This is a genomic window from Actinomadura luteofluorescens (assembly GCF_013409365.1).
In the GTDB taxonomy this organism is placed as follows: Bacteria; Actinomycetota; Actinomycetes; order Streptosporangiales; family Streptosporangiaceae; genus Spirillospora; species Spirillospora luteofluorescens.
Window position 1 is genome coordinate 8,789,466 of the sequence record NZ_JACCBA010000001.1, and the last position, 54,715, is coordinate 8,844,180.

Below are 54,715 nucleotides of genomic sequence, written 5' to 3' on the forward strand. Positions count from 1 at the left end.
CAAGATGAGCACGACCGACTACCTCGGCCTCCCGGTGTTCGACAAGCGGTTCGCCAACCCCGACCTGCGCAAGGCCATCTCGATGGCCATCGACCGCCAGGGCGTCAACAAGGCGGTCTACAACGGCAGCTACTTCCCGGCCGACTCGCTGATCCCGTCGATCATTCCCGGGCACCGGGCCAACGCCTGCGGCGAGCTGTGCACCTACGACCCCGCCAAGGCCAGGCAGCTGTTCGACAAGGCCGGCGGGTTCTCCGGGACGCTGGAGCTGTACTTCTCCAACGCGCAGCCGACCTACGCCCAGTGGATGCGGATCGTCGCCAACTCCCTGCGCGACAACCTCGGCATCAAGGACATCCAGTTCCGGCAGGTGCCCGCGTCCGACTACTTCTCCCTGCTGGGCGACCGCAAGGAGAAGGGCCCCTACCGGCAGAACTGGGAGGCCGACTACCCGAGCCCGCAGAACTACCTGGAGAACATGTGGGGCTCGGCGGGCAACCGCATGGGCTGGAAGAGCACCGAGTTCGACGACCTCATCGCCAAGGCCAACAAGACGTCGGACCAGCAGCAGGCCAACGCGCTCTACAACCAGGCCGAGGACGTCGCCATCCGCGAGATGCCGATGATCCCGCTGTGGACGTGGGCGGGTGAGGGCGGCCGCTCCAAGCGGGTGGACAACGTCACGATCACCCCGTTCTCGACGGGCCTGATCGCCACCGAAGTGACGGTGAAGTAGCCGGCGATGTGGCGCTACGTCCTCCGGCGGCTCCTGCAGGCGATCCCCGTCTTCATCGGCACCACGCTGCTCATCTACGCGATGGTGTTCGCGCTGCCGGGCGATCCGATCCAGGCGCTCGCCGGGGACAAGCCGGTCCCGGAGAACGTCCTGGCCGTCCTCCGGGACCGCTACAACCTGAACGACCCCCTGCTGGTGCAGTACGCGAAGTACATGTGGGGGCTCTTCCAGGGCGACCTCGGCGAGAACTACACCGGCCAGAGCGTGTCGGAGATGCTCAGCGGGCGCTGGGCGGTGACGGCGCAGCTCGCCGTCACCGCCTGGGTCTTCGAGCTGGTCCTCGGGGTCCTGCTCGGCATCTGGGCGGGGCTGCGCCGCGGCAGGTTCGCCGACACCCTCGTGCTGAGCGGGACCACGCTGGTGATCGCGGTGCCGGTGTTCGTGCTCGGCTACGCCGCGCAGCTCCTGTTCGGGCTGCACTGGCAGATCTTCCCCACGGCGGGGACGGACGACGGCTGGCCGATGTCCTACCTGCTGCCGGGGATGGTGCTCGGCTCCCTCGGCCTGTCGTACGTGGCGCGGCTGACCCGCACGAGCCTGTCGGAGAACCTGCGGGCCGACTACGTGCGGACGGCCAACGCCAAGGGGCTGTCGCGGGCCCGGGTGGTCGGCCGGCACGCCCTGCGCAACTCGCTGATCCCGGTGGTGACCTATCTCGGCGTCGACTTCGGCAACATGATGGCCGGCGCGGTCGTGACCGAGGGCATCTTCAACCTGCCGGGCATCGGGGGGCAGGTGTTCGAGTCGATCCAGCTGAAGGAGGGGCCCGTCGTGGTCGGCGCGGTCACCCTGCTCGTGCTGATCTTCCTGCTGGTCAACCTGGTCGTGGACCTGCTGTACGGGGTGCTCGACCCGCGGATCAGGTACGAGTGAGGAGCGCATGACCATCAAGCAGCCGGACGCGGGGCCGCCGGGCACCGAGCCGGAACCGGCGCCCGGCGCCGGGGCCCCGGGGACGAGCGCCGCCGCGGTCGCCGTCGCGGGCGGGCAGATCGGCCGGGCCTCGCTGTGGGACGACGCGTGGCACGAGCTGCGGCGCCGCTGGGTCTTCTGGGGTTCGGTGGCGGTCCTCGCGCTCGTGACGGTCATGGCGGCGGTGCCGCGGGTGTTCACCGCCAAGGGCGTCAACGAGGGCTGCGACCCCAACGACGCCAAGCTCGGGCCGTCCGGCGGCCACTGGTTCGGCACCGACCTCGCGGGCTGCGACTACTACGCGCACGTCGTGCACGGCGCCCGCCCGACGCTGCTGATCGGCGTCGCGGTCACCCTGTTCGCGCTGCTGATCGCGCTGCTGTTCGGGCTCCTCGCCGGATACTACGGCGGGATGGTCGACGCCCTGATCGCCCGGCTGACCGACATCTTCTTCGGGCTGCCGTTCGTGCTCGGCGCCACCGTGATCCTGGTCGCGTTCCCCTCGCACGGCGTGTGGGCGATGACGCTGGTGCTGGTCCTGCTCGGCTGGACCACGATGATCCGCATCATGCGGGGGCAGGTCATCTCCGTCCGGGACGCCGACTACGTGCAGGCGGCGCGGCTGCTCGGCGCGTCCGACCGGCGGATCATGATCCGGCACATCCTGCCGAACGCGATCGCCCCGGTGATCGTGGTGGCGACCCTCAACGTGGGCCACGTGATCGTGGGCGAGGCGACGCTGGACTTCCTCGGCGTCGGCCTGCAGTACCCGGAGGTCTCCTGGGGGCTCCAGCTCAACCAGGCGAAGGACTCCTTCGTCGACCACCCGCACCTGCTGATCTTCCCCGCGCTGTTCCTGTCGGCGACGGTGCTGAGCTTCCTGATGCTCGGCGACGCCGTCCGCGACGCCCTCGACCCCAAGCTGCGGTGAGCCGAGACATGACCACGGACCTGAAGGACGACCCGGTTCCCGCCCCGGAACCGGAGGCGCCGCTGCTGAGCGTCGAGGACCTGCACGTCCGGTTCCGCGTGCGGGACCAGGACGTGCACGCGGTGAACGGGCTGTCGTACACGCTCGCCGAGGGGGAGACGCTCGCGATCCTCGGCGAGTCGGGCTCGGGCAAGAGCGTCGCGGCGCAGGCCGTGATGGGCATCCTGGACGTCCCGCCCGCCCGCGTCGAGCGCGGCTCGGTCCGGCTGCGCGGCGAGGAACTGCTCGGCCTGCCCGAGCGGCGGCGCCGCGCCTACCGCGGCGACCGCATCTCGATGATCTTCCAGGACGCGCTGACCGCGCTGAACCCGGTCTTCACGGTCGGTGACCAGCTCCGCGAGATGTTCCGGGTGCACCGGGGGCTCGGCCGCAGGGAGTCCACGGCGAAGGCCGTCGAGCTGATGGAGCGGGTCCGGATCCCGTCGGCCGCCAAGCGGCTCGGCGACCACCCGCACCAGTTCTCCGGCGGCATGCGGCAGCGCATCATGATCGCGATGGCGCTGGCGCTGGAGCCGGACGTGCTGATCGCCGACGAGCCGACCACCGCGCTCGACGTGACCGTGCAGGCGCAGATCATGCGGCTGCTGGCGGGGCTGCAGGACGAGCTGCGGATGGGCATGGTGCTGATCACCCACGACCTCGGCGTCGTCGCGGGCGTCGCCGACCGGATCGTCGTCATGTACGCGGGGTCGGTCGCCGAGCAGGCGCCCGCCCGGGAGCTGTACGCGCGGCCCGCCCACCCCTACACCCGCGGCCTGCTGGCCTCGGTGCCGCGGCTCGACCGGCGCGGCGGCCCGCTCGTCCCGATCAAGGGGGCGCCGCCGAACCCGGCCGCGCTCCCGCCGGGCTGCCCGTTCCAGCCGCGCTGCCCCCGCGCCGAGGCGCTCTGCGCGGCGGAGCGGCCGCCGCTCGTCACCGTCGCCCCCGGGCACGAGGCCGCCTGCCACTTCGCCGAGGAGGTGCACGGTGCCGGAGCCGAGTGAGGACCCGATCCTGCGGGTGGAGGGGCTCGTCAAGCACTACCCCGTGACCCGCGGCGTCGTGGTCAAGCGGGCGGTCGGGCAGATCAAGGCCGTGGACGGGGTGGACCTGGAGCTGCGGCGCGGCGAGACCCTCGGGGTCGTCGGGGAGTCCGGGTGCGGGAAGTCGACGCTGGCCAAGCTGCTGCTCGCCGCGGAGCGTCCCACCGCCGGGACGGTCCGCTTCGACGGCCGCGACATCTTCGCGCTGCCGAAGCCGGAGCTGCGGGCGCTGCGCCGCCGCGTGCAGATGGTGATGCAGGACCCCTACTCCTCGCTCAACCCGCGGATGACCGTCGGCGACATCGTCGGGGAGCCGTTCGCCGTCCATCCCGAGGTCGCGCCGAAGGGCGAGCGGCGCGGGCGCGTGCAGGAGCTGCTGGAGCTCGTCGGCCTCGACCCCGCGCACGTCAACCGCTACCCGCACCAGTTCTCCGGCGGGCAGCGCCAGCGCGTCGGCATCGCCCGCGCCCTGGCGCTGCGGCCCGACGTCATCGTGTGCGACGAGCCGGTGTCGGCGCTGGACGTGTCCGTCCAGGCGCAGGTGATGAACCTGCTCGCCGAGCTCCAGCGCGAACTCGGCCTGGCGTACGTGTTCATCGCGCACGACCTGGCCGCCGTCCGCCACATCTCCGACCGGATCGCCGTGATGTACCTGGGCAAGGTCGTCGAGACCGGTGACGAGACCCAGATCTACGAGCACCCCACCCATCCGTACACGCAGGCGCTGCTGTCGGCCGTCCCGGTGCCCGACCCTGACGCGCCCGGCTGGGCGGAGCAGATCCGGCTGGAGGGCGAGCCGCCCTCGCCGCTGGACCCGCCGTCCGGCTGCCGGTTCCGCACCCGCTGCTGGAAGGCGCGCGACGTCTGCGCGGAGCAGGTGCCCGCCCTGGAGGAGCGGGACGGCTCCGCCCACCCCAGCGCCTGCCATTTCGCGGCGGAGGCCGCCCTGACGGACCTGACGGAGCAGACCTGAGGTGTCGCGGGCCGCGCGCCGCGCGGTCCGTAGGGTAGGGGCCATGGCACGCAAGGGCAGACACGGCCCCCGTCCGCGAACCTACGAGATCGCGGGCGGGGAGGCCGAGCTGCTGCGCGACGCCGACCGCGACGGCGGCTGGATGCTGCTCGTCGACGGCGTCCCCCAGTCGTACGTGGACCTGTCCGACCCGACCTACCTCGACTTCGAGTACATGCGGCTGATGGGCGACGTGGTCGACTCGCTCGGCCTGGCGGGAGAGGCGTTCGACGCGGTCCACGTCGGCGGCGCCGGGTGCACGCTGCCCCGCTACATCGCCGCGACCCGGCCGGGCTCGCGGCAGGTCGTGCTGGAGCCGGACGCGGAGCTGGTGCAGGTCGTCCGGGAGCAGCTGCCGGTCAAGGGCGTCCCCGGCCTGCGGATCCGGATCACCGACGGGCGCTCGGGGATCGCCGCGCTCGCGGACGAGGCCGACGACCTGGTCGTGATGGACGCCTTCGCCGGTGCGTCGATGCCGCCGGAGCTCGCGACCCGCGAGTTCGTGCTGGACGCCGCGCGGGTGCTGCGGCCCGGAGGCGTCTACCTGGCCAACGTCGCCGACGGCTTCCGGCTGCCGTTCGCCCGCCGGGTGGCCGCGACCGTCCGGTCGGTGTTCCGGCACACGCTGCTGATGGGCGATCCGGGCGTTCTGCGCGGCCGCCGGTTCGGGAACCTGATCGTGGCCGCGTCCCGGGAGCCGCTCCCGGTGGCGGAGCTGACGCGCCGCGCCGCGGGCGGCGCCGTGCGCGCCCGACTGCTGGAGGGCGGCGACCTCGCGGCGTTCTGCGCGGGCGCCGCGCCGCTGCGCGACGGCGAGGAGATCGTCGCGCCCGTCCCGCCGCCGCAGGTCTTCGGGAGGTCCTGACCGAGGGCGCCGCGGCCTCCCGCATCCGACGACCGACAAGGAGCACCCATGATCCTCGTGACCGGGGCGAGCGGCACGCTCGGTCGGCCCGTCACCCGCCTGCTGGCCGAGGCCGGCGCGGACGTGCGCGCGCTCAGCCGCCGCGCGCGGGAACCGGAGGCCGGGGTGACCTGGTGCAGGGGCGACCTGGTGACCGGTGAGGGCGTCGAGGACGCGCTCGCCGGCGTCGAGACGGTCGTGCACTGCGCCAGCGACCCCCTGCACGCCAAGCGGGACCTGCCCGCCGCGCGGAACCTGATCGGGGCCGCGCGGCGGCAGGGCGCGCCGCACCTGGTCTATGTCTCGATCGTCGGCGTCGACACGATCCCTTACAGGTATTACCGGATCAAGTACGCGGTGGAGCGGGCGATCGAGGATTCGGGCCTGCCGTACACGATCCTGCGGGCCACTCAGTTCCACACCCTGCCGGACGCGGTCTTCAGGGTGCTGACCAAAGTCCCGGGCCTGATGCTGCTGCCGAGAGGGCTGCGCGACCAGCCCGTCGACGTCGGCGAGGTCGCCGGGCGGCTCGCCGAACTGGCTCTGGCCGCCGGGCCCGCGCGGCGGGTCGACGACATGGGCGGCCCGGAGGTGCTCACGGCCGAGGAGATGATGCGGGACTACCTGGAGGCGCGGGGGCTGCGGCGTCCCGTCCGGATTCCGGTGCCGCTTCCCGGGCGCGCCGCGCGGGGCTTCCGGGAAGGCCGTCACCTCACACCGGACCGCGCCGTGGGGAAGCGGACCTGGCGTCAGTTCCTGGCCGAGACCCATACGCATCGGTAAGGGACGGATTCCCCGCCCGTATCGGTCTCATCCGGCCGCGCCATGTCCCATAATCGAGCGATGGAGTCGTCCACCCGAATTCTCATTCTCGGCATGGATTCGTCGGGGAGAATTCTCCAGTTCGACCGCAACGCCGCTTCGGTTCTGTGCCCGAATGGGGACGCCCTGCTGGGCGCCCGGCTGGACGAGGTGATCCCCGGCGCGCACAGGCCGCTGCTGGAGGCGCTGCGGGCCGGGCGGGAGCGCACCGCGATGCTCGCCGTGGAGACCCCGGTCGGCGGCCTGCTCGACGCGGTCGTGACCGTCCACCCGATGAGCGGCGGCGCGCCCGAGATCGCGGCGCTGGCCGTGGTGAAGGTGCCGGTGCCGCTCGCGGACCGGTTCGTCGACCCGGCCGTCATCCGCCGCGCCCTGCTGGACGACGCGCTCCCGCGGATCGGCTCCACGCTCGACCTGGAATTGCTGGCGCGCGGGCTGATGGACGTGCTCGTCCCGCACTTCTGCAATTCCGGCGCGCTGATGCTGCTGGAGAGCCACATCGACGCCGACGAGGGGCCGCAGGGCCCCGACGGCCCGCAGCTGCGCCGGATGGCGATCGGGTTCGACGACCAGGACCCGGCCTGGGACGCGACGTTCCCGACCGGGGAGTCCCTCGTCTACCCGCAGGAGACCCCGCACGCGCTGTGCCTGGAGTCCGGCGAGCCGGTGCTGCGGGTGCTCGGCGGGGAGGGCGCGGCGAGGCTCGCCTCGTCGTGGCGCCGCCCGCCGGTCGCCGAACTGCTCAAGGGGGCGTCGATGCTGCTGCTGCCGATCAGCTCGGCGGTGGGCGTCCTCGGCTTCTTCGTCTGCACGCGCAACGTCGCGCACCGGCCCTTCGACGCCTACGACGTCGAGATCGGGATGGAGTTCGCCAGCCGCGCGGCCATCTTCGTCGAGAGCGCCCGGCAGTACTCGCGGGAGCGGGCGACCGCGCTGACCCTGCAGCGCAGCCTCCTGCCGACCGGGCTGTCGGCGCCGTCGCCGGTGGAGGTGCACCACCGGTACCTGCCGGGCAGCCGGCTCATCGAGGTCGGCGGCGACTGGTACGAGTCGATCGCGCTGCCGGGCGCGCGGGTCGCGCTGGTGGTCGGGGACGTGGCCGGGCACGGCGTGAAGGCCGCCGTCACCATGGGACGGCTCCGCACCGCCATCCACACCCTCGCCGGGCTGGAGCTGCCGCCCGCCGAGGCGCTGGAGCGGCTCGACTCCCTGATGCGGACGCTCGGCGAGCGCGAACCGCACTTCGCCACCTGCGCCTACGTCGTCTACGACGCGGTCAGCGGCCGGTGCGAGGTGGCCAGCGCCGGGCACCTGCCGCCGCTGCTGGTCCCGCCCGGCACGGCCTCGGAGTACCTGCCGGTGCCGCCCGCGCCGCCGCTCGGCGTCGGCGGCGAGGGCCCCATCGTCAGCCGCGAGTTCACCGTCGAGGACGGGACGCTGCTGTTCCTGTACACCGACGGGCTGGTGGAGAACCGGGCCCGCGACATCGACGACGGCCTGGCCCGGCTGCGCGCCACCTTCGGGCCCGGCGCCGCCGCCCGCCCCCTGGAGGACCTGTGCCAGGCGGCGCTCGACGGCGTCTACGACGACCAGCACCGCGACGACATCGCCATGCTCGTGGCGCGGCTGGCGCGGATCCCGGCCGACCGGCACGCCGCCTGGGAGCTGCCCGCCGAGCCCGCCGCGGTGCGCCGGGCGCGCGGCCTCATCCGCGACCAGCTCGCCCGCTGGGGCCTGGAGGACATGTCCTACACCACCACGCTGCTGGCCTCCGAGCTCGTCACCAACGCCATCCGGCACGCGGGCGGCCGCATCGGGCTGCGGCTGGTGCGCGAGGGCGGGCTGGTCTGCGAGGTGTTCGACTCCTCCGACGGGCGCCCCCGGATCCGCCACCACGACGAGGACGACGAGGCGAGCGAGTCGGGCCCGGGGCCTGCACGTCGTGGGCCGGCTGGCGCAGCGCTGGGGCGTGCGCCGCACCAAGGACGGCAAAGTGGTGTGGTGCGAGCAGTCGCTTCCGTGAAGGGCGGCTAGCGCAGCACCGAGATGTGGACGTGGTCGTAGTGGTTCTGGGTGATGCTTCCCCGGTCCTCCATCGGCCGCCATCCGCCGCCCCGCACGTTCCAGATGTGCTGCCTCCAGATGACGTAGGAGATCCCGAGCCGTCGCGCGTTCGCGACCGCGTACCGGGCGACCTCGTCGCCATGCCGCTGCGCTCCGGCGCTCGGCGAGCGGCCGCCGGTGCTCTCCATGAAGTCGCAGGCGCGGCCTTCGCCGTGGTCCTGCGGGTCGCCGGTGGAGCGGTGGCAGCCGATCACGGGGAAGGGGCCGAACATCCCGGCTATCTCCAGCAGGACGGTCCGCATGGTGGGCGTCATCGCGTTGCCGGTGATGGGGGAGCGGTCGCCGGCCGCGCCGTCCGGCCGCCCGGTGACCCGCGGGAGGCTCTTGCGCCGCGTGCCGTCGCCGCGCTTGGGCGCCGCCAGCGTCGCCACCCTCGTGCCGCGCGGGAGGATCTTCTTCAGGCGTTTCACCAGCGCCGCTGTGTCGGCCTTCGGGGCGCTGATGACGAGGCCGTTCCCGTCAGGCAGCCCCAGTGCCCGGGCCTGCCCGCGGGACACGACGGCGTCGATGTCGCCGATGCCCATCGAGGCGTAGGCGCCGACGCGGACCCGCGCCGGGTTCGCGCTGCGGCCCGCCGGGACCACCGCGCCGAGCGGCAGCGCCCCGTCGCGGCCCTGCTCGAACGACACCGCCAGGCCGCCGGACGCGACGGTCTGCCACAGCTGGTCGGAACCGGCGGTCGGCTCGGGCGCGAACGCGCGGAACCCCGACGGGTCGACCCCGAGCAGGCCCATGCGGCGGTCGCCGACCATGGCCCGCGCGGCGTCCACGACGGTGACCCCGGCGACGCCCTTGAGCCGCCTCGCCCGCTCGACGGCCTGCGGCGGCAGCGAGGACGTCCCGGCGACCAGCAGGTGCGGGGTGTAGCGGCGGGTCAGCGGCGCGACGGCGGGCGTCCGCGGCGCCTCGCCGACCGACACGAGGTTCCCCGCGCCGCGGGGCCCGCCGCCGCCCCTCCGGTCCCGCGCGAGCAGGGTGACGTCGGCCGCGAGGGTGAGGACGATCCCGGCCGCGATGACCGCGGAGAGTGCCCTGCCACTGCGTCGCATCCGTGCCCGCCCCCGTCTCCGTCGCCGCTCAGTCCCACCAGAACGACCAGTGCGTCTTGCCGCGGATCTCCTCCGCGTACCCGGCGAGGGTGCCGGGCCCCTGGAACAGGATGTCGGGGCAGAACGCCCAGTGCTCGGCGGCGACGTGCACGGCGTGCCGGGTGCTCACGGGCGGCGCGGCGACGCTGAGCTCCAGGGTGTTGAATCCGAGGGCGACGATGCGGGCGCCGAAGCGGTCCTCCCAGCTGCGCAGGACGGCCGCGAGCGGCGCCGTCCACTCGTTGTGGTTCAGCGCGCCCTGCCAGCCGACGGCGGCGAGCGCGTCGGCGCCGCGGTCCACGGCCACCAGTCCGAGCGACAGGCCGCGGGCGGCGAGGGCGCGGGCGTGCCGGCCGGCCATGGCGCCCGGGTCGTCGACCGGGACGCCCGCGGGTGCCGGACCGGGGCAGTGCCGCCCGTAGGGGGCGAGGTCGTCGTGGTCGTCGTCGGCGGCCTGCTCGGCCCAGTCGGCCCACACCTCGTACATGAACGCGTGGGGGTGGTAGTTGCCGATCTCGGCCACGGGTTCGGGGGCGATCTGGCCGGCCGCCCAGGGCTGGTCGGACTCGTCCATGAGCAGCGGCCACAGCCCCGACCGGGCGTGCTCGGCGTGGAACCTGGCCCACAGCTCGCCGCCGACGGGCTCGTCGCTCAGCCAGAACGCGGGCCGCAGGAGGTGCTGCCGTTGCGGGTACCCGGGGTCGGGCCAGACCAGATCCCCCTCGGGCAGCGGAACCGACAGCGTCCGGCCGGGCGCGCCGTCCCCGGCGCCGCCGTCGAACAGCTGCGGCAGATCGCCCGGCAGGTGCCGGACCTCCACATCATCCATTTCACGCCGTTCCGGTACAGAGCATGCCAGTGGCGATCGTAACGGCGGTGAGGGCCGACCGGGGGACGAGCCGTGCGGTTCGGTCGTCCCCGGCCGGGCGGCCCGGCGGGCTCAGGGCTCGCGGCGGCCGCGGAGCAGCAGGTCGATCAGGACGGCGACGGCGGCGAGGCCGGTGACCGCGCTGACGGCGATCTGGATCCAGCCGTCCCCGAGGACCACGTTCGACAGGACGTTCACGCCGATGAGGACGCAGATCAGGGTCCAGCGGGTGGAGGTGCTCATGGAGGCGCCTTTCAGGAGAGGGAGGGAGGGGTGCGCCGGCGCAGCACGGCGCGCGCCGGGAGGAGGATCGCGGCGGCGCCGGATCCGGCCACGCCGAGGAGGACCGCCGCGCATTCCAGAGGGGGGACGGAGGGCAGGGGGAGGCCGGTCACGCGGGCCGCGAACGCCGTCAGGGTCACCGCCGCGATGAGGCCGCCGACCGCGATTCCGGTTCCGAGCACGATCGCGGCCTCGAGTCGGAGCATCCGCAGGACCTGGCGGCGGGTGGCGCCGACCAGCCGCAGCAGCGCGAACTCGCGGCGGCGCGCCGCCGTCGCCGTCGCCAGCGTCGTGACGAGGCCGACGAGGATGAATCCCGTGATCGCGGCGACCACCAGCAGGCTGACGAAGCCCTGGAGCCTGATCTCCTGCGAGAGGCCCGCCTGGAAGGCGTCCGGGGTGACCGTCCCGGCCCCGGCGTAGGCGGCCGTGACCGCGCTCAGGTCGGCGCGTCCGCGGACGAGCACGCGGTCGTCGAGCGGCGAGGCGGAGTGCGCGGCCACGACGTCGTGGGGGAGCAGCACATCGCCGAAGCCGAGGCCGCGGTCGTAGACGGCGACGACGCGCGCCCGGATCCGCGTCCCGTCCGCGAGCCACAGCGGCGCGGTCGAGCCGACGCGCAGGCCGCCGGCCACGTCCCTGCTGAGCGCGACGGTGCCGCCGCGCAGGTCGCCGAGCCGGCCGGACGAGACTCCCGGATCCATCGTCGCGGCGGCGTCCGCGCCGATGCCGCTGCCGTTCAGAGAGCGCAGGTTCTTCTCGCCCATCTCCTTGACCGCCATGACGACGGTGGTGCGCTTGACCGGCGTCGCGGCCGTCACTCCGGGGACGAGGCGCACCGACTCGGAGACGCCGTGCGGGAGCCCGGGGCCCGACGCCACCACGATCCGGTCGGCGCGGTTCCCGTCCTCCGCCTGCGTCCGCGCGGCATGGGCGACGGTGGTCTGCGCGAAGAGCTGGACGCCGGCGAACGCGACGGCCAGGGCGACCGGAGTGATCAGCGACCCGGCGCGCAGGGCGGCGGCGCCGGCGGAGTGCTGGGCCATCCGCCCGGCGACCGGCGAGGCGGCCCGGGCGGCGCGGCCCAGGACCCGGTTCCCGGCCCGCGCCACCAGCGGCCCGAGGAAGGCCGTGGCGACGATCAGCGAGATCACCAGGCCGCCGATCGAGGCGCTCGCGGCGGCGCCCGTGGAGCCGGCCGAGAAACCGAGCGCGTTCAGGGCGGCGATGAGGAAGACGGCGCCGGTGACGACGCGCCAGCGCGGCAGGCGCGGGTTCTCGGCGGCGGCCTCGCCGAGCGCCTGCACCGGCCGGATCCGCGACAGCCGCAGGGAGGCGAGGAACGCGGTCGAGGTGGCGGCGAGCAGCGTGACCGCGACCGCCGCGAGGGCGGGCAGCGGACCGAGCGCCAGCCCGAAGCCGTCGGGCAGGACGCCCTCGCGGAGCATCGCGGCATGCAGCGCGGCGCCGACCCCGAGGGACAGCGCCCCACCGGCCAGCGCGGCCGGCGCCCCGACCCGCAGCGTTTCGCGCAGGAGGCGTCCCCGCACCTGCCCGGGCGTCGCGCCGACCGCCCGCAGCAGCGCGAACTCGCGTGCCCGCTCCCGCACCGACAGCACGATCAGGCCGCCGACGACCACCAGCGCGGTCATCACGGCGACGCCGCCGAGGGAGGCGGACAGCTCCACGATGTCGGGGCGCGCGGTGGCGACGGCCGGATCCTCGGCGTCACCGCGCGCCGCTCCAGTGGATACGGCGAGGCCGGGAGCGGCTCTGCGGAGCGCGTCCTCGTCGGGGTCGCCGAGCACCGCGAGGGCGTCGGCGAGGCCCGGGCGCCCGTCGAGGGCCCGGGCCGTCGCCGCGGTGAAGAACGCCGCCGCGGGACCCTCGGCGACGAGCCCGGACACCCGGTACGGGCGGGGCGGCCCGGCTACCTGGATGCGGACCACCGTCCCGGGTGCCGCGCCCGACGACCGGCTCAGCACGACCTCGTCGGGTGCCCGCGGGGCGCGGCCCGCGCTCAGCCGGTAGGGCCGGAGCGCCGCCGACTCCCAGCCGTGCCCCGCCACCGGCCGCCCGGAGGAGAGCAGGGCGGGGAAGGACACGTCCGCGACCACGTCCCGCACGCCCGGAACGCCCCGCAGCCTCGCCGCGGCCGCGACCGGGACGGGGGCGGGCTCGCTCAGCGGCCGGCTCTGCTCCTCCGGCTCGTCCGCGAACCTGCCCATCCGGTCCGTGACGCTCCGCGGGCCGGTCACCACCGCGGCGGCGGCGCCGAACCGCTCGACCGGCGCGTGCGCCCGCAGCGCCGACTCCAGCAGCACCCCGCACGCCCCCACGAGCGTCGCCGCGAACGCCAGCGCGACGAAGATCCCGGCGAACGCCCCTCTGCCCTTCACGGCCGCGCCCTTCACAGCGTCTCCCAGCGGGACATGACGGCGTCCGCGGTCGGGGACGCCAGCTCGTCGACGATGCGGCCGCGGCTGAGGAACAGCACCGAGTCGGCCCACACGGCGGCCATCGGGTCGTGGGTGACCAGGACGACCGTCTGGCCGGTCAGGTCGGCGGCCTCGCGCAGCATCCGCAGGACCTCGCGGGCCGTGCGCGGGTCGAGCGCGCCGGTCGGCTCGTCGGCGAAGACGACCTCGGGGCGGGTGATCAGCGCGCGGGCGAGCGCGGCGCGCTGCTGCTGCCCGCCCGACAGCTCGGAGGGGCGGTGCCGCAGCCGGTCCGCGAGGCCCACCCGCCGGACGATCTCCTCCAGCCGGGCCGGGTCGGGCTCGGCGCCGCCGAGCCGCAGCGGGAGCGTGATGTTCTGCTCGACGTCCATGGACGGGATCAGGTTGAACGCCTGGAACACGAACCCGATCCGCTCGCGGCGCAGCCGCGTCCGCCTCGCCTCGCTCAGCCCGCCGATGTCCACGCCGCCGATCCGGACCGTGCCACCGCTCGGGCGGTCGAGCCCGGACGCGCAGTGCAGGAACGTGCTCTTGCCCGACCCGGAAGGCCCCATCACCGCGGTGAACCCGCCGCGGCGGAACGTCCAGGTGATGCCGTCCAGGGCCCGCACGGCCCCGTAGGTCTTGGCGACCGCGTCCAGGCCCACCGCCTCCGCGGTCGCCTCGGCCGTCATCGTGGTCATGGTTCCCCTCCGTGGGATGCCGCCTCTCACCTGGATGAACCTAGGTTCCGCCGGGGTCCGGGCACATGGGCGCGCACTCCCGAAACGGTGGTGTAGCGGGCTACACCACCGGCCCGGGGGCAGGCCCGGGTGCGGGGGCCGCCGGCGTCGCCTACGGTGTGCAGCGAGGTGAGATGAACGCAGCCCTGAGACGCAGCGCGCGGGCGACCGGTGAGCTGGTCGGAGCCCTGCGCACGGGCCTGCCCGCGATGGCCGGGCTCGTCCCGCTCACGGCGGCGCTGGCCCTGTCGCTCCTCCTGCTGCCGTGGCTGCCGTCGGCCGTGAAGCCGCTGCGCGCGCTCGCGAACGCCGAAAGGCGACGGGCCGGACGCGTCCTCGGCCGCGAGATCCCCGAGCCGTACCGGCCGTCCTCCGGCGAGGGCCTCGGGGAGGCGCGCCGCCTGCTGCGATCGCCCTCCACCTGGAGGGACGCGGCCTGGATGGCGGCGCACGGGCTCACCGCCCTGATGGCGGCGGCGGTCGCGGTCGCGGTGTGGCCGGCCATCCCGTTCACGTTGTCGCTGCCGCTGTGGTGGTGGGCCGCGCCCGAGGGGTCCCAGGCGGCGTTCATCACCCTGGACAGCTGGCCGAAGGCACTGACGATGCCGTTCCTGCAGGGCGCCTTCGACCTCGCCATCCTGCTGTGGCTGGTCCCGAGGCTCCTGCGGTGGCAGGCGAGGCTCGCCGAGGTCCTGCTGTCGCCCACCCGGCGCACCAGCCTCGCCGAGCGGGTCGAGGAGCTGACCGAGACCCGCGCCGAGGCCCTGGAGGCGCACGGCGCCGAGCTGCGCCGCATCGAACGCGACCTGCACGACGGGACGCAGGCCCAGCTCGTCGCCGCGGCCCTGCGGCTCGGCCTCGCCGACCGCCGCTTCGACGCCGACCCGGACGCGGCCCGGACGCTGTTCCTGGAGGCCCGGAACGGCGTCGAGGAGGCCCTCACGCAGCTGCGGACGGTGATCCGCGGCATCTACCCGCCGATCCTGTCCGACCGCGGCCTGGCCGGGGCGCTGCGGGCCCTCGCCGCCGCGCAGCCGATCCCCGTCGAGCTGCACGTCGAGGAGGCCAGGGCGCCCGCCGCCGTCGAGGCCGCCGCCTACTTCGTCGTGGCCGAGGCCCTCACCAACATCGCCAGGCACAGCGGCGCCCGGCACGGGTGGGTCGCGCTCCGCCGCGAACCCGCCCGCCTCACGATCATCGTGCGGGATGATGGCAAGGGCGGGGCCGACCCGGACCGGGGCAGCGGCCTGGCGGGCATCCGCCGCCGGGTGGCGGCGCTCGACGGGACGACCCGCCTCGACAGCCCCGACGGGGAAGGGACGACGCTTCAGGTGGAGCTGCCGTGCGGATCGTGATCGCGGAGGACAGCGTGCTGCTCCGCGAGGGCCTCGCCATGCTGCTGGACGCCGGCGGCCACGAGGTGGTCGCCGCCGCCGGCAGCGGCCCGGACGTGCTGCCCGCACTGCTGGAGCACCGGCCGGACGCCGCCGTCCTCGACGTGCGGCTGCCGCCGGGGTTCCGCGACGAGGGGCTGCGCGCCGCGATCGAGGCGCGCAGGCGGCTGCCGGGCCTGCCGGTGCTGGTCCTGTCGCAGTACGTCGAGCAGACCTACGCCGCCGAGCTGCTCGCCGGCGGTGCCGGAGGCGTCGGCTACCTGCTCAAGGACCGGGTCGGCCGCGTCGACGAGTTCCTCGACGCACTCGACCGCGTCGCCGCCGGGGGCACCGCCCTGGACCCCGAGGTCGTGTCCCAGCTGATGACGTCCCGCCGCGACCCGCTCCAGGAGCTCACGCCCCGCGAGCGCGAGGTCCTCGGGCTGATGGCGCAGGGCCTCGACAACGCCACGATCGCCGCGACCCTCGTCATCACCGAGCGCTCGGTGAGCAAGCACATCGGCGCCGTGTTCGCCAAGCTCGGCCTCCCGCCCACCGACAGCGGGCACCGCCGCGTGCTCGCCGTCCTGGCCTACCTGAACGCGTGAGGGTCCGCCGGGGCGCCCGCGCCCTCCTGCTGGACGGCGGTTCGCTCGTCCTGCTGCGCCGCACCGTGCCCGGCCGTCCCGTCTACTGGACGACCCCGGGCGGCAAGATCGAGCCCACCGACGCCTCCACCGAGGCCGCGCTGCGCCGGGAGCTGGACGAGGAGCTCGGCGCGACCGCCGGGCCCGTCCGGCAGGTCTTCGCGTGCGCCGAGCAGAGCCCCGAGCTGTACCGCCTCAACACCTTCTACGTCTGCCGCCTGGTGACGATGGACCTCTCGCGCCGGCACGGCCCCGAGTTCGACGACCCCTCGAAGGGGCGCTATGACGTCGACCTCGTCCCGTGCACGCCCGCCGGTCTGGAGCACCTGAACCTCGTCCCCGAGATGCTCGCCGCCTACCTGCGCGACCACGCCGGCGACCTCCCCGGGCTCGTCCCCTAGCGGGGCCGGGCGGCCAGGGCGATCAGGTCGGCCAGCTCCGGGAGCGGGAACGGAGCGTCGTGCAGGCGGCTCGTCGCGATCCGCAGGTGCGGGCCGGACGGGACGATCTGGTAGCGGCTGCCGGGCGCGGCGGCGACGCCGTGGGCGGCCAGCGTGACCAGGGCGCCGGACTCGTCGGCGACCGGAACCCACAGCATCAGGCCGTCGCGGTTGCCCGTCGGCACGCCCCGCTCGGCGAGCGCTGCGGCCAGCCCGTCGCGGCGCTCGGCGTAGGCCAGACGCGCCCGTGCCACGATCTCCCCGGCGGCGGGGTCGGTCAGCAGGTGCGCCAGGGCGTCCTGCAGGACGCGGCTCGTCCAGCCGGTGCCGAAGCTGCGCAGGACCCGGACCCGCTCCACCGGCTCGGCCGCGCCGCCGATCACGGCGATGCGCAGGTCGGGGCCGTGCGACTTGGAGTAGGAGCGCACGAGGACGGTGCGGTCCGGCAGGTGGGCGCCGACGCTGACGGCCGGTGAGGCGGACGCCTCGCCGGTGCCGTCGTCCTCGATCACGAGCGTGCTGACCGGGGCGAGGAGCGCGGCGAGCGCGGCGGCCCGCGCGGGGGTGAGCGCGTGCCCGCGGGGCGTGTGGGCGCGCGGCTGGTACACGAAGGCGGCCGGCCCCGCCGCGAGGGCCTCGGCGAGCGAGTCCGGCTCCGGGCCCTCGGCGTCGCAGGCGACCGGGACGATCTCCGCGCCCTGCGCCTCCAGGATGTCCAGCAGCCGGGCGCCGGTCGGATCCTCCACGGCGATCCGGTCGCCGGGGACGGCGACGGTCTGGCAGACGAGCTGGACGCCCTCGTAGCCGCCGCCCGCGGTGAGCATGGCGGCGGCGGGGAACGGCCAGCCCGGCTCGACGGCGGCGCGCAGCGCGGGCGTGATCGTCTCGCGGGTGTAGTCGTTGAGGCGCGGGGTCCGCGCGCCGGCGGCGAGCGCCGCCTCCAGGGGCGGCAGCAGCGCCGGGTCGGGCGCGGCGACGGCGAGGTCGATCGCGAGCCGGGTGCCGAACTCCCCGATCCGCTCGTACCGCGCCGGGTGCGGGACGTTCGGCGGGCCGATCACCACGGTGCCGCGCCGCCGCTGGGCGCTGACGACGCGGTGGCGGCGCAGCGTCGCCCAGGCGTCGGCGACGGTGCCGGGGCTCACCCCGAGCTCCGCCGCCAGGCCCCGGACGGTCGGCAGCCGGGTGCCCGCGGGGATCTCCCCGCCGCGGATCAGGCCGGTCATCGCCGCGGCGATGCCCCGGGCCGTGCGGTCGCCGATGCGCTCGGCCAGCCACGCCGCGTCGGTCACGGTACCTCCGGACAAGTTATGTGCAGTAACAAAACGCCCATTGTACTGGCTACAAACAGAGCCTAAAGTCGGGTCCCATCGCGCCCCGATGGGCGGGCAAACCCCCTTCTACATGCGGAAATGGAGTGCTGTGCCGATTCCACGGATTCGTCTGGCGGTGCGGGACTGGGACCATCTCGTCCCGCTGCTGACCGGCCGGGCGGGCGCCCGGGGGGCGGCCCTGGAGGTCGAGACCCGGGACGTCACCCCCGACGTCCTCGCCGAGCCGGACCTGGACGGCGGCGAGACGTCCTTCAGCCGCTACGCCCTCGCCCGGGCGAGCGGTGACGACCGGCTCGTCGGCCTGCCGGTGTTCCTGATGCGCGGCTTCCGGCACCGCTGCGTGCTCGTCCGCTGGAGCAGCGGCCTGTCCTCCGCGCGGGACCTGGCGGGCGCCACGATCGGGCTCACCGGCTGGCCCGACTCCGGCAACACCTGGACGCGGGCGCTGCTGCGGGCCGAGGGCGTCGACCTGTCCGGCGTCCAGTGGCGCGTCGGGTCGCTCGCGGCCGGCGAGACCGGCAAGGACCGCGTCGGTTCCCGGCCGCTGCCCGGCAACGTGCGGGTCACGGGCACGCCCCTCGTCGAGGGGCTCGCCGACGGGAGCCTCGACGCGGTCTTCACGCCGTTCATGCCGCCGGAGATGTTCACCGCCCGCGGCCGCTTCCGCCACCTCTACGGCGACTACCGCGCCGCCGAGACGGCCTACTTCGCCCGGACCGGGTTCGTCCCCGGCATCCACCTCCTCGCCCTCAAGCGCGAGGTCGTGGACGCCCACCCCTGGCTGCCCGAGGCCGTCCAGGACGCCTTCGAGGCGTCCAAGCGCCTCTGGCTGGAGCGCCGCCGGCTGCTCGCCGACACCACGCCCTGGCTGCTGGACGAGCTGGAGGCGCAGGCGCGGATCTTCGGACCCGACTGGATGCCCTACGGGGCCGAGGCCAACGCCGCCATGACCGCCGCGTTCTGCGCGGAACTGCACGAGCAGGGCATCGCGCCCCGCCCGATCAAGGCCGAGGAGCTCTTCGGATGAGGATCGCCGTGGGCCAGTTCGCCTCCACCGAGGACTGGCAGACCAACCTCAAGACCTGCGTGACGCTGATCGACGAGGCCGTCCGGGGCGGCGCCGGCCTGCTGGTGCTGCCCGAGGACGCCCTCGCCCTGTTCATCGACGAGCCCGCCCGCATCGCCGGCGCGGCGCAGCCGCTGGACGGCCCCTTCGTCACGGGCCTGCGCGCCCACAGCGAAGGCTCGCGCATGACGATCGTCGCGGGCGTCCACGAGCCGGCCGGGGACGGCAAGGTCCACAACACCCTCGTCGCGGTCCGCGACGGCGAGCTCGTCGCCGCCTACCGCAAGGTCCACCTCTACGACGCGTTCGGCGCGCGGGAGTCCGACCGGGTGGCGCCCGGCGACGGGGAGCCCGTGGTCGTCGACTGCGACGGCTGGAAGGTCGGCCTCATGACCTGCTACGACATACGATTTCCGGAAATGGCCAGGCTGCTGGTCGACGCGGGCGCCGACGTGCTCGCGGTGCCGGCCGCCTGGGTGCGCGGTCCCGCGAAGGAGCGGCACTGGGAGGTCATGGTGACCGCCCGCGCGCTGGAGAACACCTGCTACGTCGCGGCGTCGGGGGAGTGCGGCCGCCGCAACATCGGATCGAGCATGGTCGTCGACCCGCTCGGCACCGTCCGCGACCGGCTGGGCGACCGGCCCGGCCTCCTGTGGGCCATCGCCGACCGGGAGGAGCTGGCCGAGGCCCGCCGCGCGCTGCCCGTGCTCGCCAACCGCCGGTTCCGCGTCGACCCGTCCATCCGCCCGCTGAAGGAGACCGCATGAGACGCGCCATCGCCGCCCTGTCGGCGGCGGCCCTGCTCGCGGGGACCGCCGCGTGCGGGGCGAACCCGCCCGAGGCCGAGGGGATCCTCAACGGCGAGTCCTCGCAGGGCGTCGGCGCCGCCGACCTGCGCCAGACGCTCGACCACGGGCTGCACGACCGGCTCCCCGCCAAGAACAAGGCGTCCGGAACGCTGGTCTCGGCCAACAACGGCTCGTTCCCGCCCTACGAGATCGCGGGCTCGGACGGCCGGTCGCTGAGCGGCGCCTCCGCCGACCTGTCCACCGCGCTCAGCCAGCTGCTCGGCGTCAAGATCGAGCACGTCACCGTGGACGGGCTGCCCAGCCTGCTCACCGGCATCAAGGCCGACCGGTACGACTTCGCGATGGGACCGGTCGGCGACTTCCCCGAGCGCGAGAGCGCCAACGACTTCGTCGACTGGGTCCGCGAGTTCGTCGTCTTCGCCGTCCCGAAGGGGAACCCCAAGCACATCGGCTCCATCGCCGACACGTGCGGGATGAAGATCTCGGTGATGGCGGGCGGCTCCGCCGAGGACGTCGTCAAGTCCCAGTCGGCCGCGTGCGTCCAGCAGGGCAAGCCCGCGGTGGGGGTGCAGTCCTACAAGGACCAGCCGACCGCGATCCTCGCCGTCCGGTCCCACCGGGCCGACGGCTTCTTCTCCTCGCAGGCGCCGCTCAGCTACTTCGTGAAGCAGTCGGGCGACGACCTGGAGCTCGCCGGGACGGGCAAGGCCAACGGGTTCGACGACCTCTACCAGGGCTCGGTCGTCGCCAAGGACTCGCCGCTGCGGGACGTCCTGCTCGAAGGGTTCCGGAAGCTGATCGAGAACGGCACCTACAACAAGGTCATGACCAAGTGGGGCCTGACCGCCAACATGCTCGACAAGCCGGGCGTGAACCTGGCGCCCAGGAAGGGGTGAGGCCGAGGTGACCATGACCAAGGAGCATCCGCGCGGCACCGTCGGCGACGTCGACGTGGCGGGCGCGGCGCGCGTGCGGCATCCCCTGCGGTGGGTCGCTTCGCTCGTCGTGCTCGTGCTGGCCGCCCAGTTCGCCCACCTGCTGTGGACCAACGACAACTTCCAGTGGGACGTCGTCGGCCGCTACATGAACGCCTCCATCATCGGAGACGGCATCGCCATCACGCTCGAACTGACCGTCATCGCGATGACGGTCGGCATCGCGGGCGGCATCATGCTCGCGGTGGGGCGGCTGTCGGACAACCCGCTGCTGCGCACCGCGTGCGGCCTGTACGTGTGGTTCTTCCGCGGCGTGCCCGTGCTGGTGCAGCTCGTGCTCTGGTACAACCTGTCGGCGCTGCTGCCGCGGCTGTCGGTCGGCGTCCCGTTCGGGCCGGAGTTCCTGCACGGCGACACCAACCACCTCATCACCCCGCTCATCGCCGCCATCCTCGGCCTCGGCCTGAACGAGGCCGCCTACATGGCGGAGATCATCCGCGGCGGGCTGCTCGCCGTGGACCCCGGCCAGACCGAGGCCGCGCAGGCGCTCGGCATGGGCGGCGCCCGCACGTTCCGGCGGATCGTGCTGCCGCAGGCGATGCGGTTCATCGTCCCGCCGACCGGCAGCCAGGTGATCAACATGCTGAAGGCCACCTCGCTGGTCAGCGTGATCGCCCTCGCCGACCTGCTCTACACCGTCCAGTCCATCTACAACCGGACGTTCCAGACCATCCCGCTGCTGCTCGTCGCCTGCCTCTGGTACCTGGTGATCACCTCGATCCTGTACGTCGGGCAGTCGTTCATCGAGCACCACTACTCGCGCGGCGCCACCCGCGACGCCCGGCAGGGCTTCTGGGACTTCGTCCTGATGCGGCGCCGCCGTCCCGCCCCGGAGGTGTCGCCGTGACCGCGCTGGAGAAGGACCGGGCGGCCGTCGTCCCGATGGTGCGGGCGCGAGGCGTCCGCAAGAGGTTCGGCCACCTGGAGGTGCTGAAGGGCGTCGACCTGGACGTGAGCCCCGGCGAGGTCGTCGTCATCCTCGGGCCGTCGGGTTCGGGCAAGTCGACGTTCCTGCGGTGCGTGAACCACCTGGAGACCATCGACGGCGGCTCGGTCCACGTGGACGGCGAGCTGATCGGGTTCAGCGTGTCCGGCGGGAAGCCCCGGCACCTGCGCAAGCGCGAGATCACGCGGCAGCGCCGCGAGATCGGCATGGTGTTCCAGCAGTTCAACCTGTTCCCGCACCTCACCGTCCTGCAGAACGTCGTCGAGGCGCCGACCGGCGTGCGCGGCGAGTCCCGCGCCGAGGCCCGGGCGCGGGCCGCGGAGCTGCTGGCCAAGGTCGGCCTCGCCGACAAGGCGGGCGGCTACCCCCGCCACCTGTCCGGCGGGCAGCAGCAGCGCGTCGCGATCGCCCGCGCGCTGGCGATGCGGCCGAAGCTGATGCTGTTCGACGAGCCGACCTCCGCGCTGGACCCCGAGCTGGTCGGGGACGTGCTGGACACCATGAAGACCCTCGCCGAGGAGGGCCTCACCATGATCGTCGTCACGCACGAGATCGGCTTCGCGCGCGAGGTCGCCGACCGCGTCGTCTTCATGGACGGCGGCGTGATCGTGGAGTCCGGCAGCCCCTCCGAGGTCCTGGACCGCCCGAGGAACGAGCGCACGAAGGCCTTCCTCGGCAAGGTGCTCTGACGGCCCGCCTCCCGGCCGGCGCGGCGGGGGCCGCCGGCCGGGTATGGCGAGGGCGTGATACCGCGAGGCGGGGAAGGTATTGGATCGTGGCCCGGGCGGGCGCGAGGCTTGCCCCGGAGGGGAAGGGGCGTTCGTGGACGATCTGGACGACTGGCCGGGCAGCGAGCTGAGCGACGAGGAACTGGACGTCGCCTACAACGTGCGCAGGAAGGCCGGGCCCGAGCTGTTCGACCGGTACATGGCCCGGTACCGGGCCATGTCGGAGGCGGCCGTCGACGGGCTGCCGGGGCACCCGGGGATCGTCTACGACGAGGCGAGCGGGGAGCGGCTCGACGTCTGGGGCACCGGCGAGGAGCTGCGGCCGGTGTTCGTCTTCCTGCACGGCGGCTACTGGATGGCGCTGTCGCGGGACGTGTCGTCGTTCATGGCGGAGATGCTGCACGAGCAGGGCGTCGCGACCGTGGTGCCCGACTACACGCTGGCGCCGAAGGCGACGCTGGAGGAGATCGTCCGGCAGGCGCGGGCGTCCGTGGCCTGGGTGTACCGGCACGGGCGCGAGCACGGCCTGGACCCCGAGCGGATCGTGGTGGGGGGCAGTTCCGCGGGCGGCCACCTGACCGGGATGACGATGGTCGGCGGCTGGCAGGAGCCGCTCGGGCTGCCCGCCGACGTCGTCAAGGCCGCGATGCCGTTCAGCGGGCTGTTCGACATCCGCCCGATCACCCGCGTCTACGTCAACGAGGCCGTGCGGCTCGACCTGGCGCGGGCCGCGGCGCTCAGCCCGGCGCTGCTGCCGGCGCCGTACCGCTGCCCGGCCGTCCTCGTCGCCGGGGAGGACGACGGGGACGGCTTCCTCGCGCAGTCCCGGATGTTCCATCCGCGCTGGGACGCGGGGGACCTGATGATCGTGCCGGGCCGCGACCACTTCGACGTGGTCCTCGACCTCGCGGATCCGGACTCCGCGGTGGGCCGGGCGCTCGTCGACCTGGTCCGCGCGGTGTGATCAGCCCGCGGTGATCTCGGCGGCCGCGCGGCGCAGGTGGTCCAGCATCAGCCGGGCGGACGGGGTCGGGGCGCGCCGCGCGGGCAGCGTGACGCCCACCTGGCGGCGGACGGTCTCCAGCGGCACCGGGAGCGGCGCGATGTCGGCGTCGGTCCGCGCGACCAGCTCGGGCAGGGCGGCGATCATGTCGGTGTCGCGGACGAGGGTGCGGACGGTCAGCACGGAGGTGCACTCGACGAGGTCGCCGGGCGGGTCAAGGCCGCCGGCGCGGAAGACCTGCTCCAGCTCCGACCGCAGCGCCGTCCGCTCCAGCGGCAGCACCCACGGGTAGGCGAGCAGGTCGGCCAGGCCGAGGTCCGGAACGGAGCGCGCCGGATGGCCGAGGCGGGCGACGAGGCGGACGGGTTCGCCGTAGAGGGTGATCTGGCGCAGGCCGCGCAGGTCGCCGATCGGGTTGAGGCGGCCGAGGATCAGGTCGATCTCGCCGTCCAGAAGCCGGGGGACCTGCGCGTCGAAGGTGGCCTCCTGGACGATCACGGTGATGCCGGGGCGGTCGCGCTTGAGCGCCGCGATCGCGCGGGGGAGCAGGACGCTGGAGCCGGCGAGCAGGGTGCCGATCGTGACCGTGCCGACCTCGCCGTCGGCCAGGCCGCTGATGCGCTCGCCGGCGCGGCGGAGCTCGGCCAGGACGGCGCGGGCGTGCTCGACGAACGCGTCGCCGAACATCGTCGGGGTCATGCCGCGCGGGCCGCGGGTGAACAGCTCGACGCCGAGGACGCCCTCGACCTCGCGCAGGCTCCGCGTCACCGCGGGCTGCGCGAGGCGAAGATGCTCGGCGGCCCGCAGGACGCTGCCGTGGTCGGCGATGGCGACGACGAGCACCAGGTGCCGCAGCTTGAGCCGTCCGTTGAGCAGGTCGATCGCGCGCATGCTGACTTGGTATCACAGTTCGGTCATATCCGGCGGCTCTGGGGTCACCGTCCGGGTATGGCGGCCGGGTCGAGGTACCCCTCCGCCTGGAGGGCGAAGAGCTCGGCGTAGCGCCCGCCGGCGGCCATCAGCGACGCGTGGGTGCCGTGCTCGGCGATCCGGCCGCCGGCGAGCACATAGATGTGGTCCGCCGTCCGGACGGTCGAGAAGCGGTGCGAGATGAGCAGCACGGTCCGTCCCGCGAGCAGGTCCCTGAGGCGCTCGAAGAGGTCGTGCTCGGCGCGGGCGTCCAGGGTTGCGGTCGGCTCGTCGAGGATGACGAACGGCGCGTCGCGGAAGAACGCCCGGGCGAGGGCCACCCGCTGCCACTGGCCGCCGGACAGGTCGGTGCCTCCGGCGAACTCCGGTCCGAGCAGCGTCTCGTAGCCGTCCGGCAGCCCGCGCAGGAACGGGTCCGCCCCCGCGGCGCGCGCGGCGCGCTCGACGGCCCCCCGGTCGCCGGCGCGCTCCGGCCTGCCCAGCGCGATGTTGTCGGACGCCGGCAGCAGGTAGCGCTCGAAGTCCTGGAAGAGCACGGCGACGGAGGCGCGCAGTTCCTCCGGGGCGGCGCTCGCGACGTCGGCCCCGTCGTACAGGATCCGCCCCGACCCCGGCCGGTACAGGTGCGACAGCAGCTTCGCCAGGGTCGTCTTGCCGGAGCCGTTCTCGCCCACCAGCGCGACGACCTGCCCCGCCTTGACCGTGAGGTCGACGCCGTCCAGGGCAGGGCGGGACGCCGCGGGGTAGCGGAACCCGAGGTTCTCGACGGTGAGCACCTGGAACGGCGGCGGCGCCGGCTCGGCGGGCGCCCGCTCCGGGGGCCTGAGGAAAGACCCGAGGTCCCGCACGAACGGCGCCGCCTCGAAGAGCTGGTCGGTGCCCGCCGCGGCCGCGCGGAGGCGGGAGGCCAGCAGCAGGACGGCCGTGGCGGCGGCGCCCGCGTCGGCGGCCGGCATGGCGCCGGTCGCCGCCCGCGCCAGCAGCGGGCCGAGGACCGCGGCGAGCGCGACGCCGCTGACCGCCCGCGCCAGCAGCGTGATGCGCAGCCGGCGGCGCACGGTGCGGCGGATCTCGCCGAGCCGCTCGCGGGTGCGGGCCTCCCAGCGGGACCGCAGGTGCGGGGCCAGGCCGAAGGCGCGGACCTCCGCGGCCGCGCGGCGGCTGGTCAGCACGTCCTGCAGGTAGCTGCGCTCCCGTTCGGCGGGCGTCAGCCGGAACAGCGCGCCGTACAGCACCTGCCCGCTCTTCAGCCCGGCCAGCCACAGCGGCGCCCCCGCGGCCACGGTGGCCGGGACGAGCAGCGGTTCGATCGCGGCGAGGGCGAGCGCCACCCCGGCCGTCGCCATCAGCGCGCCGGTGAGGGACCCGAGGCCCTGGACGACCTGGTGCGGGCGGATCCGCGCGCTCATCGACGCCCGCTCCAGCCGGTTGTGGAACGCGGGCCGCTCGAACTCCTCGAGGTCGACGGCGCAGGCCACGTCCAGGACCCGGCCCATCGCGTACCGGTTGAGCCGCTCGCTCAGCACCTCGTCGCGGGACGAGGCGACCGCGACCGCCACGGCGACGAGGGCGGTCAGGGCGAGCACGACCGCGCCCTGCGCGAGGACGGCCGTGAGGCCGGCGCCGCCGAGCGCCCGGTCCAGCAGCCTCCGCCCGCCGAGGACGGGCAGCACCAGGCCGAGGCCGCCGGCCGCCTGCAGCGCGGTGACGAGCGCGAACTCCCGGGGCGCCGCCGACACCGCGAGGCGGACGGCGCCGAGGACCAGGCCCGGGAGCCGCCGCAGGCCGGCCTGCGGCGGCTCCGACCACTCGGCCGCGGTCACGGGCGGCGGATCGCCCATCAGTAGCCGACCTGCTCCACCTCACCGCGCCGGAACGGGCCGCCCCGCATCAGCAGGTCCGCGATGCGGTCGCCGAGCGGCAGGCCGAGGTCGTTCTGCATCCACATGAACTGGCCGTTCGGGTTCGATTCGAGGAAGACGTGCTCGCCGTCCGGGGTGACGATGAAGTCGACCGCCGCGTAGACGAGCCCGAGCCGGTCCATCAGCGCCTGCGTGCGCCGCACGACGTCCTCCGGCAGCGGCCGGTAGTCGCCGTAGCGCAGCTCGGTGTCGGCGCGCCAGTCGATCCGCGTCCGCTCCGCGCCCTGCGAGTCGATCACGACGGGGAAGTAGGCGTCGCCGATGATCGTGAGCCGGACCTCGTAGGCCTTCTCGATGTACTCCTGGAACTGGCAGAGGGTGTGCCGCACCCGGGGGAGGTGGTCGTGGATCTCCTCGCCGAGCACGGCGGTGTAGAGGCCGGAGGGGAACGCGCCGGGGTAGTGGACCACCCCGCCGCTGAGGGACTTGTAGACGAGCGAGCCCTCGCCCTCCTGCTTGATCAGCCGGGCGACCTCGTCGGGGTCGTTGGTCAGCAGCGTCCGCGGGACGCGGAGCCCCGCCTGCTTGGCGAGCTTGAGCTGGTACGGCTTGAGGTCGGCGACCGCGTCCAGGTCGGGGCGGTTCATCCAGAGGCAGTCGGTCGAGCGCAGGATGCCGCCGATGCCGTGCAGGGCCTCGTGGCGGGCGAACTCGCGTTCGGCCTCGCCCATCTCCTCGCCGAAGTCGAAGGCGGTGGGCCGCCGGTACCAGACGCCGGCCAGGGCGGCCAGGTCGACCTCCCGGTCGATGTCGCCGTCGTGGTGGCGCATCACCGCCCGGTCGGCGCCGTCGAAGTCGGACGTGGTGAAGCTCAGGCTGCGCGGGAAGTAGCTCGTGTCCACCCGGACGACCCGGGCGCCCTTCGCCGTGAGGCTCCGGACGACCGGGTCGACCGTGGGGTCGAAGTCCTGCGTGAGGACCAGGACCTCGGCCTCGCCGCCCACGCGTCAGGCGCACACGTCGTCGAGGATCTTGTCGCCCCACGGCGGCTGGCCTGATCCGGTGGTCGTGTACGAGCTGTACCCGGCGGTGACGTCCTCGCCGTCCGGGCCGACCCAGGTCTGGGTCGCGGGGTCGTAGTGGCCCGCCTGCGGGTCGGCCGCGGGGGCGCCGTCGTCGGGCGTCCCCCACGGGGTGGAGTAGGCGTAGCCGAACGGCCGCTCGTCACCGTCCGGGGTGGGGACGCCCGCCGGATCGAAGCCGGCGTGGTCGGGGGAGATGAAGGCGCGGGTGGTGCGGAGCGCGGGCCTGGTCAGGGTTCCGGGCATGGGCGTGCCTTTCTGCTGGGCGGACGTGCGTGTCCGACATGCGGGCGTGCGTGGGCGGAGCGGTGGCGCCGAGGAGGGCGGGGGAGGGGCGCGGGGCGGCCGCTAGGGGGAGGTCGGCTCGGTGATCCCGATGATCCCCGGGATGTCGCCGGAGAACGTCCAGGTCAGGCTGCTGCGGTCGTAGTGGCCCGCCGCGAGCCTCGTCGTCCGCTCCGGTTCGTGCTCGTCGGGGCGCTCGTAGAGGTAGGCCAGCGGGGCGCGGGGGCTGGTGCGGGTCCGGGCCCGGGACTCGGTCGGCCTGGCCCGGACGACCAGGTCACCGCCGTCGAGTTCGGGCGGGTCGAGACGAAGGAAGGGGGGCGGGTCCAGCGGGCCGGTGCCGCGGGTCATGACTGCGGGCCTCCAGGAGATCACCGGCGATCACAAGATCAAAGTGACATGGATCACGGGGCTCGGCAAGGCGCGATCTTGTCCGTATCCGGCCAGCGGACGGAGGGTGCCGCCATAGCCGTTCCGTCATAGCGGCCGGGGGATTCGGTATTTGCCAGGCATAGCTTCGCGGGTGAGTATCGGGGGGTCGAGCCACGCGGGAGGGAAGCGGATGAAGGCTGAGCACTACGTCGGCGGGGTGTTCCGTTCGGACGGTCCGGCCTTCCCCCTCATCGCGCCGGTGGACGGCACCGAGCTGGGCGCCGTCCCCGAGGCCACGCGGGAGGTCGTGGACGACGCCGTGGCCGCGGCCCGTGCCGCGCTGAAGGGCCCCTGGGGCGCGATGGCCGCCGAGGAGCGGGCCGCGGCGCTGCGGCGCGTCGCCGACGGCGTCCAGGCGCGGTTCGAGGAGTTCGTCGACGCCGAGGTCGCCGACACCGGCAGGCCCCGCGCGTTCGCCGAGACCGTCGACGTGCCGCGCGCCGTCGGCAACTTCCGCGCCTACGCCGACCTGCTGTACGGGCGCCCGGAACGGGCCTACACCACGCGGGTCCCGGGGTGGAGCTCGGGGACGGGCGAGGCGCTCAACTACACCGTGCGCCGGCCGCTCGGGGTGGTGGCGGTCGTCTCGCCGTGGAACCTCCCGCTGCTGCTGTCGACCTGGAAGATCGCGCCCGCGCTCGCGTGCGGGAACGCCGTGGTGGCCAAGCCGTCGGAGGAGACGCCCTCCACCGCGACGCTGCTCGCCCGGGTGATGGACGACGCGGGCCTTCCCCCTGGCGTGTTCAACCTGGTGCACGGGCACGGCCCCGGCGCGGCCGGGGAGTTCCTCACCGGGCACCCCGGGGTGGACGCGATCGCGTTCACCGGCGAGTCGGCCACCGGCGCCGCGATCATGCGCAACGCCGCCGACCACGTCACCCCCGTCTCGTTCGAGCTGGGCGGCAAGAACCCCGCGCTCGTCTTCGCCGACGCCGACCTGGACGCCGCCGTCGACGGCACGGTCCGCTCCTGCTTCACCCACTCCGGGCAGATCTGCCTGTGCACCGAGCGCGTCTACGTGGAGCGCCCCGTCTTCGAGGAGTTCGTCTCGAGGCTCGGCGAGCGGGCCCGCGCGCTGGACGGCTACGGGCCGATGATCTCGGCCGGGCACCGCGACAAGGTCCTGTCGTACCTCCGGCTCGCCCGCGAGGAGGGCGCCACGGTCGTCGCCGGCGGCGGCGCCCCCGAGTTCGGGGACGCGCGGGACGGCGGCTTCCACGTCCAGCCGACCGTCCTCACCGGGCTCCCCGAGACCGCCCGGGCCGTGCGGGAGGAGATCTTCGGGCCGGTCTGCCACGTCGCGCCGTTCGACACCGAGGACGAGGCCCTCGCGCTCGCCAACGACAGCCCCTACGGGCTCGCCGCCACGGTGTGGACGCGGGACCTGTCGCGCGCCCACCGGGTGGCGCCGCGTGTCGAGACCGGGATCGTCTGGGTGAACTGCTGGAACCTGCGCGACCTGCGCACCCCGTTCGGCGGCGTCAAGGCGTCCGGGATCGGCAGGGAGGGGGGAGAGTACTCCCTGGACTTCTTCTCCGAGCCCGTCAACGTCTGCGTCCAGATCTGAGAGCGAGCCACGTGACCACGAACATCGACGCCGCCGCCGAGCGACTCCTCGGCGCCTACGCCGGCGGCACGCCGTGCGCGCCCGTACGCGACCTGATCGGTACGGCGGACGACGCCTACGCCGTCCAGGACCGGCTGACCGACCGCTGGCTGGGGGAGGGGCGCCGCCTCGCCGGCCGCAAGATCGGCCTGACGTCGCGCGCCGTCCAGGCGCAGATCGGGGTGGACAGCCCCGACTTCGGGATGCTGTTCGCCGACATGGCCGTCCCCGACGGGGAGGAGGTCCCCGCCGGCGCCGTGCTCCAGCCGCGCGCCGAGGCGGAGGTCGCCCTCGTGCTGGAGCGCGACCTGACCCACGAGCGGCACACCGCCGCCGACGTGATCCGCGCGACGGCGTTCGCGCTGCCCGCCATCGAGGTGGTGGGCAGCCGCGTCCGCGACTGGGACATCACGCTCGCCGACACGGTCGCCGACAACGCCTCCTCCGGCATGTACGCGCTGGGCAACCGGCCCGTCCCGCTCAAGGACGTCGACCTGCGCCTGTGCGGGATGGTGATGGAGCGCCGCGGCGAGCAGGTCTCGACCGGCAACGGCGCCGCCTGCCTCGGGCATCCGCTGAACGCCGCGCTCTGGCTCGCCGACACCCTCGTCCGCGTGGGCCGCCCGCTGCGCGCGGGCGACACCGTCCTGACCGGCGCGCTCGGCCCGGTGGTCCCGGCCGGCCCGGGCGACGTGTTCGAGGCGCGCATCGACGGGCTCGGCGACGTCCGCGTCGCGTTCGGCAAGGAGGAGTCCTGATGGTGGACGTGCACGCCCTCGCGGCGGCGCTCGACGACGCCGCCCGGGACGTCCGGGCGATCCCCAAGCTGACCGCCCGGACTCCGCTGGACGTCGCCACGGCGTACGCGGTGCAGCGCGCCGGGATCGAGCGGCGGCGCCGCAGGGGCGAGCGGCTCGCCGGGGTGAAGATGGGGTTCACCAGCCGCGCCAAGATGGTCCAGATGGGCGTGGACGACGTCATCTGGGGCCTGCTGACCGACGGCATGGCCGCCGAGGGGGCGGTGGACGTGTCCCGCCTCGTCCATCCGCGGATCGAGCCCGAGATCGCCTACCTGATCGGGCGGGAGGTCCGCTCCGCCGCCGAGGTCGAGTCCGCCGTGGCCGGCGTCGCGGTCGGGTTCGAGGTGCTCGACTCCCGCTACGAGGACTTCGCGTTCACGCTCCCGGACGTCATCGCCGACAACGCCTCGGCGGCGCGGTTCGGCGTCGGCGCCTGGCACGCGCCTCGCGACCTGTCCAACGCCGGGCTGCTGCTGGAGATCGACGGGCGGCCGGTGCAGACGGGCTCGTCCGCCGCGATCCTCGGGGACCCGGCGCGGTCGCTGCGGGCGGCGGCCCGGCTCGCGCTCGGCGCCGGGATGACTTTGGAGCCGGGCTGGATCGTCCTCGCCGGCGCCGCGACGGCCGCCGTCCCGCTGCCGAAGGACGCCCACGTCCGGGTCGTCGGGGCGGGCCTGGGCGCCGTGGAGGTGACGACCTGATGGACGACGCGATCCTCGTCGAGGGCAAGGCCCCGCCGCGCGGCCGGTTCCCGCACCTGCGGCGGGCGGGCGACCTGGTGTTCGTGTCCGGGACGAGCTCGCGCCGCCCGGACGGGACGTTCGCCGGGGCGAGCGCCGACGCGATGGGCGTGACCGACCTCGACGTCCGGGAGCAGACCCGCGCCGTCATCGAGAACATCCGCGACCTGCTGGAGGCGGCGGGCGGCGGCCTGTCCGACGTCGTCAGCGTGACCACCTACCTGGTGAGCATGAACGACTTCGGCGGCTACAACGAGGTCTACGGGGAGTACTTCGACGAGACCGGCCCCGCCCGCACGACCGTCGCCGTCCACCAGCTCCCGCACCCGCACCTGCTCATCGAGATCTCGTGCGTCGCGCACATCCCGCAGGCGACGCGGACCGGAAAGGAGGGCGGAGCATGACCCTGCCCCAGCTGTCGTTCGGACGGCCGTTCAACTTCGACGCCTGGATCGAGGAGCACCGCGACCTGCTGAAGCCGCCGGTCGGCAACGTGCAGGTCTTCGACGACGCCGGGTTGATCATCATGGTGGTCGGCGGCCCCAACCAGCGCACCGACTTCCACGACGACCCGACCGAGGAGTTCTTCTACCAGCTCAAGGGCAACATGGTGCTGCGGGTCATGGAGGAGGAGGGCCGCCCGCCCACCGACCTGCAGATCAACGAGGGCGACGTCTTCCTGCTGCCCGCGCACGTCCGGCACTCGCCGCAGCGGCCTGAGCCCGGGTCGATCGGCCTCGTCGTGGAGATCCCGCGCCCCGAGGGCCTCACGGAGGCGTTCGAGTGGTACTGCACCGAGTGCCACCACCTCGTCCACCGCGCCGAGCTCCAGGTCCGCTCGATCGTGGACGACCTGCCGCCCGCCTTCGAGGGCTTCTACGGCGGCGACAGGAAATGCCCGAACTGCGGCGCGGTGCACCCGGGCCGGCAGTGGCCGCGGTCCATGACCCCGACGACGGCGCCCCGTGTCTGACGGGGCCTCGGTGACGGTCTTCGACGTCCACACGCACGTCTTCCCGGTGATCGGCCGCGACGAGGGGCGGTTGCTCGCCGACGAGGGCCAGCCGTGGCTGCGCGTCGACGGCGGAGGCGCCGGCATGATGATGTGCGGCGACGCCGAGTACCGGCCCGTCGGGGAGGCGCTCTGGGACGCCGCGCGCCGCGTGGCCGACATGGACGCCGCCGGCGTCGACCGGCAGGCCGTCTCGTCCACGCCGCTGATGTTCGGGTACGCGGCCGAGCCGTCCCGCGCCGCCGACTGGTGCGACTTCGTGAACGAGCGCATCCTGGCGTTCTGCTCGGACGTCCCCGACCGGCTCCTGCCGCTCTGCCAGGTGCCGCTCCAGGATCCGGAGCTCGCCTGCGAGGTCGCCAAGCGGGCCGCCGCCGCCGGGCACCGCGGCGTCCACATCGGCAACCACGTCGGCGACCGCAACCTCGACGACGAGGGGACCACGGCGTTCCTCGCGTACTGCGCGGAACTCGGCCTGCCGGTCCTGGCGCACCCGTGGGACATGCTCGGCGCCGACCGGATGCGCGGCCACATGCTGCCGTGGCTGTCCGGCATGCCCGCCGAAACGCAGCTGAGCATCCTCGGGCTGATGCTGTCGGGGGCGTTCGAGCGGCTCCCCGAGTCCCTGCGGCTGTGCTTCTGCCACGGCGGCGGCAGCTTCGCCTTCCTGCTCGGGCGGGCCGACAACGCCTGGCACCGCCGCGACATCGTGCGCGCCGACTCGCCGCGTCCCCCGTCGGAGTACGTCGGCCGGTTCCACGTCGACTCGGCCGTGTTCGACCCGCGCGCGCTGCGGCTGCTCGTGGACGTGATGGGTCCCGAACGCGTCATGCTCGGCACCGACTACCCGTTCCCGCTCGGCGAGAAGGACCCGGGCGCGACGATCCGGGCGTGCCCCGGCCTGGACGGCGCCGAGCGCGCCCTGCTGCTCGGCGGCAACGCGGAGGCGTTCTTCGCGCCCGCCCACGACCTGGTGACCACCGAAGGAATGACGCAGTGACCCTGGAGGACGAGGCGCGGCGCCTCGACGAGACCGATCCGCTGCCCACGCTGCGCGGGGAGTTCCTCGTCCCGCCCGCGCCCGGCGGGCCCTACGCGGAGGCCGCGTACTTCGCGGGCAACTCCCTCGGGCTCCAGCCGAGGAGCGTGGCGGGGCGGCTCCGCGAGGAGCTGGACGACTGGGCGCGGCTCGCCGTCGAGGCCCACACGCAGGGGCGCCGCCCCTGGGTGGACTACCACGAGCTGCTGCGCGGGCCCGCCGCCCGCCTCGTGGGCGCGCTGCCGCACGAGGTCGTCGCGATGAACTCGCTGACGGTGAACCTGCACCTGATGATGGCGAGCTTCTACCGGCCCGCCGGTACGCGGACCCGCATCCTCATCGAGGACGCGGCGTTCCCGTCCGACTCCTACGCGGTGGCGAGCCAGGCCGTCCACCACGGCCTCGACCCGGCCGGGACGGTCGTGCGGCTCAGGCCCCGCGACGGCGAGGACGTCCTGCGCACCGAGGACGTCCTCGCGTACCTCGACCGGGAGGGCGGCACGGTCGCGCTGGTCCTGCTCGGCGGGGTCAACTATCTGACCGGGCAGCTCATGGACATGGCGGCGATCACCAAGGCGGGCCGGGCCGCGGGCGCGGTCGTCGGGTGGGACCTCGCCCACGCCGCCGGGAACGTCCCCCTGCGGCTGCACGACTGGGACGTGGACTTCGCAGCCTGGTGCACCTACAAGTACCTCAACGGCGGTCCCGGCGCCGTCGCGGGATGCTTCGTCCACGAGCGGCACGTCCGGGACGCCTCCGTGCCGAAGCTGGCGGGCTGGTGGGGCACCGACCCCGCCGTCCGTTTCCGGATGGACCCCGACATCGCGCCGCCCGCCTCCGCCGACGCCTGGCAGCTGTCCAACCCGCCGATCATGGCGCTCGCCCCGGTGCTGGCCTCCCTGGAGATCTTCGACCGGGTGGGGATGGACGCGCTGCGCGCCAGGAGCGAGCGCCTGACCGGCTACCTGGCGGACCGGCTCGCCGAGGCCGGCGCCGAGGTCGTCACGCCGTCCGACCCGGCGGCGCGCGGCGCGCAGTTGTCGGTGCGGGTGCCGGACGCGGTCGGGCTCGTCCGGCGGCTCGCCGAGGCGCACGGTGTCGTCGCCGACGCGCGCGAGCCCGATGTCGTCCGTTTCGCGCCCGTCCCGCTGTACTGCACCTTCCACGACTGCCACCGCGCCGCGGCGGCCCTCGCGGATCTTCTTTAGGTGTGTCGGTGCATGGGTCCGCCCGGCATCGGGTAAGTTCGTCTGCGTTGCACGATGGTGTCGGCCCGGCCGGCCGGCGCCAAGCAGTCTCGAAGCGTTTTCTCCGGGTGACCGGCGGGCGTGAGTGAGTCCGCTTGCAGCCCGGCCCCGCCGACCGGCGGGCCGGAGACGTTTTACCCGGAAGGGAAAGACCATGGCCGAAGGCACCGTGAAGTGGTTCAACGCTGAGAAGGGCTTCGGGTTCATCGCGCCCGACGGCGGCGGCCCCGACGTGTTCGTCCACTACTCGGCGATCACGACCAACGGCTACCGCAGCCTCGACGAGAACCAGCGCGTCGGGTTCGAGATCACCCAGGGCCAGAAGGGCCCGCAGGCCGAGGGCGTCTACCCGCTCTAAGGTCCTGCCGGATCTCAGCTGAGGCCGGGGGCGCTCGCGCGTTCCCGGCCTTTCGCATGTCCACCGGCCGGCTCACGCGTTCGCGCGCTCGACCGAGGCCACTTCCAGACAGGCCCTAGGACACGGCCCGCTCGGCGCGGCCGGCGGGCTCGGCCGCCGGCGCCGCGGTCGCGCCGCCGTGCGTGTTCAGCGCCCCGGCCGTCACGGTCATCACCGCGACCACGCACGTGATGAGCGCGAACGCGGCCGGGTAGGACAGCGCTCCGGCCGTCCAGCCGGTGATGGCGGGCGCGGTCAGGCCCGACAGGTAGGTGATCGTCGCGACGCCCGCCACGCCCTCGCCCGGGGTGGCGCCGGCGGCGCCCGCCGCCGCGAACACCAGCGGCACGACCGTCGCCACGCCGACGCCGAGCAGCGCGAACCCGGCGATGGCGGGCCAGGGCGCGCGGGACGCCACGACCAGCGCGCCGCCGAGGACCGCCACCACGCCCCCGCACCGGACCACCCGGGCCGGGCCGAGCCGCCGCACCAGCCGGTCGCCGAGCAGCCGCGTCCCGGCCATGCAGGACATGAAGACCGTGTAGGCGGCGGCCGCCAGGCCGGGGCCCGCGTCCGCGACCTCGGTCAGGTAGACGGCCGTCCAGTCGGCGCTGGCGCCCTCGGCGAACGTGGCGCAGAACCCGACGACGCCGATGGCCAGAACGGCCCGGGTCGGCAGTGCGAAGCGGCGCGGCGCCGGGGCGCCGGGGGACGGGCGCGCGTGCAGCAGCCCGCGCCCGGCCGGCGCGCCCACCGCCAGCAGTACGGCGGCGACCAGGCCGAGGTGCAGCCGGGCGTCGATCCCCGCGTGCGCGGCCAGGATGCCGGTGCCGCCCGCGATGAGACTGCCGACGCACCACAGGCCGTGCAACCCGGACATGACGGGCTTCCCCAGGTGCCGCTCCACCGACACCGCGTGCGCGTTCATCACCACGTCGGACATGCCCGCGGTGGCCCCGAACAGCAGCATCGCCGCGAACAGGAAGGCGGGGGCGGGGGCCAGCGCGGGCAGCGCCCCGGCGGCGCACCAGGCCGCGATCAGCAGGCGGGTGGCCCGGCGCTCGCCGATCCGGTGCGCGATGCGGCTCGCGGTCGGCATGCCGATGAACGCGCCGATGGACGGGCAGAGCAGCGCCGCGCCGAGCATGGCGGGCGACAGGTCGAGCCGGTCCTGGATCCAGGGGATGCGGGTGGCGAGGGTGCCGGCGACGGCGCCGTGCAGAGCGAACACGACCGCGATGGCGCGGTGGGGGGAGTTCATGGTCCTAGAAACTAACAGGCAGGCTTCCTGATGAAAAGCGCATCACGCAGGTTCCCTGCCTACTACGATGGGCGGCGTGAAGACCGCCGACCCGACGATGGCCCGCGCGATCAACGACCGGCTGGCCCTCGACCTGCTGCTGGAGCGCGGGCCGCTGACCGCGCCGCAGCTGCGGACGCTGACCGGGCTGTCGCGGCCTACGGTGTCCGACCTGATCGAGCGGCTGCGGGCCGGCGGGCTGATCGAGGCGGCGGGGGAGACCGGCGCCGACCGGCGCGGGCCGAACGCGCGCCTCTACGGCCTGGTCGCGGACCGCGCCCACGTCGCCGGGGTGGACCTGCGCCGCGACGCCGTGCACGTCAGCGTCGCCGACATCGCGGGGAACCCGGCGGGATCGGCGTCCCGGCCGCTGCCCCCGTCGCCCGACCTGTGCGCCGTCGTCGCCGGCGCGGTGACCGAGGCGGCGGGCGGACGCACCCTGCACACGCTGGTGCTCGGCACCCCTGGGCTGATCGACCCGCGCACCGGGCGTGCGACCGACAGCGGCGTCCCGGGCGGCCGCCCCGACCTCGGCGCGGCCCTGCGCGACCGGCTGGGTGCGCCGGTGCGGGTGGAGAACGAGGTCAACCTCGGCGCCATCGCCGAGCACCGGGAGGGCGCGGCGGAGGGCCGCGACGACTTCGCGCTCCTCTGGCTGGACGACGGCGTCGGCGGGGCGCTCGTCCTGGACGGCCGGCTGCGGCGCGGCGCCTCCGGCGGCGCGGGCGAGGTGGGCCTGCTGAAGGTCGGCGGGACGGACTTGTGCGCCCTCCTCGACGGGGCGGCCGTGGCGGGCCTGGGCGACGAGGCGATCGCCGGGCGCATCGCCGAGGCGGTGTTCGTGCTCGTCGCCGTTCTCGACCCCGGGCTCGTCGTGCTCGGCGGGGCGCTCGGCCGCGCGGGCGGCGACCGGCTCGCCGGCCTGGTCGCCGCGAAGCTCGCCCTGCTCAGCCCGGCCGCCACCGAGGTGCGGCCAAGCCTCGTCGAGGGTGACGCCGTGCTGCGCGGCGCGGTGCTGACCGCCCTGGACGTGGTCCGCGACGACGTCTTCGGCTAGATGCGCCCCGGCCGGCGGCCGCCCGGCCGCGCGCCCCTCACGCCTTCGGCAGGCGCTCGCCCGCCCGGAGCCGGTCCAGGCCGAGCCAGATGAACTCCACGGCCATCTGCTCGGCGCGCTCGCGCGGCGTGTCGGGATGCTCCAGCCACCACGACACCATCGACAGCATCGACCCGTACATCAGCGGGACGAGCAGCCGCGCCCGCCGCTCGTTCACCGCGAGCGCCGCCGGCGACAGCGCCGGGTCGGCCCTGCGGCGGCGCAGCAGCAGGTCGGCGAACGCGGTCCCGAGCCGGTCGCGCAGCTCCCGCAGCTCCAGGCCCACCTCGGGCTTGTCGAGGTGCCGGACCACGAGGGCCCACGCGTCGGGCTCCTCGGTGGCGTAGTCGAACAGCACCCGGATCATCGCCCGGATGCCGTCGGCCGAGCCGTGCGCGGCGAGCACGGCCCGGTTCAGCCTGCCGGTGAGCTCGGCGACGATGGCCTCGGTGACCTCGGCGAACAGCTCCTCCTTGGAGGTGAAGTGCTGGTACAGCAGCGCCTTGGACACCTGCGCCCCCGACGCCACGTGCTCCATCTGGGTCAGGTGGTAGCCGCGGCGGCCGAACTCCGCCAGCGCCGTCTGGAGCAGCTGCTCGCGCCGCCGGGCGTGCGGCATGCGCCGCCGCGCGCCCGGCGCCGCCTCCCCCGTGCCGCCGGTCATGTGCCGAGGTACCCGCCGAGCTCGGCGCGGGCCACGCTCCGCACGTGGACCTCGTCCGGGCCGTCCGCGAGGCGCAGCGTGCGCAGCCCGGCCCACATCGCGGCGAGCGGGGTGTCGTCGCTGACGCCGGCGCCGCCGTGCACCTGGATCGCCCGGTCGACCACCTCCAGCGCGACCCGCGGGGCGATCACCTTGATCGCCGCGACCTCGGACCGGGCCGCCTGCACGCCCTGCTTGTCGATCAGCCAGGCGGTCTTGAGGGTGAGCAGCCGGGCCTGCTCGATCGCCATCCGCGACTCGGCGATCTGCTGGCGCACCACGCCCTGCCTGGCCAGCGGCCCGCCGAAGGCGACCCGCGACACCGCGCGCTCGCACATCAGCTCCAGCGCCCGCTCGGCCATCCCGATCGCGCGCATGCAGTGGTGGATACGGCCGGGGCCGAGGCGGGCCTGCGCGATGGCGAAGCCGCCGCCCTCCTCGCCGACCAGGTTCTCCACGGGGACGCGGACGTCGGTGAAGGTGATCTCGCAGTGGCCGTGCTGGTCCTGGTAGCCGAACACGGGCAGCGGCCGGACGACCTCCACCCCCGGGGCGTCGAGCGGCACGAGCACCATCGACTGCTGCCGGTAGGGGTGCCCCTCGGGGTCCGTCTTGCCCATCACGATCATGATCTTGCAGCGCGGGTCGGCGGAACCGCTGATCCACCACTTGCGGCCGTTGACGACGTAGTGGTCGCCGTCGCGCACGATGCTGGTGGAGATGTTGGTGGCGTCCGAGCTCGCCACGTCCGGCTCGGTCATCGCGAACGCGCTGCGGATCTCGCCGTTCAGCAGCGGCGCGAGCCAGCGCTCCTTCTGCTCGGGCGTGCCGAACAGGTGCAGCACCTCCATGTTGCCGGTGTCGGGCGCCGCGCAGTTGATGGCCTCCGGCGCCAGGGCGGGGGAGCGGCCCGTGACCTCGGCGAGGGAGGCGTAGTCGGTGACCGAGAGGCCGTGTGCGGGGTCCTCGCAGTCGGGAAGGAACAGGTTCCACAGGCCGCGTCCGCGCGCCTCCACCTTGAGGTCCTCCACGACCTGGGGGACGTGGTGCTCGCGGCCCGCCGCGCGCAGCTCGGCCCGCTGGGCCGCGTAGACCGGCTCGGCCGGGTAGACGTGGGAGTCCATGAAGTCCTGGAGGCGGCCGAGGTGGTCCCGGGCCCGCTCGCTCAAACCGAAGTCCATTCCGCTAGAGTAACTGACGAGTCAGTTACTTCGGGAGGAGTCCCCCATGGCACCCTTCGACGGCACCGGCAAGGTCGCGCTGATCACGGGCGGGTCCAACGGCATCGGGGCCGCGGTGGCGCGCCGCCTGGCCCGCGAGGGCGCGCGCGTCGTGCTCGCCGACGTCGACGCGGAGGCCGGGGACGCGCTCGCGAGGGAGCTGGACGGCGCGTTCGTCCGCTGCGACGTGCGCGAACCGGCCGACAGCGAGGCCGCCGTCGCGGCCGCCGTCGACCGCTTCGGGGGCCTGGACGTGGCGTTCCTCAACGCCGGGGTGGCAGGTGGCGGGGGCGTCGGCGACGACTTCGACCTCGCCGCGTACCGGCGGGCCATGGGGATCAACCTCGACGGCGTCGTGTTCGGCGCGCACGCCGCGCTGCCCGCGCTGCGCGCCCGGGGCGGCGGCGACATCGTCGCCACCGCGAGCATGGCCGCGCTCACCGCGACGCCGTTCGACCCGGTCTACGGCGCCAACAAGGCGGCCGTGGTCGGGCTCGTCCGCGCCCTCGGCCCCACGTTCGCCGGGGAGGGCGTCCGCGTGAACGCCCTGTGCCCCTCTTTCGCCGACACCGACATCCTCACCCCCCTCAAGGGGCACCTCCAGGAGACCGGATTCCCGATCCTGGAGGTGGGGGACGTGGTCGAGGCGTTCATGCGGATCCTGGACGCCGGCGGCGCGGGCGAGGCCTGGTACGTGGTGCCCGGCCGCACGCCCGAGCCGTTCCGCTTCCGCGGCGTGCCCGGACCCCGCTGAGCATCCGAGAGCTTCCTAGGAGAGTCATGCGCGCCATACAGATCACCGAGTTCGGCGGGCCCGAGGTCCTGACCGTCACCGAGCTTCCCGAGCCGGCCGCCGGGCCGGGGCACCTGCTCATCGACGTCTCGCGGGCCGGCATCAACTACGCCGACACCCACCAGGCCGAGAACAGCTACCTCTCGGAGTCCACGCTGCCGATGGTGCCGGGCGGCGAGGTCGTGGGCACCACGCCCGACGGCCGCCGCGTCGTCGCGCTCGTCGGCACCGGCGGCTACGCGGAGAAGGCCGTCGCCCCCGAGGCTCTGGCCTGGGACGTCCCGGAAGGGATCGACGACGTCACCGCCCTCGGCATGATCGTCCAGGGCGCTTCGGCGTGGGTGCTGCTGCGCCGCAGCGTCCACCTGGAGCCCGGCGAGTCGGTCGTCGTGCACGCCGCCGCGGGCGGGGTCGGGACGATCGCCGTGCAGCTCGCCAAGGCCTGGGGCGCCGGGCGGGTCATCGCCACCGCCTCCTCCGAGAGCAAGCGGCGGCTCGCCCTCGACCTCGGGGCCGACGTCGCGATCGACGCGGGCGTGCCCGACCTCACCCAGGCGCTCATCGACGCCAACGGGGGCAGGCGCGTCGACACCGTCCTGGAGATGACCGGCGGCACGGTGACCGACCAGAGCCTGCGCGCCCTGGCCCCGTTCGGCCGCCTCGCCTTCTACGGCATGGCGTCGCGCACGGAGCCCTCGCCCGTCCGGCCCGCCACGCTCATGTCGCACTCCACCACGATCTCCGGCATGTGGCTGGCGCACGTCTTCCAGCTCCCGGGCAACGTGATGCGCCAGGCGCTGGACGAGCTGTTCACCCTCGCGGCGGACGGCGGGATCCGCGTCGTCGCCGGCGGCGAGTACGGGCTCAGCGAGGTGCGAAGCGCCCACGAGGACCTGCGCGCCCGCCGCACCACCGGCAAGCTCGTCCTCGACCCGTCGCGCTGAGCCGCCGCCGGCCGGCTAGCCGACGAGGCCGTTCTCGTAGGCGTAGACGACGGCCTGGGTGCGGTCGCGCAGCCCGAGCTTGGTCAGCACGTGCCCGACGTGCGTCTTGACCGTCTGCTCGGCCAGCACCAGCTCGGCGGCGACCTCGGCGTTGGACAGGCCGCGCGCCATGAGCCGCAGCACGTCCAGCTCGCGCGGCGTCAGGCCCGCGGTCGCCTTCGGGCTCGGCCGCTGGTGCCGGCGGCGGCGCGCGAAGTCGCCGATCAGCCGGCGGGTGATGGACGGGGCGAGCAGCGCGTCGCCCGCCGCCACGACCCGCACGCCGTTCACCAGGTCCGCGGCCGAGGCGTCCTTCAGCAGGAACCCGCTGGCCCCCGAGCCGAGCGCCTCGTAGACGTACTCGTCGAGGTCGAAGGTGGTCAGGACGAGCACCTTGGGCCGGGCGTCGGCCGGGTCCGCGTCCGGGTCGGGGGAGCCGGCCAGCTCGGCGGTGGCGGCCAGGCCGTCCATCTCCGGCATCCGGATGTCCATGACGACCACGTCCGGGTCCAGCCGGCGGGCCATCTCCACGGCCTCGCGGCCGTTGCCCGCCTGCCCGATCACCTCGATCCCCGGGTCGGAGGACAGCAGCGCCGCGAGCCCGTCGCGGATCATCACCTGGTCGTCGGCGATCAGCACCCGAATCGTCACGGCACAACCCTAAGGGCAGGCTGATCGGCTCGCCCCCGACTAGTCCGGATCACCGTAGGGCAGTGCGGCGACGACCGCCCAGCCGGCGCCCTCGCGCGGGCCGGCCTCGAGGCTGCCGTCGAGCATCGCGACCCGTTCGCGCATGCCGACCAGGCCGTGGCCGCCGCCGTGCGACTCCTCCGGCGTGCTGCGGGCGCCGTCGTCGGTGACCGACACCGTCAGCTCCTCGGCGCCGTACCGCACCTCGACGTGCACGCGGGAGCCCGGCGCGTACCGGGCGGCGTTGCTCAGCGACTCCTGCACGATCCGGTACGCCGACAGGTCGACCCCGGCGTGCAGGGGGCGCGGCATCCCGACGACGGCGCTCGCGACCGACAGCCCGGAGCGCCGGGCCGCGCCGACCAGGTCGTCCAGCCGCTCCAGGCCGGGCTGCGGGGCGCGCTCGGCGCCCTCGTCGTCGGCGCGCAGCAGCCCGACGACCCGCCGCGTCTCGGTGAGGGCCTCGCGGGCCGCGTCCCGGACGACCTCGAACGTCTGCCGTGCCGCGTCCGGCAGCTCAGGGATCTTGTAGGGGGCGGCCTCCGCCTGCATCGCGATCACCGACATGTGGTGGGCGACGACGTCGTGCAGCTCGCGGGCGATGCGGGCCCGCTCCTCCAGCACCGCCTGCCGCGCGAGGTCGCGCTGGTGCTGTTCCTCGCGCCATCGCAGCTCCTCCACGGCCGAATGGCGCCCGCCGACCGCGTCGCCGAAAGTCAGCGCGACCGCCGCGAGCCCGGCCAGGATCATGCCGAACCAGCCGGGCATCCCGTACAGCACGGCGGGCGCCAGGACCCCGGCGATGGTCACCGCGCCGACGCCGACGGTGGTCTGCCGGGCCGCGCCGACGCCGACGAAGAACAGGATGACGATCAGCGCGAGGATCGCCGTCACGGGCCACGGCATGAAGCCCTCGCCGTGCCGGACGACGACCGTCAGCAGCAGCCCGGCCGCCGCGAACCGCCAGGCGGCCAGGGGCCAGCGGGCCGCGAACAGCAGCGGCATCGCCTGCAGCGCGCCGAGGGGCCAGGCCAGCTGGGCGTTGAGCCGGTACTGCGTGACGGAGATGGCGATGGCCCCGGCCGTGAAGCCGAGGGCCATGACCGTCAGGACGAGCAGGATCGGGATGCGCAGCGCGGGATGGGCGGGCAGCAGGGTGACGGCCGGCTCGTCACGGCCGGGCAGGAGGGCGGCGCGGACCCCCGCGGCCAGCCGGGTGCGGCCCGCGGTCGCGGGGCGGTCTGGATCGTTCATTTGGCTGCGAGCCTAGAACGCCCGGCCCCCCGGCGGCCTGACCCCGGGGAGGGAGATCCGATCCAGCCCCTGGGTATCAGCCCTGGGCAGCGCCCGTCCCGGTGCGGAGGGGCGGTAAACAGCTATTTCCGATTGACTTTATAGGGAACCTGGGCCACGCTGGTCCCCGTGCCGATCTCCGGACTTCGCTACGAGCGCCTCCACGTCGACCTGCGCCGCCAGGCCAGCGCGCTGTGTCGCCGCCCGTCCCGCCGAGCGCGACGAGGAATGGCAGCACACCGCTAGGAGAGCGACCGCATGACCGTCACCACGACCGGCCTCACCCTGCCCGCGCCCGAAGGCGCCCCGTTCACCCCCCGGCGCCTCGCCGAGCGGGCGCGCGGGCTCGCCGCCGACCCGGGGGAGTGGCTGCTCCGGGTCCGGCTCGACCCGCGCGGACGCTGGTACGAGCGCGTCCACCAGGACGCCGACCACGAGATCTGGCTGATCAGCTGGCTGCCCGGCCAGTCCACCGGCTTCCACGACCACGGCGACTCCGCGGGCGCGTTCGCGGTCGCCCTCGGGACCCTGGAGGAGCAGCGCGCCAACGCCGCGCACCGGATCGGGACCGCGCGCGGCGTCGGCGCCGGGCAGGCCCACTGCTTCGGGCCCGGGTACGTCCACGACGTGCGCAACACCTCGGAGGCGCCCGCCGTGAGCGTCCACGTCTACTCGCCGCCGCTCAGCGCGATGCGCCGGTACGACGTGGACGCGGGCGGCGGCCTGGTCCGGCTCGCCGACGAGTCCGCCGCCGACTGGTGAGGACCCGCCGCCCCGGGGCGCCGATCTTGCGGTGATCGCCGGGGCGGCGGACACTGCGGGAATGACCGACCTGAGCCATCCGATCTTCGCCCGCCTCTATCCGCGGCTGGACGCCGGCTGCGCCAAGGTGGGCGGCGACGCGTGCCGCGCGGAACTGCTGGCCGGGGCGTCCGGCCGCGTGGTGGAGGTGGGCGCCGGCTACGGGGCCAACTTCCCGCACTACCCGCCCGAGGTCACCGAGGTCGTCGCCGTCGAACCCGAGCCGCGGCTGCGCGCCAAGGCCGCCCACGCCGCGAGCCGCGCGCCGGTCCCGATCACGGTGCGCCCCGGCCTCGCCGAGGACCTCGACCTCGACGACGCGTCGTTCGACGTGGCGGTGGCCTCGCTCGTGCTCTGCTCGGTCCGCGACCCCGTCCGGGCGCTGGCCGAGCTGCGGCGCGTGCTCAAGCCGGGCGGCGAGCTGCGCTACTACGAGCACGTGCGGGGCAGCACCCCCGGGAAGGTGCGGTTCCAGCGCTACGCCGACCTGCTGTGGCCGTTCTTCGCCGCGGGCTGCCACCTCACCCGCCCGACGAGCGAGTACATCGCCGGCAGCGGCTTCACCGTGAGCCGCGAGCGGCGGTTCGAGTTCCCCGAGCCGAGCCGGACCAACCCGGCCTCGCCGCACGTGCTCGGAACGGCCGTCCGCGACTGACCGGACGGCGCCCGCATAAGGTCCGGCTCGCGGGGAAGATCGGGCTCCATGACGGCAGCGGGCAGCGGACCGAGGCAGGCGGACGAGCGCCGCGAGGACGGGGCGCCGCACTCGGCGGTGGTGGCGGCGCTGCTCGCGGGGGCCGCGGCCCTCGGCGGGTTCCTGTTCGGCTACGACTCATCGGTGATCAACGGGACGGTCGACGCGCTCAAGCAGGAGTTCGGCCTCGGCGGCTTCGCGGTCGGCTTCGTGGTCTCCGCCGCGCTGCTCGGCTGCGCCGCCGGCGCCTGGTTCGCGGGGCCGCTCGGCGACCGGATCGGCCGGGTGCGGGTGATGCTCATCGCCGCGGGGCTGTTCGTGGTCAGCTCGCTCGGCTCCGCGCTCGCCTTCAACGCGGTCGACCTCACCGTCTGGCGGCTGGTCGGCGGCCTCGCCATCGGCGCCGCGTCGGTGATCGCGCCCGCCTACATCGCCGAGATCGCCCCGGCCGAGCTGCGCGGCCGGCTGGGCTCGCTGCAGCAGATGGCGATCGTGCTCGGCATCTTCGCCGCCCTCGTGGTCGACTACGTCATCGCGCGGGTGTCCGACGGCGGCGCGACCGGGACGTTCCCCTGGGGCGGCGGCGCGTGGCGCTGGATGTTCGCCAGCGCCGTCGTCCCGGCCGTGCTGTACGGCGTGATCGCCACCATGATCCCCGAGTCGCCCCGCTACCTGGTCAAGAAGCACGAGACGGCCCGCGCGCGGCAGGTGCTGCGGCGCGTGATGGGCGGCGGCGACGTGGACGTGAAGATCGACGAGATCACCCGGTCCATCGCCGCGGACCGGCCCGTCCGGCTCGGGGACCTGCGCGGCGACCGGTTCGGCCTGATGCCGATCGTGTGGGCCGGGATCCTGCTGTCGGTGTTCCAGCAGTTCGTCGGCATCAACGTGATCTTCTACTACTCCTCCTCGCTGTGGCAGGCCGTCGGGTTCTCCGAGAACGACGCGATGCTCACCTCGGTGATCAACTCGGTCGTCAACGTCGCGTTCACGCTGGTCGCGATCGCGCTCGTCGACCGGATCGGCCGCCGCCCGCTGCTGCTGGCCGGAGCCGCCGGCATGGCGGTCTCCCTCGGCACCCTCACGATCTGCTTCGCGACCGCCCCCGTGGTGGACGGCGCGCCCGACCTCGGCGGCGTCGCCGGTCCCGTGGCGCTCGTCGCGGCCAACGTGTTCGTCGCCTCCTTCGCCGCGACGTGGGGGCCGGTCGTGTGGGTGATGCTCGGCGAGATGTTCAACAACTTCATCCGGGCGTCCGCGCTGGCCGTCGCCGCCGCGGCGCAGTGGCTCGCCAACTGGGTGATCACCACCACGTTCCCCGGCATCTCCGGCTTCTCCCTCGGCCTGGCCTACGGCCTCTACACGCTGTTCTCGGTCCTGGCGTTCCTGTTCGTGCTGCGCGCCGTCCCCGAGACCAAGGGACGCGAACTGGAGGACATGGACGACCTCGCCGCCCCGCGGGCCCGCGCGTGAAAGGCCGGGCCGCGCGCCCGCCCATCGGTTACAGTGGAGCCATGCCGCACGCGTTCGCAGAGACGACGACGCCGGGTCACTCCCGGCGTGACTGCGGCATGTCCTGACATTGCACGCGGAAGGGCCCCGGGAGCGATCCCCGGGGCCCTTCCGCCGTCCGGGGACGCCGCGGGCCCTCCGCCGACCGAGAGGAGCGGCCGATGGAACCGGACGCGTCCGGGGGCCACCCCGAGTCGATAGCATCGATCCCCGTTGACCCCGACCCATCATCGCGAGGAGTACCCGTGTCCACCGTGTCCGAGCTGCGCATCACCCTCGACGGGAGCGAGCGGGCGGTGCCGGCGGGCACCACCGCGGGCCAGGCGCTGGAGGCCGACGGCCGCACCGTGGTCGCCGCCCGCGTCAACGGCGAGCTGCGCGACCTCGCCGGCGAGCTGAGCGACGGCGACGCCGTCGAGCCGGTCGAGATCGGCTCGGACGACGGCCGGGCGATCATGCGGCACTCCGCCGCGCACGTGATGGCGCAGGCCGTCCAGGAGCTGTTCCCCGAGGCCAGGCTCGGCATCGGCCCGCCGGTGGAGAACGGCTTCTACTACGACTTCGACGTCCCCGAGCCGTTCACCCCCGACGACCTCAAGCGCATCGAGAAGCGGATGCGCGAGATCGTCAAGCAGGGGCAGCGGTTCTCCCGCCGCCCCGTCTCCGAGGAGGACGCGCGCGCCGAGCTGTCCGCCGAGCCCTACAAGCTGGAGCTGATCGGCCTCAAGGGGACCGGCCCGGTCGCGGACGCGGCCGACGGCGCCGAGGTCGAGGTGGGCGGCGGCGAGCTGACCATCTACGACAACCTGGACGCCAAGTCCGGCGACCTGCGCTGGAAGGACCTGTGCCGCGGCCCGCACCTGCCGTCCACCCGGGTCATCCCCGCGTTCAAGCTGATGCGCTCGGGCGGCGCCTACTGGCGCGGCAGCGAGAAGAACCCGCAGCTCCAGCGGATCTACGGCACCGCCTGGGAGTCCCGCGAGAAGCAGGACGAGTACCTGAGGTTCCTGGAGGAGGCCGAGAAGCGCGACCACCGCCGCCTCGGCGCCGAGCTCGACCTGTTCTCCTTCCCGAACGAGATCGGCAGCGGCCTCGCCGTCTTCCACCCGAAGGGCGGCGCCGTCCGCAAGGTGATGGAGGACTACTCGCGCCGCCGGCACGAGGAGGAGGGGTACGAGTTCGTCAACACCCCGCACATCACCAAGGGCCACCTGTTCGAGACCTCCGGGCACCTCGGCTGGTACAAGGACGACATGTTCCCCGCCATGGAGGTCGACGGCGGCGACTACTACCTCAAGCCGATGAACTGCCCGATGCACAACCTGATCTTCCGGGCGCGCGGCCGGTCCTACCGGGAGCTGCCGCTGCGCTTGTTCGAGTTCGGGTCGGTGTACCGGTACGAGAAGTCGGGCGTCGTGCACGGCCTCACCCGCGTGCGGGGCATGACCCAGGACGACGCGCACATCTACTGCACCGAGGACCAGATGGGCGAGGAGATCAAGCGCCTCCTCGACTTCGTCCTCGGCCTGCTGCGCGACTACGGCCTGAACGAGTTCTACCTGGAGCTGTCCACCCGCGACGAGTCCGACAAGTTCATCGGCTCGGACGAGATGTGGGAGAAGGCCACCGCCGCCCTCCGCGGCGCCGCCGAGTCCACCGGGCTCGACCTCGTCCCCGACCCGGGCGGCGCGGCGTTCTACGGCCCCAAGATCTCCGTGCAGGCCAAGGACGCGATCGGTCGCACCTGGCAGCTGTCGACCATCCAGGTCGACCCCAACCAGCCAGAGCGCTTCGGCCTGGAGTACCAGGCGGCCGACGGCACCCGGCAGCGGCCCATGATGCTGCACCGGGCCCTGTTCGGGTCGATCGAGCGGTTCTTCGGCGTGCTGCTGGAGCACTACGCGGGCGCGATGCCGCCGTGGCTGGCGCCGGTGCAGGCGGTCGGCATCCCGATCGGCGACGGCCACGTCCCGCACCTGGAGAAGGTCGCCGCGCGGCTGGGCGAGCACGGCCTGCGCGTCGAGGTGGACGCCTCCTCCGACCGGATGCAGAAGAAGATCCGCAACGCGCAGAAGCAGAAGGTCCCGTACATGCTGCTCGCGGGCGACGACGACGTCGCCAAGGACGCGGTGTCCTTCCGGTACCGCAGCGGCGAGCAGAAGAACGGCGTCCCGATCGACGAGGCGGTCGAGGAGATCGTCGAGGCCGTGCGGACCCGCGTGCAGGTCTGAGCCCGGCCGGGTCGCGCCCGCCCCGGGCGAGCGCGGCCCGCCGGAGGCGCCCGCCCGGAGTTGGTAGCCTCATCGATCACGTGCGAGGACCGGGGAGACAGCGGAGATGAAGTCCAGGAGGCCGGGGCGGCGCAAGCGGTCGCTCTGGCTCCGGGTCGCCGGCTACACCGGCACTCTGGGGCTCGTCGCGGCCGCCGTCATCGTGCTGCTCATGCCCCTGATGGACGACGGCACGAAGGGCGCCGCCGGCGCCGGGGGGACGGCGAGCCCGTCCGCGCCGGACGGTCGGACGGACCTCCCCGGAGGGGGCGGCCTGCCCGTGACCCCGACCAATCCCGCCCCGCAGCAGAACGGGAGCGGCCAGCCCTACCCAGGCGGCGGCGGGGGCGACGGGTCCGGCGGCCAGGGCGGCGGACCGCAGATCCCTCCCCAGAACGGCTCGAGCGGCGTCGGCGCCTGCCCGAAGGGGACGGCCTACTACCGGGCCACCCCCACAGGAGTGGACGTCGTCATCGCGGTCTCCGCCAGCGGCGCGATCCGGGCGGAGCTCTCACTGCGGGGGCGGGAGCCCACCGCCCAGCAGCGGACCGTGCGCAGCGGCGGGCCGCAGACGTTCCACTTCACCGGCGTCGCGCCGCAGCTGGTCGAGCGCGTCAAGGTCACCACCATCTCGGTGGGGGGCGGCATGCAGAACTGCTACGCCCGCGCCGCCTGACGGACGTCCTCGACCGACACGTTGACGGCGGCGACCCGCGTCCCCAGCATCAGGGCCGCCACCCGCGCCACGTTCGCCTTCACCTTCACCGCCACGTCCTTGATCACCGTGCCGTACTCGACGGCGATGGCGACGTCCAGCGTGACCTCGTCGTCGTTCCGCACGACGCGCACGCCCGTCGCGGCGGGCTCGTCCCGGACGGTGAGGCCGGCGACGCCCTCGACCTCCAGCGCGGCGAACGCCGCGATCTTCCCGATCACCGCGTCGCCGATCGTGATGCGGCCGTCCACCGGCGCGCTCAGGTCGCCCGACGAGCCGTGCATCGTCATCGGCACCGCGTTCGGCCCCGACGACAGTACGCCCCGCGGGGGAGGGACCGGCTGCTGCGCCGCGGGTGCGAGCGGCGCCGACAGCGGAGCCCCTTGCGGGGTTCCCTGCGGCATTCCCGGGAGCGGCGCGCCCTGGGACGGCATGCTCGGGGACGGGATGTGCGGGGACGGGCCGCTCGGGGACGGCATGCCGGGGGAGATCGGGCCCTGCGACGGGGCGGGGGGAGGATCCGTCTCCGGGAGGCCGGCGGGCGCCCCGGGGAACCGCGGCCCGGGCCCGGCCCCCGGCCCCTGCTCGGCGTTCCCGGTCTGGCGCTTGTCGAGCCCGGTCATGATCGCTCCCTGCGGTTCGGTCGGGTGACCATGGTGTCGGAGCGACGCGCGGAACGTCACGCAGGCACCGGATCGCGGGCGCGTCCGAAGACGGCGCCGACGGGCCATGCTAGGGGATCCCGGCTACAGCCCCGAGGGCGCCGCTCTCTATGCTGCTGGTCAGGCCGTGAACAAAAGGAGACCGCCGCCTTGACCGCAGAGCCGGAGGAGTCCGTGGTGCAGCAGGGGCGCGAGGACGCGCCCGGGGCCGGCGCCGGGAACGAGCGCACGCCCCGCTTCGAGGAGGAGAGGGGCGGCGCCGGCACGCCCGACAACTTCCAGCGGCTCTGGACTCCGCACCGGATGGCCTACATCAAGGGCGAGAACAAGCCCACGGGCGCGGGGTCGGGCGACGGCTGCCCGTTCTGCGAGATCCCGAAGATGACCGACGAGGAGGGGCTCATCGTGGCCCGCGGGTCGTCGGTTTTCGCGGTGCTGAACCTCTACCCCTACAACTCCGGGCACCTGATGGTCGTCCCGTACCGGCACGTCGCCGACTACGCCGACCTCGAAGAGCCGGAGTACGCGGAGCTGGCGACGTTCACGCAGCGGTCCCTGACGGCGCTGCGCAAGGCGAGCGGCGCGCAGGGCTTCAACGTCGGCATGAACCTCGGTCTCGTCGCCGGCGCGGGCATCGCGGCCCACCTGCACCAGCACGTCGTCCCGCGCTGGGGCGGCGACACGAACTTCATGCCGGTCGTCGGGCAGACCAAGGTGCTGCCGCAGCTGCTGCGCGACACCCGCCGGATGCTCGCCGACGCCTGGCCGCACGACGTCTGACTTTCCGGCGCCTGACTTTCCGGCGCCTGACTTTCCGGCGCCTGACCGTCCGGCGCCCGAGCGGGCGGGCCGCCGGCCCTAGGCGGGAGGCGCGGCGCGCCGCAGGCCCCCGTCGCCCGGCGCGCGGGGCGGGGCCTGCGAGACGCTCATCAGCTCCGAGACCGTGACGAACTCGTAGCCCTTGGCGCGCAGGCCGCGGATCATCGGGACGAGGTTGCGCAGCGCGACGAGGCGGTCGTGGTGGCCGGTGTCATGGGCGAGCAGGATCGTGCCGGGCCCGGTGTTGCCGACGATGTAGTCCACCAGCGCCGGCGGGTCGTCCTCGTAGGTCTTCTCCAGCATCTTGATCGACCACAGTGCGATGTCGTACTCGAACCGGCACGCGGCGCTCAGCGTGGTCCCGCCCAGATGGCCGAACGGGGGCCGCAGGAACCGGGGCTCCTTGCCGACGATCCGCCCGATGGCGTTGTGGGCGCGCCGCAGCTGCTCCAGGGCCCGCTCGTCGGAGAGGCGCGACAGGTCCTGGTGCTGCCAGGTGTGGTTGCCGGCCTCGTGCCGGTCCATCCGCCCGTGCACGAGCCGGGCGTGCCGGACGAGCCGCTCCCCGACGAGGAAGAACGTGGCCTTGACCCGCTCGGCGTCCAGGATGTCGTGCACCATGGGCGTCCAGTTGGGCATCGGCCCGTCGTCGAAGGTGAGGGCGACGAGCTTCTGGGCGGTGTCGACGCCCCAGACCACGTCCACATGCGCGTTCCCGGGCCGCCACGGACCGGCGATGGGGACCGCCATCGCCGACGAGGGCGCGTTCCCCGAACCGACCACGGCGCCGACCGCCTCCGCCCCCGCGCCCAGCGTGACCGCTCCGGCGGCCGCCAGGCCGAACCCCTTGATGAACGCCCGGCGTCCGGGGGCGGCCGGACGCCGGGGGTCGTCCACGTTTTCCATTGTGCGACCACGATGCCACCGCGGACCCGGCCTGATCATCGGCCCTGCGGCCGAATCGCGGGTCACCCTGCGGGATGAGCCCGGCTCCCCCCGAGGTCGCGTCCGCGGGCGCTCGGCGTCACCGCGGCGGAGGGGGCGGGACGGGGCCCGGCACGCGCCGGGCCCCGTCCGCGGGCGTGCGCGGTCAGCCGTCCCTGGAGTCGGCGGCGACCTTGTCGGCGAGATGCGAGGGGAGCGGCTCGTAGCGCAGGAAGCCGCGGGTGAACGTGCCGGTGCCCTGCGACATCGACCGCAGGTCGATCGCGTACCGGACGATCTCCAACTGCGGCACCTCGGCCTTGATCATCGTGCGCCCGCCGGGCACCGCCTGGGAACCGAGCACCCGGCCGCGCCGCGAGGTGAGGTCGGACATGATCTGGCCCACGTACTCGTCGGCGATCAGGACCTCCACCTCGTCGACGGGCTCCAGCAGCAGGATCGGCACCTGGCCCGCCGCGTCCTTCAGCGCGAGCGCGCCGGCGGCCTGGAACGCCATGTCGGAGGAGTCGACCGAGTGCGCCTTGCCGTCGTGCAGCGTGACCTTGACGTCGACCATCGGGTACCCGGCGGACACGCCCCGCTCCATCTGCTGCCGGACGCCCTTCTCGACCGACGGGATGAACTGGCGCGGGACGACCCCGCCGACGATCTTGTCGACGAACTCGAAGCCCTCGCCGGAGGGCAGCGGCTCGACGTCGATGTGGCAGATGCCGTACTGGCCGTGCCCGCCGCTCTGCTTGACGTGCCGGCCGAGGCCCTTCGCCGTCCCGCCGAACGTCTCCCGCAGCGGGACGCGCAGGTCCACCCGCTCGACCTCGACGCCGTACCGGGCGCGCAGCCGGTCGATCAGCACGTCGGCGTGGGCCTCGCCCATGCACCACAGCACCAGCTGGCGGGTCTCGGCGTTGTTCTCCAGCCGCAGCGTCGGATCCTCGGCGACGAGCCGGCCGAGCGCCTGGCTCAGCTTGTCCTCGTCGGCCTTGGACTTCGCGCGGATCGCGACCGGCAGCAGCGGGTCCGGCATGGACCAGGGGGCCATCACCATGGGGGCGCCCGGATCCGACAGCGTGTCGCCGGTCTCGGCGCGGCCGAGCTTCGCGACCGCGCAGATGTCGCCCGCCCCGCACGACGAAACGGTGCGCTGCGTCTTGCCCAGCGGGGAGGTGAGCGCGCCGACGCGCTCGTCGACGTCGTGGTCCTCGTGGCCGCGGTCCTCCATGCCGTGCCCGGAGACGTGCACGGTCGTGTCGGGGCGCAGCGTCCCGGAGAAGACGCGGACCAGCGAGATCCGCCCGACGTAGGGGTCGGACGTGGTCTTGACGACCTCGGCGACCAGCGGCCCCTCCGGATCGCAGGAGATCTCCTTCGGGGGCCCGCCCGCCACCGGGGTCACGGGCGGGATGCCGTGTTCGAGGGGGGACGGGAACGCCTGGGTGATGACCTCCAGCAGTTCCGGCATGCCGACCACCGGGCCGGGGTGGTCGCCGTGCGGGACCGACGTCGCGAGGACGGGGTAGAAGCTGCCGCGCGCGACCGCGGTCTCCAGGTCCTCGATGAGCGCCTTGACGTCGATCTCCTCACCGGACAGGTAGCGGTCCATGAGGGTCTCGTCCTCGCTCTCCTGGATGATCCCCTCGATGAGCGAGGCGCGCTGCTCGGAGATCTGGTCCAGGTACCGGGGATCGGGGTCGCACTCGGTGCGCCGCCCGGTCGAGTAGTCGAGGCAGCGCTGCGACAGCAGCCCGATCAGGCCCTTCAGGCCGTCGTCGCCCTGGGCCGGGAAGTACAGCGGCGCGACGCCCTCGCCGAAGACGTCCTGGCAGGTCATGACCACGTCGTCGTAGTCGCCGCGCTGCTGGTCGACCTTGGTGATGACGACCGCGCGGGGCATCCGCACCGCCGCGCACTCCTCCCAGATCATCCGGGTGAGCCCGTCGATGCCGTCCACTGCCGAGATCACGAACAGTGCTGCGTCGGCGGCGCGCAGCCCGGCCCGCAGGTCGCCGACGAAGTCGGCGTAGCCGGGGGTGTCGATGAGATTGACCTTGACGTCGCCGTGCGCCAGGGGCGCGAGCGCGAGGTTGACCGAGCGCTGCTGGCGCACCTCCACGTCGTCGAAGTCGCTGACGGTGGTGCCGTCCTCGACCTTCCCCGCCCGCTGCAGCGTGCCCGTGGCGGCGAGCAGCGCCTCGACGAGCGTGGTCTTTCCGGCCCCCGAATGGCCGACCAACGCGACATTGCGCACCTTGTCGCACCCGCCGGCCTCCGGTGCCCTGCCGGGGGCTCCCGGGTGGCCTCCCTTGTCCGCCATGACTACCTCCTCGGACGGGCCTCTCGCGGAGGCCCGCGTGCGGCTGGGGCCCGGCCCGGCGGGCCCGGCCCTGACGTCCGAGTGCGGCGTCCGACCTCGTCCAACGCGCGTGACCGACGTCACACCCGTGTCAACAGCCTTTCCCGTGCGGGCCGGGATCACAAGGGGTGAACGGCAAACAACCGCGATCCGTCCGGGCCGGTGGGCCGCGGGCCCCGCGACCGGCCGCGCGCCCGCGGCGTGCGCACTACGATGGGCGCGCCGCGTGGGCGCCGGTTCGCCCGCGGCGGGGCCGCCCCCGGTGAGCACGACTCCCGGCCGCGACTCCCGATGATCACGAGAACGGACGTCGATGCTCAACAAGATCAGGCCCGCGCTGGGGCGAGTCCTCACCCCCGTCGGACAGGCGGTCGCGCGGACCGGGGTCTCGCCCAACGCCATCACCGTCATCGGGACGGTCGGCGTCGCCGCCGGCGCGCTCGTGCTGTTCCCCCGCGGGGAGTTCTTCTGGGGGACGATGGTCATCACCGCGTTCGTCCTGTTCGACATGCTCGACGGCGCGGTCGCCCGGGTCACCGGGAAGATCTCCGCGTTCGGCGCGTTCCTGGACTCCACCATGGACCGCGTCGCCGACGCCGCGATCTTCGCCGGGCTGATGATCGGGCTGTACCGGGCGGGCCAGGAGCCCCTCGCCGGGGTCGCCCTGTACTGCCTGGTCTCCGGGGTCGTGGTGTCCTACGCCAAGGCCCGCGCCGAGGGCCTCGGCTACACCTGCAACGTCGGCATCGCCGAGCGCGCCGAGCGCCTCATCGTCGCCCTGGTCGCGGCCGGGTTCGACGGGCTGGGCGTCCCCTACATCCTCGCCGTCGCCCTGTGGGGCCTCGCCGTGCTCAGCACCGTCACGGTCGGGCAGCGGTTCGCCGCGGTGTACGCCCAGGCGAGGCCCGGCGCGGGCGCCGGAGCCGGGAACGGCGCGCCGAACGGGGCCGAGAAGACGCCGGAGCCGCGTCCATGACCACCCCCCGCCGCGAAGAGGCGGCGCCGTCGCTTCGCGACGAGGTGACCGACGCCGTCTACGCCCTGGGCTGGACGGTCGTCCGCAAGATGCCGGAGAGCGCGGCGCGCCTGGTGTT

56 protein-coding genes (2 of these 56 only partly in view) are annotated in these 54,715 nt (G+C 74.2%); 37 read left to right on the forward strand and 19 right to left on the reverse strand.

Translation table 11 applies throughout. The features are described 5' to 3' along the window. The 8 genes from BJY14_RS40505 to BJY14_RS40540 all read left to right on the forward strand — a co-directional run. Window positions 1–736: the end of a peptide ABC transporter substrate-binding protein gene (locus BJY14_RS40505; RefSeq protein WP_179848427.1), read on the forward strand. The gene continues 848 nt to the left of window position 1, outside the view; only the last 736 of its 1,584 coding nucleotides appear in the window; its start codon lies beyond the left edge, outside the window; it ends in the stop codon at window positions 734–736. Between the two features lie 6 nt (window positions 737–742). Then, window positions 743–1,669, forward strand: a complete 927-nt coding sequence (locus BJY14_RS40510) for an ABC transporter permease (protein ID WP_179848428.1) — start codon at window positions 743–745, stop codon at window positions 1,667–1,669. Window positions 1,670–1,676: 7 nt separating this feature from the next. Further along, window positions 1,677–2,639 carry an ABC transporter permease gene (locus BJY14_RS40515; RefSeq protein WP_179848429.1) on the forward strand — a complete coding sequence of 321 codons (963 nt, stop codon included), beginning with the start codon at window positions 1,677–1,679 and terminating at the stop codon, window positions 2,637–2,639. An 8-nt stretch (window positions 2,640–2,647) separates the two neighbouring features. Beyond that, entirely contained in the window at window positions 2,648–3,682 is a 1,035-nt protein-coding gene (locus tag BJY14_RS40520; RefSeq protein WP_179848430.1) for an ABC transporter ATP-binding protein, read from the forward strand. Continuing rightward, the gene (locus BJY14_RS40525) at window positions 3,666–4,694 is read left to right on the forward strand and encodes an ABC transporter ATP-binding protein (RefSeq protein WP_179848431.1); all 1,029 of its coding nucleotides are present in this window, start codon (window positions 3,666–3,668) and stop codon (window positions 4,692–4,694) included. The genes BJY14_RS40520 and BJY14_RS40525 overlap by 17 nt, the downstream gene beginning before the upstream one ends. Window positions 4,695–4,737: 43 nt before the next feature. After that, window positions 4,738–5,598, forward strand: coding sequence for a spermidine synthase (locus tag BJY14_RS40530; RefSeq protein WP_179848432.1), 861 nt, complete (start codon window positions 4,738–4,740; stop codon window positions 5,596–5,598). Window positions 5,599–5,646: 48 nt separating this feature from the next. Next, complete coding sequence (locus BJY14_RS40535) at window positions 5,647–6,420, forward strand: SDR family oxidoreductase (protein WP_179848433.1); 774 nt, start codon at window positions 5,647–5,649, stop codon at window positions 6,418–6,420. A 93-nt stretch (window positions 6,421–6,513) separates the two neighbouring features. After that, the gene (locus BJY14_RS40540) at window positions 6,514–8,493 is read left to right on the forward strand and encodes an ATP-binding SpoIIE family protein phosphatase (RefSeq protein ID WP_246396298.1); all 1,980 of its coding nucleotides are present in this window, start codon (window positions 6,514–6,516) and stop codon (window positions 8,491–8,493) included. Here BJY14_RS40540 and BJY14_RS40545 read toward each other — a convergent pair. The 5 genes from BJY14_RS40545 to BJY14_RS40565 form a co-directional block, all read right to left on the reverse strand. Further along, on the reverse strand, window positions 8,490–9,632 hold the full coding sequence (locus BJY14_RS40545) for a VldE C-terminal domain-containing protein (RefSeq protein WP_179848434.1): 1,143 nt from the start codon (window positions 9,630–9,632) through the stop codon (window positions 8,490–8,492). The two genes, BJY14_RS40540 and BJY14_RS40545, sit on opposite strands and share 4 nt — an antisense overlap. A 28-nt stretch (window positions 9,633–9,660) precedes the next feature. Beyond that, window positions 9,661–10,500 carry a DUF4253 domain-containing protein gene (locus BJY14_RS40550; RefSeq protein ID WP_179848435.1) on the reverse strand — a complete coding sequence of 280 codons (840 nt, stop codon included), beginning with the start codon at window positions 10,498–10,500 and terminating at the stop codon, window positions 9,661–9,663. Window positions 10,501–10,611: 111 nt separating this feature from the next. Next, window positions 10,612–10,782, reverse strand: a complete 171-nt coding sequence (locus BJY14_RS40555) for a hypothetical protein (protein ID WP_179848436.1) — start codon at window positions 10,780–10,782, stop codon at window positions 10,612–10,614. Window positions 10,783–10,793: 11 nt separating this feature from the next. Then, entirely contained in the window at window positions 10,794–13,235 is a 2,442-nt protein-coding gene (locus tag BJY14_RS40560; protein ID WP_218905814.1) for an FtsX-like permease family protein, read from the reverse strand. Further along, window positions 13,232–13,963, reverse strand: coding sequence for an ABC transporter ATP-binding protein (locus BJY14_RS40565; RefSeq protein WP_218905815.1), 732 nt, complete (start codon window positions 13,961–13,963; stop codon window positions 13,232–13,234). The genes BJY14_RS40560 and BJY14_RS40565 overlap by 4 nt, the downstream gene beginning before the upstream one ends. A gap of 173 nt (window positions 13,964–14,136) precedes the next feature. Between BJY14_RS40565 and BJY14_RS40570 the strand changes: the two genes are divergently transcribed. From BJY14_RS40570 to BJY14_RS40580, 3 genes are read left to right on the forward strand one after another with little or no spacing between them, the layout of a single operon-like run. Further along, window positions 14,137–15,357 carry a sensor histidine kinase gene (locus tag BJY14_RS40570; protein WP_179848438.1) on the forward strand — a complete coding sequence of 407 codons (1,221 nt, stop codon included), beginning with the start codon at window positions 14,137–14,139 and terminating at the stop codon, window positions 15,355–15,357. Beyond that, the gene (locus tag BJY14_RS40575; RefSeq protein ID WP_179848439.1) at window positions 15,345–15,983 is read left to right on the forward strand and encodes a response regulator transcription factor; all 639 of its coding nucleotides are present in this window, start codon (window positions 15,345–15,347) and stop codon (window positions 15,981–15,983) included. The genes BJY14_RS40570 and BJY14_RS40575 overlap by 13 nt, the downstream gene beginning before the upstream one ends. Continuing rightward, window positions 15,980–16,423 (forward strand): NUDIX hydrolase, encoded by a 444-nt coding sequence (locus tag BJY14_RS40580; protein ID WP_179848440.1) that lies wholly within the window; start codon window positions 15,980–15,982, stop codon window positions 16,421–16,423. Before BJY14_RS40575 ends, BJY14_RS40580 begins: the two co-directional genes overlap by 4 nt. Here the strand turns inward: BJY14_RS40580 and BJY14_RS40585 are convergent. Beyond that, window positions 16,420–17,754, reverse strand: a complete 1,335-nt coding sequence (locus BJY14_RS40585) for an aminotransferase class I/II-fold pyridoxal phosphate-dependent enzyme (RefSeq protein ID WP_218905816.1) — start codon at window positions 17,752–17,754, stop codon at window positions 16,420–16,422. The two genes, BJY14_RS40580 and BJY14_RS40585, sit on opposite strands and share 4 nt — an antisense overlap. 157 nt (window positions 17,755–17,911) lie before the next feature. Here BJY14_RS40585 and BJY14_RS40590 point away from each other — a divergent pair, with 157 nt between their 5' ends. The 6 genes from BJY14_RS40590 to BJY14_RS40615 all read left to right on the forward strand — a co-directional run bounded on the left by BJY14_RS40590 (window position 17,912) and on the right by BJY14_RS40615 (window position 23,304). Next, window positions 17,912–18,823: a substrate-binding domain-containing protein gene (locus tag BJY14_RS40590; protein WP_218905817.1), complete on the forward strand. Its 912-nt coding sequence runs from the start codon at window positions 17,912–17,914 to the stop codon at window positions 18,821–18,823. After that, on the forward strand, window positions 18,820–19,629 hold the full coding sequence (locus tag BJY14_RS40595; protein WP_179848442.1) for a deaminated glutathione amidase: 810 nt from the start codon (window positions 18,820–18,822) through the stop codon (window positions 19,627–19,629). The genes BJY14_RS40590 and BJY14_RS40595 overlap by 4 nt, the downstream gene beginning before the upstream one ends. Next, window positions 19,626–20,567 carry an ABC transporter substrate-binding protein gene (locus BJY14_RS40600; protein ID WP_179848443.1) on the forward strand — a complete coding sequence of 314 codons (942 nt, stop codon included), beginning with the start codon at window positions 19,626–19,628 and terminating at the stop codon, window positions 20,565–20,567. The genes BJY14_RS40595 and BJY14_RS40600 overlap by 4 nt, the downstream gene beginning before the upstream one ends. A gap of 13 nt (window positions 20,568–20,580) precedes the next feature. Next, window positions 20,581–21,513 carry an amino acid ABC transporter permease gene (locus BJY14_RS40605; RefSeq protein ID WP_179848444.1) on the forward strand — a complete coding sequence of 311 codons (933 nt, stop codon included), beginning with the start codon at window positions 20,581–20,583 and terminating at the stop codon, window positions 21,511–21,513. Between the two features lie 35 nt (window positions 21,514–21,548). Then, window positions 21,549–22,301, forward strand: a complete 753-nt coding sequence (locus BJY14_RS40610; RefSeq protein WP_179849943.1) for an amino acid ABC transporter ATP-binding protein — start codon at window positions 21,549–21,551, stop codon at window positions 22,299–22,301. Between the two features lie 133 nt (window positions 22,302–22,434). Then, entirely contained in the window at window positions 22,435–23,304 is an 870-nt protein-coding gene (locus BJY14_RS40615) for an alpha/beta hydrolase (protein WP_312879695.1), read from the forward strand. On the opposite strand, the gene BJY14_RS40620 is transcribed toward BJY14_RS40615, so the two are convergent. From BJY14_RS40620 to BJY14_RS40640, 5 genes are all read right to left on the reverse strand, one after another. After that, a complete protein-coding gene (locus tag BJY14_RS40620) occupies window positions 23,305–24,234 on the reverse strand; it encodes a LysR substrate-binding domain-containing protein (RefSeq protein ID WP_179848445.1) in 930 nt (309 codons plus the stop codon). Window positions 24,235–24,278: 44 nt separating this feature from the next. Further along, window positions 24,279–26,114: an ABC transporter ATP-binding protein gene (locus BJY14_RS40625; RefSeq protein WP_179848446.1), complete on the reverse strand. Its 1,836-nt coding sequence runs from the start codon at window positions 26,112–26,114 to the stop codon at window positions 24,279–24,281. Then, on the reverse strand, window positions 26,114–27,139 hold the full coding sequence (locus BJY14_RS40630; protein ID WP_179848447.1) for an MvdC/MvdD family ATP grasp protein: 1,026 nt from the start codon (window positions 27,137–27,139) through the stop codon (window positions 26,114–26,116). Before BJY14_RS40630 ends, BJY14_RS40625 begins: the two co-directional genes overlap by 1 nt. Window positions 27,140–27,142: 3 nt before the next feature. After that, window positions 27,143–27,463 carry a hypothetical protein gene (locus tag BJY14_RS40635; RefSeq protein WP_179848448.1) on the reverse strand — a complete coding sequence of 107 codons (321 nt, stop codon included), beginning with the start codon at window positions 27,461–27,463 and terminating at the stop codon, window positions 27,143–27,145. 102 nt (window positions 27,464–27,565) lie between these two features. Continuing rightward, window positions 27,566–27,853 (reverse strand): hypothetical protein, encoded by a 288-nt coding sequence (locus BJY14_RS40640; protein WP_179848449.1) that lies wholly within the window; start codon window positions 27,851–27,853, stop codon window positions 27,566–27,568. 211 nt (window positions 27,854–28,064) lie between these two features. Here BJY14_RS40640 and BJY14_RS40645 point away from each other — a divergent pair, with 211 nt between their 5' ends. From BJY14_RS40645 to BJY14_RS40680, 8 genes are all read left to right on the forward strand, one after another. Continuing rightward, window positions 28,065–29,501, forward strand: a complete 1,437-nt coding sequence (locus tag BJY14_RS40645; protein ID WP_179848450.1) for a 2-hydroxymuconic semialdehyde dehydrogenase — start codon at window positions 28,065–28,067, stop codon at window positions 29,499–29,501. 11 nt (window positions 29,502–29,512) lie between these two features. Next, entirely contained in the window at window positions 29,513–30,298 is a 786-nt protein-coding gene (locus BJY14_RS40650; protein ID WP_312879697.1) for a 2-keto-4-pentenoate hydratase, read from the forward strand. Then, window positions 30,298–31,041 (forward strand): 2-keto-4-pentenoate hydratase, encoded by a 744-nt coding sequence (locus tag BJY14_RS40655; protein ID WP_179848451.1) that lies wholly within the window; start codon window positions 30,298–30,300, stop codon window positions 31,039–31,041. Before BJY14_RS40650 ends, BJY14_RS40655 begins: the two co-directional genes overlap by 1 nt. Beyond that, window positions 31,041–31,484 carry a RidA family protein gene (locus BJY14_RS40660; RefSeq protein WP_179848452.1) on the forward strand — a complete coding sequence of 148 codons (444 nt, stop codon included), beginning with the start codon at window positions 31,041–31,043 and terminating at the stop codon, window positions 31,482–31,484. The genes BJY14_RS40655 and BJY14_RS40660 overlap by 1 nt, the downstream gene beginning before the upstream one ends. Then, window positions 31,481–32,053, forward strand: a complete 573-nt coding sequence (locus BJY14_RS40665) for a 3-hydroxyanthranilate 3,4-dioxygenase (RefSeq protein ID WP_179848453.1) — start codon at window positions 31,481–31,483, stop codon at window positions 32,051–32,053. The genes BJY14_RS40660 and BJY14_RS40665 overlap by 4 nt, the downstream gene beginning before the upstream one ends. Next, a complete protein-coding gene (locus tag BJY14_RS40670) occupies window positions 32,046–33,092 on the forward strand; it encodes an amidohydrolase family protein (RefSeq protein ID WP_312879698.1) in 1,047 nt (348 codons plus the stop codon). Before BJY14_RS40665 ends, BJY14_RS40670 begins: the two co-directional genes overlap by 8 nt. Continuing rightward, on the forward strand, window positions 33,089–34,339 hold the full coding sequence (kynU, locus tag BJY14_RS40675) for a kynureninase (protein WP_179848454.1): 1,251 nt from the start codon (window positions 33,089–33,091) through the stop codon (window positions 34,337–34,339). The genes BJY14_RS40670 and kynU overlap by 4 nt, the downstream gene beginning before the upstream one ends. Before the next feature lie 193 nt (window positions 34,340–34,532). Next, window positions 34,533–34,736, forward strand: coding sequence for a cold-shock protein (locus tag BJY14_RS40680; protein WP_067639228.1), 204 nt, complete (start codon window positions 34,533–34,535; stop codon window positions 34,734–34,736). Window positions 34,737–34,851: 115 nt separating this feature from the next. Here the strand turns inward: BJY14_RS40680 and BJY14_RS40685 are convergent, their stop codons facing one another. Next, a complete protein-coding gene (locus tag BJY14_RS40685) occupies window positions 34,852–36,036 on the reverse strand; it encodes an MFS transporter (RefSeq protein ID WP_179848455.1) in 1,185 nt (394 codons plus the stop codon). 76 nt (window positions 36,037–36,112) lie between these two features. Here BJY14_RS40685 and BJY14_RS40690 point away from each other — a divergent pair, with 76 nt between their 5' ends. Then, on the forward strand, window positions 36,113–37,132 hold the full coding sequence (locus BJY14_RS40690) for an ROK family transcriptional regulator (protein WP_218905818.1): 1,020 nt from the start codon (window positions 36,113–36,115) through the stop codon (window positions 37,130–37,132). Between the two features lie 37 nt (window positions 37,133–37,169). Here BJY14_RS40690 and BJY14_RS40695 read toward each other — a convergent pair whose 3' ends face one another. Then, complete coding sequence (locus BJY14_RS40695) at window positions 37,170–37,835, reverse strand: TetR/AcrR family transcriptional regulator (RefSeq protein WP_179848457.1); 666 nt, start codon at window positions 37,833–37,835, stop codon at window positions 37,170–37,172. Then, window positions 37,832–39,055 carry an acyl-CoA dehydrogenase family protein gene (locus BJY14_RS40700; RefSeq protein ID WP_179848458.1) on the reverse strand — a complete coding sequence of 408 codons (1,224 nt, stop codon included), beginning with the start codon at window positions 39,053–39,055 and terminating at the stop codon, window positions 37,832–37,834. Before BJY14_RS40700 ends, BJY14_RS40695 begins: the two co-directional genes overlap by 4 nt. Before the next feature lie 46 nt (window positions 39,056–39,101). Between BJY14_RS40700 and BJY14_RS40705 the strand changes: the two genes are divergently transcribed. Together BJY14_RS40705 and BJY14_RS40710 are read left to right on the forward strand one after the other, a co-directional pair. Further along, the gene (locus BJY14_RS40705) at window positions 39,102–39,848 is read left to right on the forward strand and encodes an SDR family oxidoreductase (protein WP_179848459.1); all 747 of its coding nucleotides are present in this window, start codon (window positions 39,102–39,104) and stop codon (window positions 39,846–39,848) included. 26 nt (window positions 39,849–39,874) lie between these two features. Beyond that, entirely contained in the window at window positions 39,875–40,831 is a 957-nt protein-coding gene (locus BJY14_RS40710) for a quinone oxidoreductase family protein (protein ID WP_179848460.1), read from the forward strand. Window positions 40,832–40,846: 15 nt separating this feature from the next. Here BJY14_RS40710 and BJY14_RS40715 read toward each other — a convergent pair whose 3' ends face one another. Together BJY14_RS40715 and BJY14_RS40720 are read right to left on the reverse strand one after the other, a co-directional pair. Further along, window positions 40,847–41,521 carry a response regulator gene (locus BJY14_RS40715; protein ID WP_179848461.1) on the reverse strand — a complete coding sequence of 225 codons (675 nt, stop codon included), beginning with the start codon at window positions 41,519–41,521 and terminating at the stop codon, window positions 40,847–40,849. Between the two features lie 39 nt (window positions 41,522–41,560). Then, window positions 41,561–42,814: a sensor histidine kinase gene (locus tag BJY14_RS40720; protein WP_179848462.1), complete on the reverse strand. Its 1,254-nt coding sequence runs from the start codon at window positions 42,812–42,814 to the stop codon at window positions 41,561–41,563. Window positions 42,815–42,982: 168 nt separating this feature from the next. Here BJY14_RS40720 and BJY14_RS47940 point away from each other — a divergent pair, with 168 nt between their 5' ends. The 6 genes from BJY14_RS47940 to BJY14_RS40745 all read left to right on the forward strand — a co-directional run bounded on the left by BJY14_RS47940 (window position 42,983) and on the right by BJY14_RS40745 (window position 48,806). Then, window positions 42,983–43,099 (forward strand): putative leader peptide, encoded by a 117-nt coding sequence (locus BJY14_RS47940; RefSeq protein ID WP_372505407.1) that lies wholly within the window; start codon window positions 42,983–42,985, stop codon window positions 43,097–43,099. Between the two features lie 12 nt (window positions 43,100–43,111). Then, complete coding sequence (locus BJY14_RS40725; protein WP_179848463.1) at window positions 43,112–43,615, forward strand: cysteine dioxygenase; 504 nt, start codon at window positions 43,112–43,114, stop codon at window positions 43,613–43,615. Between the two features lie 61 nt (window positions 43,616–43,676). Next, complete coding sequence (locus BJY14_RS40730) at window positions 43,677–44,309, forward strand: class I SAM-dependent methyltransferase (protein WP_179848464.1); 633 nt, start codon at window positions 43,677–43,679, stop codon at window positions 44,307–44,309. 48 nt (window positions 44,310–44,357) lie between these two features. Beyond that, a complete protein-coding gene (locus BJY14_RS40735; RefSeq protein ID WP_179848465.1) occupies window positions 44,358–45,821 on the forward strand; it encodes a sugar porter family MFS transporter in 1,464 nt (487 codons plus the stop codon). Window positions 45,822–46,105: 284 nt separating this feature from the next. Continuing rightward, on the forward strand, window positions 46,106–48,091 hold the full coding sequence (gene thrS / locus BJY14_RS40740; protein WP_179848466.1) for a threonine--tRNA ligase: 1,986 nt from the start codon (window positions 46,106–46,108) through the stop codon (window positions 48,089–48,091). A 106-nt stretch (window positions 48,092–48,197) separates the two neighbouring features. Next, window positions 48,198–48,806: a hypothetical protein gene (locus BJY14_RS40745; RefSeq protein WP_179848467.1), complete on the forward strand. Its 609-nt coding sequence runs from the start codon at window positions 48,198–48,200 to the stop codon at window positions 48,804–48,806. Here the strand turns inward: BJY14_RS40745 and BJY14_RS40750 are convergent. Further along, window positions 48,788–49,468 carry an Asp23/Gls24 family envelope stress response protein gene (locus BJY14_RS40750; protein WP_179848468.1) on the reverse strand — a complete coding sequence of 227 codons (681 nt, stop codon included), beginning with the start codon at window positions 49,466–49,468 and terminating at the stop codon, window positions 48,788–48,790. The two genes, BJY14_RS40745 and BJY14_RS40750, sit on opposite strands and share 19 nt — an antisense overlap. 189 nt (window positions 49,469–49,657) lie before the next feature. Here BJY14_RS40750 and BJY14_RS40755 point away from each other — a divergent pair, with 189 nt between their 5' ends. Further along, a complete protein-coding gene (locus BJY14_RS40755) occupies window positions 49,658–50,287 on the forward strand; it encodes an HIT family protein (RefSeq protein ID WP_246396299.1) in 630 nt (209 codons plus the stop codon). 78 nt (window positions 50,288–50,365) lie between these two features. Here BJY14_RS40755 and BJY14_RS40760 read toward each other — a convergent pair whose 3' ends face one another. Both BJY14_RS40760 and BJY14_RS40765 read right to left on the reverse strand, forming a co-directional pair. Further along, window positions 50,366–51,223, reverse strand: a complete 858-nt coding sequence (locus BJY14_RS40760) for a polysaccharide deacetylase family protein (protein WP_179848469.1) — start codon at window positions 51,221–51,223, stop codon at window positions 50,366–50,368. Between the two features lie 193 nt (window positions 51,224–51,416). Beyond that, entirely contained in the window at window positions 51,417–53,582 is a 2,166-nt protein-coding gene (locus BJY14_RS40765; protein ID WP_179848470.1) for an elongation factor G-like protein EF-G2, read from the reverse strand. Between the two features lie 352 nt (window positions 53,583–53,934). On the opposite strand from BJY14_RS40765, the gene pgsA reads away from it, so the two are divergent. Next, window positions 53,935–54,597 (forward strand): phosphatidylinositol phosphate synthase, encoded by a 663-nt coding sequence (pgsA, locus tag BJY14_RS40770; protein WP_179848471.1) that lies wholly within the window; start codon window positions 53,935–53,937, stop codon window positions 54,595–54,597. After that, window positions 54,594–54,715, forward strand: the beginning of a protein-coding gene (locus BJY14_RS40775; protein WP_179848472.1) for a phosphatidylinositol mannoside acyltransferase. Its footprint extends 808 nt past the window's final position; only the first 122 of its 930 coding nucleotides appear in the window; it begins with the start codon at window positions 54,594–54,596; its stop codon lies beyond the right edge, outside the window. Before pgsA ends, BJY14_RS40775 begins: the two co-directional genes overlap by 4 nt.

What these genes read in the sequence shown, in the direction of transcription:
- BJY14_RS40595 (WP_179848442.1), top strand. Translation starts at nt 18,820, where the DNA reads ATGAGGATCGCCGTGGGCCAGTTCGCCTCCACCGAGGACTGGCAGACC.
- BJY14_RS40535 (WP_179848433.1), top strand. Translation starts at nt 5,647, where the DNA reads ATGATCCTCGTGACCGGGGCGAGCGGCACGCTCGGTCGGCCCGTCACC.
- BJY14_RS40555 (WP_179848436.1), bottom strand. Translation starts at nt 10,782, where the DNA reads ATGAGCACCTCCACCCGCTGGACCCTGATCTGCGTCCTCATCGGCGTG.
- BJY14_RS40655 (WP_179848451.1), top strand. Translation starts at nt 30,298, where the DNA reads ATGGTGGACGTGCACGCCCTCGCGGCGGCGCTCGACGACGCCGCCCGG.
- BJY14_RS40645 (WP_179848450.1), top strand. Translation starts at nt 28,065, where the DNA reads ATGAAGGCTGAGCACTACGTCGGCGGGGTGTTCCGTTCGGACGGTCCG.
- BJY14_RS40660 (WP_179848452.1), top strand. Translation starts at nt 31,041, where the DNA reads ATGGACGACGCGATCCTCGTCGAGGGCAAGGCCCCGCCGCGCGGCCGG.
- BJY14_RS40725 (WP_179848463.1), top strand. Translation starts at nt 43,112, where the DNA reads ATGACCGTCACCACGACCGGCCTCACCCTGCCCGCGCCCGAAGGCGCC.
- BJY14_RS40570 (WP_179848438.1), top strand. Translation starts at nt 14,137, where the DNA reads ATGAACGCAGCCCTGAGACGCAGCGCGCGGGCGACCGGTGAGCTGGTC.
- BJY14_RS40635 (WP_179848448.1), bottom strand. Translation starts at nt 27,463, where the DNA reads ATGCCCGGAACCCTGACCAGGCCCGCGCTCCGCACCACCCGCGCCTTC.
- BJY14_RS40550 (WP_179848435.1), bottom strand. Translation starts at nt 10,500, where the DNA reads ATGGATGATGTGGAGGTCCGGCACCTGCCGGGCGATCTGCCGCAGCTG.
- BJY14_RS40685 (WP_179848455.1), bottom strand. Translation starts at nt 36,036, where the DNA reads ATGAACTCCCCCCACCGCGCCATCGCGGTCGTGTTCGCTCTGCACGGC.
- pgsA (WP_179848471.1), top strand. Translation starts at nt 53,935, where the DNA reads ATGCTCAACAAGATCAGGCCCGCGCTGGGGCGAGTCCTCACCCCCGTC.
- BJY14_RS40765 (WP_179848470.1), bottom strand. Translation starts at nt 53,582, where the DNA reads ATGGCGGACAAGGGAGGCCACCCGGGAGCCCCCGGCAGGGCACCGGAG.
- BJY14_RS40530 (WP_179848432.1), top strand. Translation starts at nt 4,738, where the DNA reads ATGGCACGCAAGGGCAGACACGGCCCCCGTCCGCGAACCTACGAGATC.
- BJY14_RS40730 (WP_179848464.1), top strand. Translation starts at nt 43,677, where the DNA reads ATGACCGACCTGAGCCATCCGATCTTCGCCCGCCTCTATCCGCGGCTG.
- BJY14_RS40545 (WP_179848434.1), bottom strand. Translation starts at nt 9,632, where the DNA reads ATGCGACGCAGTGGCAGGGCACTCTCCGCGGTCATCGCGGCCGGGATC.
- BJY14_RS40705 (WP_179848459.1), top strand. Translation starts at nt 39,102, where the DNA reads ATGGCACCCTTCGACGGCACCGGCAAGGTCGCGCTGATCACGGGCGGG.
- BJY14_RS40565 (WP_218905815.1), bottom strand. Translation starts at nt 13,963, where the DNA reads ATGACCACGATGACGGCCGAGGCGACCGCGGAGGCGGTGGGCCTGGAC.
- BJY14_RS40695 (WP_179848457.1), bottom strand. Translation starts at nt 37,835, where the DNA reads ATGACCGGCGGCACGGGGGAGGCGGCGCCGGGCGCGCGGCGGCGCATG.
- BJY14_RS40710 (WP_179848460.1), top strand. Translation starts at nt 39,875, where the DNA reads ATGCGCGCCATACAGATCACCGAGTTCGGCGGGCCCGAGGTCCTGACC.
- BJY14_RS40720 (WP_179848462.1), bottom strand. Translation starts at nt 42,814, where the DNA reads ATGAACGATCCAGACCGCCCCGCGACCGCGGGCCGCACCCGGCTGGCC.
- BJY14_RS40735 (WP_179848465.1), top strand. Translation starts at nt 44,358, where the DNA reads ATGACGGCAGCGGGCAGCGGACCGAGGCAGGCGGACGAGCGCCGCGAG.
- BJY14_RS40665 (WP_179848453.1), top strand. Translation starts at nt 31,481, where the DNA reads ATGACCCTGCCCCAGCTGTCGTTCGGACGGCCGTTCAACTTCGACGCC.
- BJY14_RS40680 (WP_067639228.1), top strand. Translation starts at nt 34,533, where the DNA reads ATGGCCGAAGGCACCGTGAAGTGGTTCAACGCTGAGAAGGGCTTCGGG.
- BJY14_RS40600 (WP_179848443.1), top strand. Translation starts at nt 19,626, where the DNA reads ATGAGACGCGCCATCGCCGCCCTGTCGGCGGCGGCCCTGCTCGCGGGG.
- BJY14_RS40520 (WP_179848430.1), top strand. Translation starts at nt 2,648, where the DNA reads ATGACCACGGACCTGAAGGACGACCCGGTTCCCGCCCCGGAACCGGAG.
- BJY14_RS40745 (WP_179848467.1), top strand. Translation starts at nt 48,198, where the DNA reads ATGAAGTCCAGGAGGCCGGGGCGGCGCAAGCGGTCGCTCTGGCTCCGG.
- BJY14_RS40605 (WP_179848444.1), top strand. Translation starts at nt 20,581, where the DNA reads ATGACCAAGGAGCATCCGCGCGGCACCGTCGGCGACGTCGACGTGGCG.
- BJY14_RS40750 (WP_179848468.1), bottom strand. Translation starts at nt 49,468, where the DNA reads ATGACCGGGCTCGACAAGCGCCAGACCGGGAACGCCGAGCAGGGGCCG.
- BJY14_RS40515 (WP_179848429.1), top strand. Translation starts at nt 1,677, where the DNA reads ATGACCATCAAGCAGCCGGACGCGGGGCCGCCGGGCACCGAGCCGGAA.
- BJY14_RS40700 (WP_179848458.1), bottom strand. Translation starts at nt 39,055, where the DNA reads ATGGACTTCGGTTTGAGCGAGCGGGCCCGGGACCACCTCGGCCGCCTC.
- BJY14_RS40610 (WP_179849943.1), top strand. Translation starts at nt 21,549, where the DNA reads ATGGTGCGGGCGCGAGGCGTCCGCAAGAGGTTCGGCCACCTGGAGGTG.
- BJY14_RS40620 (WP_179848445.1), bottom strand. Translation starts at nt 24,234, where the DNA reads ATGCGCGCGATCGACCTGCTCAACGGACGGCTCAAGCTGCGGCACCTG.
- BJY14_RS40510 (WP_179848428.1), top strand. Translation starts at nt 743, where the DNA reads ATGTGGCGCTACGTCCTCCGGCGGCTCCTGCAGGCGATCCCCGTCTTC.
- BJY14_RS40625 (WP_179848446.1), bottom strand. Translation starts at nt 26,114, where the DNA reads ATGGGCGATCCGCCGCCCGTGACCGCGGCCGAGTGGTCGGAGCCGCCG.
- BJY14_RS40640 (WP_179848449.1), bottom strand. Translation starts at nt 27,853, where the DNA reads ATGACCCGCGGCACCGGCCCGCTGGACCCGCCCCCCTTCCTTCGTCTC.
- BJY14_RS40540 (WP_246396298.1), top strand. Translation starts at nt 6,514, where the DNA reads ATGGATTCGTCGGGGAGAATTCTCCAGTTCGACCGCAACGCCGCTTCG.